This window comes from Cypionkella aquatica (genome assembly GCF_030161095.1).
In the GTDB taxonomy this organism is placed as follows: domain Bacteria; phylum Pseudomonadota; class Alphaproteobacteria; order Rhodobacterales; family Rhodobacteraceae; genus Cypionkella; species Cypionkella aquatica.
The window spans coordinates 1-55,482 of the sequence record NZ_BSPP01000008.1; the positions used below are offsets into that span (position 1 = coordinate 1).

Genomic DNA, 55,482 nt, shown 5'->3' on the forward strand with positions numbered 1-55,482 from the left:
GCCGCATTTGAAAGTCTTTCCAAACTCTCGGCGACAAGCCCCGCTGTGATCGCCTCAGGTTGCAAAAGCAGATCGTGCTGCCTTGCCCGGGTGCGCAGAGAAACACGCAGCACCTCAAGCACCACAGCCTCCAGATGCGGTGCTGGCAAGCGCCAACCCGTCGGGTCAGCCCGCTTGGTGATCAGGCGGCGGGAGATGTAATAGCGAAAGCGACGGTTGTGGCGGTTGGTATGACTGGGGGTCAGACGATCACCGGTTTCGTCGTAGAACTTTGCCATCAGCGGAGCGGACGGTTCCACAGAGTTTTGTGGGGCGGTGGACGTCGAATCCACGTCAGTCGCAGCAGCCGGCGCGACCGGGCGCTGCCGCTTGCGGGCCGCGGTCTCCTGCAGCTTCGTCTGCACAGCTGACCACAGCGCCGCGTCGATAATCGGCTCATGCTGGCCGGGATGAACCAAGCTCTTGTGGCGGATCAAACCGCGATAGACCGGGTTGGTCAGCAGATAGTGCAATTGGCCGTTCGAGAACGGTGTGATGGTTGAGCCAACGGCCACCCCTGCTGCATGATCGCATTTGCGTGGGCTCAGGCCCTGCGCGGCTGCTGCAATCCGCGTGGCGCCGAGGCTGCCAGCCGTGAGGTAGAGATCAAACAGCCTGCGCACAGTCTCGGCCTCTGTTAGATTGATCTCGAGCACCCTGGCCTTGAGAGGATCTTTCGGCGGATCGTACCCCAGTGGCAAGTTGCCGCCTATCCACAGCCCTTTGCGCTTTGACGCGGCGATCTTGTCGCGGATGCGCTCTGCGGTAACCTCGCGTTCGAATTGGGCAAAGGACAGCAGTACATTGAGGGTTAACCTGCCCATGGAGGTCGAGGTATTGAACGCCTGCGTCACCGACACAAACGAGCAGCCACGGCGATCCAGTTGATCGACCAGCCGTGCGAAGTCAGCCAGCGAGCGGGTGAGCCGGTCAATCTTATAGACCACGATCATGCCGATGCGCCCGGCCTCGACCTCGGCCAGCAGGCGTTGCAAGGCGGGGCGTTCCATGGTGCCACCGGATAGACCGCCGTCATCAAAGCGCACGGGCAGGCCCCTTGGTGATCAGGCGGCGCGAGATGTAATAACGAAAGCGTCGGTTGTGGCGGTTGGTGTGACTTGGGGTCAGCCGGTCGCCAGTTTCGTCGAACAACTTTGCCATCAGCAGGGCCGAGGGTTCGACAGAGTTTTGTGACGTGATCGATGCGGAATCAGCCTCGGTCGCGAACGCGCCAGTGCGCTGACGCTTGCGAGCTGCCGTCTTTTGCAGCTTCGTCTGCACGGCGGACCACAGCGCCTCGTCGATGATCGGATCATGCTGGCCAGGATGAACCAAACTATTGTGGCGGATCAAACCGCGATAGACCGGGTTGGTCAGCAGATAATGCAACTGGCTGTTTGAGAACGGGGCGATGGTTGCCCTAAATGCCGCCCCTATTACATGATCAGATTTGCGTGGGCTGAACCCCTGCTCGGCCGCTGCGATCCGTGTCGCACCAAGACTGCCTGCGGCAAGATAGAGGGCAAACAGGCGGCGCACGGTTTCGGCCTCAGTTGTATTGATCTTCAAGGCACGCAAACCTTGAGAGGGTCTTTGGGAGGATCATACTCCAATGGCAAGTTGCCGCCCATCCACAAGCCTTTGCGCTTTGATGCCGCGATCTTGTCGCGGATGCGCTCTGCAGCGGCATCGCGTTCGAACTGGGCAAAGGACAACAGCACGTTCAGGGTTAACCTGCCCATCGAGGTAGAGGTATTGAAGGCCTGCGTCAGCGAGACCAAGGAGCAGCCCCGGCGATCCAGTTGTTCGACAAAGCGCGCGAAGTCAGCAAGCGAGCGGGTGAGCCGGTCAATCTTCTAGACAACGATCATGCCGATGCGCCCGGCTTCTACCTCGGCCAGTAAGCTTGCAAGGCGGGGCGCTCCTTGCTGCCACCGGACAGACCGCCGTCGTCAAAGCGCTCGGGCAGAAGTTTCCAACTCTCATTGCGTTGGCCGCTGACATAGGCCGCGGAAGCCTCATACTGCGCATCCAGCGAGTTGAAGCCCTGCTCGAGGCCCTCCTTCGTGGATTTGCGGGTGTAGATCGCGCAGCGCACGGCAAGGCTTTGGCTGGGTGATGCTGGGGCGTTCATGCCTGCGCTCTCAACTGGCGTCGCGCACCAGCCGGTTTGCTGATTGTCGCCTTGCTCAACCTCGCCTGCGTGCAGCAAGTCTGCGCGTCCACCAAATCGACCGAGCCGATGATGCGCGCGCCCTCGGGGCCACCAAGCACAATGTCATACGGGGGTGGCAAGATATCGTCGACGGACTCACCTTTGGCCTTGGTATCAGCAATGCGCGCGGCGTGGCTTTGTTTGATCTTCGCCCAGCGCTCAAACCGCAGGCTCGCCTCGGCGGCCTTGTGCTTGGGGGCGCGATAGAGCGCTTGTAATGCAACCTTCTGCGCAACAACACTCCCCTTCAAACCGGCTTCGTGCTGTTTGCGCACAATGGCCACAACCACTGTGGTGATGCCCGGTCGGCCATCGCTACGGACCTGCACCTTTGCCTAGCCTGCGCGACACGCCATATCGTCAAAATCATTCATCCCACGCTCCGATTGTGGGCGCCCGCGGCGCCACAGACCTTTTTGGGTGCAGAATAAGTCCATCCACTCAACATAAAAATCTGAGGCTTTACGGCGCACATTGAGCGGAGAACAAGCCGATTTTTAACGACCGTTTAACCCCCGTTTAACGGCCGTTTGCAATTTACCCTAAAATGCTCGCCAAAGTGACTGGATTACCCGTCCTGAGCGACACGGTCGCCGCCTCGGCCATGGCCAGCGCTGCAACCCCGTCCGCGAGGGTGACGGGGAGGTCGCTACCAGACTCGACGGCTTGCACAAAAGCCGCCCATTCTGCGGCATAGGCGGGCATGTAGCGTTCAAGGAAAAAGTAGGTTGGCTTCGCCCCGGTCACCCCTGCGGCAGTTGATTTGACCACCGTATTTTCCAGCATATTCTGAGCCTGCAGCAGGCCGGTCGAACCCAAAAGTTCCAGCCGCTGATCATAACCATACACCGCGCGGCGTGAGTTTTTGATCACAGCGATGCGGCCATCAGCATAGGTCACGGTAACGACGGCGGTATCCACATCGCCTGCAGCGCCGATTTCTGGATCGACGATGGAAGACCCAACGGCCGTGACTGCGAAAGGAGCGGTGCCCATGATGAAATTCGCCATGTCAAAATCATGGATCATCATGTCGCGGAACAAGCCACCCGAGACTTTGATATAGGCAACTGGCGGCGGTGCCGGGTCGAAAGACGTGATCGAGAGCAGTTCCGGTTTGCCAATCTCTCCCGCATCGACGGCGGTTTTCAGCGCTGCAAAGTTCGGATCAAAACGGCGATTGAAGCCGATCATCACCGGGCGGCCGTAAGCGGCGACGACTTTTTGGCAGGCTTGGGCGCGCGCCAGCGACAAATCGACCGGCTTTTCGCACAGCACGGCTTTGCCTGCGGCGGTGGCACGTTCGATCAGGTCGGAATGGGTGTCGGTAGAGGTGGCAATCAACACGGCATTGATGCTGCTATCCGCCAAGATCACGTCGATGCTGCGGGCCGTTGCTCCATACTGTACGGCAAGTTTATCTGCCGCGGCAGTGTTTATGTCGGCCACAGCAACAAGGCGACTGCCGGGGTTGGTCGAAATGGCGGTGGCGTGGACGCCAGCGATGCGGCCAGCGCCAAGAAGAGCTACGTTCAACATGGTATGTCCTGTAGGTTAAAGGCCAAGATCGGCTTTGAAGGCGGTGAATTCGGTGTCAGACATCGCAACGTTATGCTGCGTTTGCGGATATGAGCCGGCGTTCACGTCAGCGATAAATTCACGGAAGGCAGCGATGCGTTCAGCTTGAAGCCGGGCAAATTCAGCCGAAAAGTTACGGTAGGTCTTGGCGTGGCGCGGTCTGTGGCCGTCTGTGTGACCCAGCACATCTTCGGCAAACAGATACTGTGCATCGGCACCGGGGCCAGCACCCATGCCCAGCATGATCATCGGGGTGTTGGCGCTGATTGCTGCGCCCAGACTGTCTGGCACAACTTCAAGTTCGGCACCAAAGCAGCCGATGGCCTCAAGCCGCTTGACGTGATCCCAGACCGCCCGAGCTTCGGTTGCAGTCTTACCAACCGCGCGCCAGCCGGTCCAGGTGACGTAGGACGGGATCAGGCCCACATGCGCCACGACTGGCATGTGATTGTCGCACAAGGCTTTTTGAATATCGAGGCTTGCGGCACAATAGAAGCAATCGCCGCCAAGTTTGGTGAAGTGAAACGCTGCGCGCAGATAGTCTTCGGCGGTGACAAGGTTGCCATAGGGGCCAAAGGGCAGCCCGACTTGCACGAAACAGCTGCCTGCGGCCTCGCGCATCTCGGTCGTGAAAAAACGCGATTCAATCGACAGCATGTGGATGCCTGCGGCATCAGCGGCGGCAGCTTCATCAAGGGTAGTGACGTAGAGCATGCTGATCTTTTCGGCACGGGCTTTCATGGCGCGCATGTCGTGAACGGTTGGGCGGTTGGATTTGTGCACCATGATTACACCGTAAATGCAGAGCGGAAGGCTTCGAGGGCGGCTTCGTCGCTCCCCATTGCAAAGGCCTCCATCGCAACCGGGCCGTCATAGCCCAGCTTGGTAAGTGCTGCTGCGATGCCAGCATAGTTGATCTCTCCGGTGCCGGGTTCACAACGACCGGGATTATCGGCGACTTGCACTTCGCCAATCCACGGCAGGCACGCTTCGCACCAGCGGATCAGATCACCTTCACCGATCTGGGTGTGGTAGAGATCAAGGTTGATGCGCAGTTGGGGGCGGTTGATCGAGGACACCAACCCCAAAACATCCGCTGTGGAGCCAAACGGGCAACCGGGGTGGTCGATAGGGTTAAGGTTCTCAAGAGTGAAAACCTGGCCCTCTGCCTCGGCCAGATCACAGATGCGGTGCAGGGTGTCACGGGCGCGCTGCACCATGCCGGGGGCAAACGCGCCGATTTTCGGGATTGGCACGCCCATATCGCCCAAGCCGGTGCCATGCAGGTTCAGGCGATGCACGCCCAGACGCTTGCCGATTTTGGCGGATTCTCGCGCAGAGGCCAGCAGCAGGTCTGCACCTTCAGCATCGGTCAGGCGACCTTCGAGATAGCCATTCATAATGGTGAAGGTTGCCCCGGTGGCCTCTAGCTTGGCCAGATCGTGTGCCGGCCAGTTCCACAGGCCGACGCCAAAGCCCATCTCTTTCAGACGCGAGGCGCGCCAGTCTATCGGGCGATCACACCACAGCATCTCGGCACAGGCGGCAAGTTGAAAGCTCATGTCAGATCTCGATATATACTTGGCCACCGTCAACTTTGACGGGCCAGATTTTCAGGTTGATGCAGGCGGGCGCGCGGGTAGCCTCGCCGGTGCGATAGTCAAATGTGGCGCTGTGTTTCGGGCATTCGACAGCCCCGTCCATCACAAGGCCGCTGCACAGATGCACATGTTCATGGCTGCAAATGCCGTCGATGGCGAAAAATTCATCCTCGGGGCTGCGTACGACCACGAAGGTCTGGCTGCCGTGGTCAAAGCGGATCATGTCGTCAAGTTCGATGTCGGTGGCGGCGCAAGCGCGGGTCCAACTGGCCATTTTGCTGGTCCTTCAGAAGGGGTGGAATGGTCGGGCCAGAGGTGATCTGGCCCGACCGGCGGTATGGCCCGGCGGAGAAGAGAGTGCCGGGCATGGGAAGGGTTCAGGCGCTTTCGGCCTCGATCTGGGCTTCCAGCCCGGCCATGGTTTCACCACCAGCCATCAGATCGGTGATTTCCTCGCGGGTCCGCTCGCCCTTGCGGAAATCCGCCGCAATGCCACCACGGATCAGCACAGCAAAATGATCGCCCACCGCCATCGCGTGCATCACCTGATGGGTGATGAAGATGACAGCAAGGCCACGGCGTTTGGCCTCGTTCACGATGCGCAGCACGTGGGCAGCTTGTTTCACGCCCAAAGCGGCTGTGGGTTCATCCAGGATCAGCACCCGCGCGCCAAAATGCACAGCGCGGGCAATCGCGAGGGCTTGCCGCTCGCCTCCCGAAAGGCCGCCCACAAGGCGGTCGCCGTCGGTGATCCGGGTGATGCCGAAGCTTTGCACGGCCTGCACGGCAATGGCATTGGCGCGTTTGCGGTCAAAGATCTTGAACAGGCCGATGCCTTTGGTGGGCTCAACCCCCACGAAAAAGCTGCGGCCAATCGACATCAGGGGGAAGGTGCCGCCAAACTGGTGGACGGTGGCGATACCTGCTTCGGATGCGTCGCGCGGGCTTTTGAAGCTGACAGGTTGGCCGTCAATTTCAATCACGCCAGAAGATGGCCGATGCACGCCGGACAGCAGCCGGATTACGGTGGATTTGCCCGCGCCATTATCGCCCAGCAGGCACAGAACTTCGCCTGCACGGATATCCAGATTGATGTCGTGTAGCACGTCGATCGGGCCGAAGCTTTTGTTGATGCCTTTCAGGGAAAGCAATGCGTTAGCCATCATTTCACCGCCTTTTTCGGCGCGTAAGACAGTGCCATCTTGCGGAAAGTGTTGTTCATCAAGACCGCCAGCAGCAGCAGGATGCCGATGATCAGGGACGACCAGTTGCGATCAAAATCGGTGTAATAGATGCCTTGGGTCACGATGGCGAAGGTCAGCGTGCCAAAGAAAATCCCGACGATAGAGCCAAATCCGCCGGTCAACAGCACGCCACCGACGACAACCGAGATGATCGAGTTGAAGATGAACGACTGGCCGCCTGCGACTTGCGCCGAGTTATACAGGATCGCTTGGCACATGCCGACAAACGCAGCTGAGGTCGAGGACAGCACGAACAGCAAGATCGTCATACGCTCGGTCGGGATGCCTGCGTTGCGGGCGGAAATCTTGTCGCCCCCCATCGCGAAGATCCAGTTTCCAAAGCGTGAGAAGTGGACGAAGAAGATGTAAGCGGCGGTGATCGCCAGCCACCAGATCACCATGACCTGCACCTGACCTCCGAAGAAAAAATCACCAAAGATCGTCTTGGCAGAGCCTTCGGTAGCGAGTGCCACGCTGGTGGATTTGGTAATCAGCACGGTCAGGCCCAGCACGATGCCTTGCACTGCGAACAGGCTGCCCAGCGTCACGATCAGCGAGGGCACGGCGGTGCGGATCACCATATAGCCGTTGATCAAGCCGACAATCACGCCAAACGACAGTGCAACCGCGATGCCAAGCCAGATCGACAGACCGTAGTGGCCGGAAATCACCGCGACGGTCATCGCGCCAAGCGGCACCATTGCGCCGACGGAAATATCAAGTTCTCCGGCGATCATCAAAAGGCCGACCGGGATGGCGATGACGCCAAGATTGGCGGCGACGTTCATCCAACTGGCGATGCCCGCGGGTTTCAGAAAAGTCAGTCCGCCAAAAACGGTGAAGAAAATCAGCACGGCAAAAAGGCCCAGGAAGGCCCCAGCCTCGGGGCGGCGCAGCAAACCTCCGAGTGAGGAAAATAGTTTCATGGGGTTCCCCCGGTTTGGATGATGTCAGGATCGGGCCAAGCTTTTCAAAGCGTTGGCTGTCGGATCATTGGCTTGATGGGCCTGCCACGAGGGCAGACCCAAACTCATGGGGTTAGCGTGCGCCCTTCTCAACACCAACCAAAGTGGCGTCGATGTTGGACGCATCCACAATGCCCGGTCCGGTCAGCACCGGGAAGGTTGGCAGCGATGTGCCAAAGTCGATGGCCGAAGCCAGCAGTGAAGTTGCCAAAAAGCCTTGCAAATAGGGCTGCTGGTCGATCGCAAAACTTTGCGTGCCAGCTTTGATCCGCGCAAGGCCGGCTTCATTCATATCGAAAGATGCCAGTGCCACCGTGGTCAACCCGGATTGCTGAATACCTGTCGCCGCCGAATCCGCATCGCCTGCGGAAATGGTGATCACGCCGTCAATCGTGGTGTCTTTCAACAAGGTCGCCTTGATTGCCTCGGCAACAGCGGTAGGGTCGCCAAAGCTGGTGGTCGGCAGCGGCAGTTGTTCTGACTTGAAACCTGCGGCAGTCATCGCATCAGCGACACCTCTGCAGCGGTCTTCCGTGTTGGTGGAACCGGGCAGCGTATTGACGCAAAGCACATGTTTTTGCCCATGTTTGGCGAAATAATCCCCCCCGGCCACGCCTGCGGGATATTCTTCATTGCCGATATAGTTAATCGCGCCGAGTTCCTTGGCCTTATCCGCGCCGCCCGCGTTCATCAGAATCACAGTGATACCCGCCGCAATCGCGTCTTTGATCGCTGGATCTTCCGCCTCGGGCACCCAGTTCGGGATCACAATTCCATCAACATCTTGGCTGATCGCGGTGCGGATCAGTTGCACCACATCGGGGGCAAAGTTGTCGTAGTTTTGCAGGCGCAGATAGTTCACCGATCCGCCATTGGCGACGATGGCGGGGGTTGCATCATCCAGCCCCTTTTTGATCTTGTTCCAGAACGCATCGTCGTTCGAGCCGCCGATGACGGCAATATCAGCGGCAAAGCTGGCAGTGGCCGTCATCATGACCAGCGCAGTTGTTGCCAGCACCGTTTTCAGGTTCAGTTTCATAATGTTCTCCTCCTTGTTGCCGCCGGATTGGCGGGCTGTTTTAGGTGGTTCTTCCCACACAGGCGCAGTCTCCTCCGCCGCCCATGTGGAATTTTGCTGTCGTAAAATCAGGCGCGCTTGGCGTTCAGCCGGGCCTTTTTCGCCTCAAACCGGGCCTGCATCTGGGCGTCACCGGATTTGCTGCCGTCGTGCCAAGAGCCGAACCATTTATCCAAAGGGATCAGGCCATCGCCGCCATAGTTCACCTCGAAATACTTATGGTGCAGGTAATGAGCATAGGCGTGGCCATCGAGTGCGGTTTTTTCGGTGATCTCCAACTTGTCAAAGCCGATATGGCCGTTCACCGCGCCGAAGCCTGCGATATGCAATTGGAACAAGGCGATGACTGGGTTGGACGGGATCACCAGGTGCCACAGGCAGACGGCGTGATACAGCAACCCCTCGACCGGATGCATCGACAGCGACGACCACGGGCTGGGGTTGACCGAATTGTGGTGTACCGAGTGAATCCATTTGTAGAAAATCGGCACATGGATCAGACGGTGGATGCAGAAGAAGTGAATTTCCTGAATGGCCGGGCACAACAGCACCAGCACCGCCAGATAGATCGGATGATCCGCCCAAGCCAGCCATGGCGCGTAGCCATTGGCAAAAGCATAGAGCATCCCCACCTGCACCAGCGTCCACAGCGGGATCGAGAATCCGAAGGTGCGCAAGAAGTTGTCGATGTTCTGGCTTTTGAACCAGAACACGTCGGAAGGCTGCTCACCGGGGAATTTCGCGTTGTATTTGAAGCGGTTGCCCTGCTTGCGTTTGACATACCAGAACAGCTCGATACTGCCATACATCACGAATATGGCGGCTGCATTCACCGCATAGAGCCATAGCGCCCAGCCCCAAGACAGGGTTTGCATTGTGGCGACATCAGGGATGACAAAGAACCAATACAGCAGCGCGGTGGACATGTGGAAGGCGTTCCATGGCCACAAGTATTCGGGAATCCATGCAAGGATTTGGCGCAGGTGTCGTGGCTTTTGCCAGAATGGGGCAACTTCCAGCGTCGCCGAAGGGGTCCAATCGCCACGCTTATTGCGGGTGCCAGATTGCGTGTCGTCCATCTTTCCTCCGACTGGCAGTGATCTGCCGTTTTGCAAAGCTTCTTTGGCCCCTGCCGCGGTGGCTTGGGTGGATCGGCTTTGCGATGCTGTGGGTGGGCGGCATCTCTTTGCTGCCCTTGCTGCGCAGAGATAGACGCCTTGACTTGAATCAAATCAAGATGCGTTAATAGGGCGGGGCACAAAACATATCATTCATGTCAGAATTTGTCCTGAATGACATGAAATGATACTGGAGACCGAGATGCAACGACCAACCATTCCCGATCTGGCAAAGGCGGCAGGCGTCTCGGTGGCCACAGTCAATCGGGTGCTTTCTGGGGCGCAGATCGTCCGCCAGCAAACCCTCCAGCGGGTGCAGGAAGCCGCTGAAGCGATTAACTTTTATGGGACAGGGACCATCCAGGCGCGTGTGGCCGCCAGTCGGCCAAAATATCGCTTGGGCTTCTTGTTGCACCAGCCCAACCGCAGTTTTTACCGCGACTTGGGAGCGGCCTTGGCTTTGGAGGCAAAAGCGGTTGCTGACGCTGACGTTGACGCGCGAATCGAGTTTCTTGAAGATCTGTCGCCGCAGAACATCTCGGCCCGCCTGCTGGATCTTGGCGAAACCTGTGATGCAATTGCGGTCGTCGCTGCGGTGCATCCCTTGGTGTCGGAGACGCTGGATATTTTGCGCGCGCGCGATGTGCCGATCTTTGCGTTGGTTTCGCAGCTTTCGGCGACAGGACAAGTGCACTACGTCGGATTGGACAACTGGAAAGTGGGACGTACGGCGGCATGGGCAATTGAAAAAATCAGCAAAGCGCCCGGTAAACTGGGCATCCTTGTTGGCAATCATCGCTACCGCTGCCAGGAAATGAACGAGAGCGGGTTTCGCAGCTATTTCCGCGAATATGCTCCCGAATTTACCCTGCTGGAGCCGTTGCTGACTTTCGAATCCAGCACCATCGCACAAGAAATGACGGAAAAGCTGTTGCGAGAGCATCCTGATCTGACGGGTCTGTATGTGGCCGGTGGCGGCATCACCGGTGCGCTGACCGCGCTGCGCAATTCGGATCGGGCAGGGAAGATTGTCGTGATCGGATATCAGTTGATGGAGGTGACAAGGGCCGCCTTGCTGGATGGCACGATGACGGTGGCCATCTCACACCCGCTGAAATTGATGGCGCAGGAGACCGTCGCAGGCATGATGCGCGCCTGCGCGTCTCGATCAGGGGGCGGGAACTGGACAAGCATCATTCCCTTCGACATCTACACGCGCGAGAATATCTGATCTGCAAAGTCCCTTCGCCGGGCGGTAGGGCGAAACCTNTTGCCATCTCTTGGAGATCTGCCGTGATGTGCCCAATAGGGGAGGACACGGAGTGCAAGCCAAGGACTTCCCGTCGACCAATCCTGATCACTATTGCCTCATGAATTCTCATTACAAGGCAAAGTGATTGGCACAACATGGGCGGTCCGGCCCTCGGATTTTCGAGATTGAGTCGCATGACGATCTCCGTCGGCTGACCAACCAGCTGCAGATTGTTACAGCAAGACTAGTGATTGGTTTGCGGCGATCAGGTGACGCTGCTTGTTTGGCGCGCCAAGCAAAAGACAGCGGCACATTGAAGGCCATTCGATTGCTTGTGCCGGCCCATCCTGAGCATCTTCGGACACCCATCAGTAGCCAGTCATTCGCTGCGAAAGGCAATCCTGGGCGGTGGTTTGCGGGAAGTGTGTGGGGGTTTCATTGGGATTAGCTTCTACATCGCATTACGGTCCGAACTTGATCGCGCTGACGTTGTTGAAAGACGTGAAAAGCGGCTTTTGCTGTCCATATGGCGCGGCGCACGGGTGCAAATGAAGGGCAGCTTAGGGCCGACCCCACCTTTCTTTAGCGGCAGGTTGACTGATGCTGCCAAACCTAGGTTTCTGGCCATTGGCCCATTGCCATCACTCGGGTACGCCTCGACATGGCGAAGCACTTCGCAGGTGCAGCACGAGACACCATCCGTTGGGGCTGGCTATTCTACTGGGCTGATCGCGCATCGGATAAGCTTCGTGACGATGCGCCGTCGCTCTGCCTCATCACACTCTATTCGCTGCATCGAACGCCAAAACGCGAAATCCGTCAGCGCAAACACCAGTTGAAGAGCCGTATACGGCAGGGGCTCATCCTTCAGGGCCTCTCGCACAAGCGCCGCAACGCCCGCGTCGACGGCAAGCAGGAAATGGTCCAGTTCCGGGATGAGATGCCGGTCAGCATCTGCCTTGGTGAGCCGGAGCGCCCCGCGCCGATAAAATCCATCCAGTTCTTCGACAAGGCGATGCAGGCGGTCCTCCAGCCTGTCGATACCCAGAAATACACTTGGCGCCTGCTCGGGTATCGGCGGCGCCATTTCCTGCCAGACATGGGCGCCACAGGCGGTGACCAAGTGGCCCAAAGTGGGAAAGTGCCGATAGACCGTGGCCGCGCCGATGCCGGCGCGTCTTGCGACATCCACGAAAGAGGTCGCGGCGACGCCCTGCTCATCGTGCAGCTGCATCGTTGCCGCGATGATGCGCTCGCGGGTTTCGTCCTGGGTCTGAGCGCGTCCGGACATCCGATAGGCGCGGCGGTTTGTGCGATCTGCCATATTGACGATATTACTATTCCGTGAAATTGTTATTCCGGTAAATTGCCCAATCCCGAGGCAATAGTCCAGCGAGGATCGCGCCATGAACATGCTTGCCCCTACTGCCTCGACCTCCCCGGACGTCGAGGAGCGCCGGTTTCTCGGCCTGCCGACCTGGATCAAGGCAGGGCGCGATCTGACCGGCGGCCAGTTCAGCCTGATCGAGCAGATCATCCCGGCCGGGTTCGAGTCGCCGTGGCATCTGCACCATTCCGAGGACGAGGCGTTCTACGTCCTTGAGGGGCAGATGTCGGTGATCACCGAAGGGGGCAGCACATTGTTGCAAGCCGGAGGTTTTGCCTTCGGTCCGCGCGGAGTTCCGCACGGCTTTCGTATTGAAGGGGAAGGCCCGGCCCGGATCTTGCTGATGACGACGGGAAGCGACTTCGCCGATTTCATCGCAGAGACCAGTTTGCCCACTGATACACCTCCGGCCGCTCCCGATATGGCGTTTCTGGTCGCAGCCGCTGAACGCAACAATATCGCCATCTTGGGTCCGCTCCCGCACTAGGACGGTCGATTTGGTCGTGCCCGAAGAAAAGCCATGCTGGTAGACCCTGCGGCAATGCGACTCTTCTGAGCGCTGCAGGTTCAAGCGTCCGCAATCTCTCGCCTTGCTACCATCTTGGCCAAGACGTTGCTGCGGTGCCAGTCGAATGTCGGCTTGGCGACGGGTTCGGGCGGTTGCACTGACTGTGCGCTTCACTTTTGGGCTTGGCACTTCGGTCGTTGTCCGCGCCCCATAAGCATACATGCCATCGCGGCAAGTTGGATCGCTGCTGCGCAAAGAAACAGCGTCGCTGATCCTGTTGCTTCTGCGACTTTGCCTGTGCGCAGCACTCCGAATGCGGCGGGAGCAAAGGCATAGCCTGCCTGACCAATGGCGACGATCAGCGGCACCACGCGCGCGGTTTCGGCCGGGGAAAACTCTTGCTGCGCGATCAGTGGCGGCAAGGAGGTGGCATTGCCGATCCCCAATCCGAACAGCGCGATGCCAAAAACCAGCCAGATCCCAGCATTGCCCGCAGCCAGAATGAACAGCAGCGAACCAATCACCTGCACGCCAAAGCTGGCACAGGCGACAAGGCGGCGGTCGGCAGCGGCGGGCATCAGCCAGCCGACCAAGGACCGCCCAAGGATCGCGGCGACGGTGGCACCGCCCATCGCAAAGCCCGTCAGTGCCTCGCCCAGCACCGGAACCAACAGCGAGAACAGATGCGCCAGCAGCCCGATCTGGGCGAACAGCCCCAGCATCATGCCTGCCGCGAGGGTCAGGAATTTGCGGTCACGCAGGAATGAGCGGCGCATCGGGTTTTGAGCCTGAACGCTCTGGGCGCGTGGGTGCTCTGCTCCATCCGGGTTTTGCACCATGCTTTCGGGCGTGTGTCGGAACACCAACACCGACAGGATCAGCACCACAACGATCATGACCCCGCCGATGGCCAAAGTTGCCGGGACAAAGCCGATGCTCGCAATCAGTGCGATCCAGAGCGGCGAGAAGATCACGCCGCCCAAGCTTGCCCCATTGTAGGCCATGCCCAATGCGGCAGGCCGGCGCAGGCTGAACCACGGCGCGATCAGCGCATTCACCGCAGCGGCCCCCATCGCCACCCAGCCTGCGCCACTCGCCAATGCCGCCGCGAACAGTTGCCAGGGTTGTGCTGCCAGCGCCCAACCGAGGATGCCGATGGCGAGCAAAGCCGCCCCCGTCACCGTAACAGCCGCCACCCCAAAGCGCCGATAAAGCCGCGGCAGATTGGCCACCACCCCTGCCCCGAACAGAAAATGCACCGTCACCGCCAGCGAGACCATCGCCACCGGCCAGCCTGTCCGCGCAACGACTGCGTAAAGAAACACCGGCGGGCCGTAGAAACCCACGCCCCAGCCAAAGACGGCCAGCAGAAATGTAGCAGCGACGACTTTCCAGCCAAAGAATGGACGGGCAGCGGAAGAAGGTAGGGTCATGGTGGAAACTCTCTGTGATGTCGCGCAGAGTATCGGCGAAGTCGAAGCCGGGATGCTTCGGTGAAACCCGAAGCTTTCACCCCCGCACTACGCTAGACTGCGCTCAACAGGAGAAGCGCCATGGCCACATCAAACCGCATTGCCGAGATTGCCGCCGCCGTGGGCGAGCCTGCGCGGGCGGCCATGCTGGCGGCCTTGATGGACGGGCGCGCCCTGACGGCCACCGAACTGGCAGGGGTTGCCACGATCACGGCGCAGACCGCCAGTGGCCACCTTGCCCGACTGGGCTCGGTCGGGTTGATTACGGTCGAAAAGCAGGGACGCCACCGCTATCATAGCCTTGCCAGCGCCGAGGTCGCGCGGATGATTGAAAGCGTCATGCAGATCGCGGGTGGTGTGTCACTGAGCCGGTCTCCGCCCCGCGTCGGCCCGAGGGACACAGACCTGCGGCATGCCCGCACCTGCTATGACCATCTTGCGGGCGCGCTTGGTGTCAGCATCACCGACGCCCTGCGCGCCAGCGGCGCGGTTGAGATCCAAGGCGATGCCGCTTTGCTATCTGCATCCGGTCTGGAGCGCATGCAGGCGCTCGGCATCCTGCACCACGGGGGTGAGCCGCGCAGCATCCGCCCGGTGTGCCGCCCCTGTCTGGACTGGAGCGAACGCCGCATGCATCTGGCGGGCGCTTTGGGGGCTGCAATCTGCAGCCATGCATTGGCTCAGGCTTGGGTCCGCCGCCGCCCAGGCACGCGCGCGCTGGAGATCACGCCAGCCGGCAGGATCGGCTTCCGTCGGGCGTTTGGCGTTGAGGAGGTTGCCGCAACTGTTGCGTTCCGGCCATGAAGCGCGACCGAGTCTTGGTCTTGCAACGCGGTGCAAAAAGGAACTCAGGCCAGAAAATCGGCCAATATCTCATTAAAGATCAGCGGCTTTTCCAGATGCACATTATGGGCGGCATTTGGCACGACCGCAAGATCGGCACCGGGGATGCCGCGCCACAAAGCTTCGGGCTGCGACCATGCGTAGGATTTGTCGTGACTGCCCCACAGCACCAATGTTGGACACGCGATTTGAGCCAGATTGCTGCGACCGTCCCAGTGTTCCCACGCATTCAAACTGGCAAGGGCTGCCTGCTGGCTGGTTTTCTGGCCCACCGCGGCACACAGGGCATACCCCTCTGCCTGTTCACCCTGCAAAAACCACGTGGCCGCGATGCGCCGTGCCGTGGCCGCGACGCCCTCCGCCATCAGCCGTGCGCGCGAGGTGGCAATCGTCTCAAACCGTCCGGGCAACACGCCCAGCGGCCCTGTGCCGTAGAGCACCAGCTTTTTGATCCGGTGTGGCGCCAGTTTGACCATCGCTTGCACGATCATTCCGCCCATTGAATGGCCCAGCAGAGCGAAGGTAGCTACGTGAAGATCGTCCAGCAGATCAAGCACCGCCTGCGCGTGGCCCTCGATGCTGTCAGGTGCGGTCAGATGCGCGCTTTCGCCAAATCCGGGCAGATCCGGGCAGATCACGTCATGGGTTGCGCTGAAGTGCGTGACTTGATCTGCCCAAACCGCGCTGGCCCCAAGATAACCATGCACCAAGACCAGCGCAGGCCCCGATCCGCAGCGGGTGAACGACAGGTTTGGCATCGCATTCTCTTTCAACCCGCGGCCCTCACATCAGGAAAACATGCGCAAAGACAACCGCTTGCGCCAACAGCCACACAGTATCCATCGCGATCAGCAGCAAACCTTTCAGCCCTGGCGCAAACAGCTTTTGCAACGAGGTTTTCACCCCCAACGCGGAAATCGAGACCACCAGCAAGAACCGCGAGGTGTCGTTGACGAAGTTCAACAAAGCCTCGGGCAGCGGCACAAAGTTGCGCAAGATCATGAGGGCGATAAACACCACGACAAACCATGGCAGGCCCGTGGCCCCGCCGGCTTCCTTGCGGAAAATCACCGCAACCGCCAGCAACACAACCGGCAGCAAAGCAACCCGGAGCAATTTGGTAAACGTCGCAATGTCGCCTGCGGTTTCGCTGACCGAATAACCTGCCCCCACCACCTGTGCCACATCGTGGATCGTCGCCCCGATCATGTAGCCGATTTCCACATCGGCGAGGCCCAGATAGCGGAACAGCACCGGGTAGACGATCATCGCCAAGGTCGACATCGCGGTGACGCCTACCACGGTCAACAACACGTCCTCTTCTTGCAGAAAGCGTTTCGGCAACACTGCCGCAATTGCCATTGCCGCCGAGGCTCCACAGATCGCGACAGAGCCGCCTGTAAGCAGGCCAAACGCCGTGCTGCGACCAAACAAGCGCGCCAGAACAACCCCGCCGATCAAGGTGGACACCAACAGCCCTACCACACCGAAAATCGATGTGATGCCAAGTTGTGAGACATCGGCAAACGTCAGTCGCAACCCCAGCAAGGCCACGCCGCAGCGCAACAAAGTGCGGGCGCAGAACGAAATCCCCTCGGCGGTTCCCGGTGCATCGTTGGAAAAATTGAACGCCATGCCGATCAGCAAGGCAAACAGCATCGCCGGGGCCGCATAGTGGTCGGCCAGAAAGCTGGAAGCCAAGGCAATCGTGGTGGCCAGAATGGTGCCGCCGCGATGTGTGTCGACCCAGTCCAAAGTGCGGCGCGACCAAGGTCCAAGCGGGGGTTGCAGACCAATTTCTGGCCGCTTGAGTGGATCAGACTTGGCCATTGGCGTGGCTTAGATCGAAGGTTTCATCAGGAAAGAACTTGGCCAGCCGGATGTCAGCCGAACGTGCGTGGCCCTCCATCCCCTCAAGCCGCGAAATCCGGGCGGTGGCCTCGGCCAGCGGGCGCGCACCATCGCGCGTGGCCCGCTGCCATGTCACGGTTTTCATGAACTTATGCACCGACAGACCGCCCGTATAGCGCGCCGCACCCGAGGTTGGCAGCACATGATTTGGCCCCGAGGTCTTGTCGCCAAAGGCAACCGTGGTTTCCTCGCCCAGAAACAACGACCCGTAGGATTGCAAGCGGTGCAGCCACCAATCAAGGTTTTCAGCCTGAATGTGCAGATGCTCTGGCGCGAATTGATCGCAAACCTGCGCCATTTCTTCGGCAGAGTTGCACAAGATCACTTCGGCATAATCGCGCCATGCCGCTTGGGCGCTGGTGCGGTTTACCTCGGGCAAGGTGTCAATCAGCTTGGGCACAAGCGCCATCACCTGCTGGGCCAAAGAGCGATCCGACGTGACCAGCCAGACCGGAGAGTTGTAACCATGCTCGGCCTGCCCCACCAGATCCGCCGCGACCATTTCGGGGTCTGCCGCAGCGTCTGCCACCACCATGCTGTCGGTCGGGCCTGCGAACATATCAATGCCAACCTGACCGAACAGAATCCGCTTGGCCTCGGCCACATATTGATTGCCCGGCCCCACCAGAATATCGGCCTTGGGCAGGCCAAACAGCCCGTTCGCCATCGCCGCCACACCCTGCACGCCGCCCATCGACAAGATCACATCTGCCCCGCACAAATCCATCGCATAAAGGATGGCGGGCGGTATCCCCACGCCGGGGCGCGGCGGCGAGCAGGCGGCAATATGGGGCACGCCCGCGACTTTGGCGGTGGTGATCGTCATGATGGCGCTGGCGACGTGGCTATAGCGGCCCCCCGGCACGTAACAGCCCGCGGCAGAAACCGGGATCTGCTTTTGCCCGGCCATCAACCCCGGAATGATTTCAATGGCAAAATCTGTCACGGTGCCGCGCTGCGCTTCGGCGAAGCGGCGGACGTTGTTGTGGGCAAACTGGATATCCGCCTTCAGTTGTGTCGGAACCAGGGCCGCCGCCGCCGCCCGATCTGCCGCCGACACCACAATATCGCCCGACCACTTGTCCAGATCGCGTGCGTAGGCCCGTGCCGTCTCTTCCCCGCCAGCAGCAATCTCGGCCAGCATATTGGCCACGACTTCGCGCACACTTTCCTGATCCGTCTCGGCAGTCCGAGCGGCTTTCTTCAGATAAATCATAGTTTCAGCTTTCCGGTTACATACGGCCCTTCCAGGGCACCAAGCGGCGTTCGACAAAACGCATGAACAAATCAAAGGCAAAGGCGATCACGGCGATCACGAAAATCCCCATGATCACCACGGGCGTTTGCAGAAACTGGCTGGCCGACAGCACCATGTAGCCAAGCCCCTTGGTCGAGGCGACCATCTCGGCAGCAACCAGCGTGGTCCAGCCAAAGCCGATACCAATGCGCATCGCGGTCAGGATTTCCGGCATGGCCGAGGGCATGATCACATGCCGCATCACTTGCCAGCGCGTGGCCCCAAACGAGTAAGCTGCATGAATCTGCTCTATCGCAGCCGATTTCACGCCTGATCGCGCGCCCAAAACCACCGGGGCAAACACTGACAGGAAGATCAGCAGGATTTTCGAGGTCTCGCCAATGCCAAACCAGATGATCATCAGCGGCAGATAGGCCAGCGGCGGGATCGGTCGGTAAAACTCGATCGGCGGATCAAAGATGCCGCGCATCACCGGGCTCATCCCCATCGCAAGGCCCAAAGGCAAGCCGATCACGCAGGCCAGAAGAAAGGCCCCGAACACCCGCACCGTCGAAATCCAGACATGCTCTAGAAACGGCGTGCCGGTGAAGCCGTCGTTCCAGACTGTGACGAACTTGGCGACGATGGTTGCAGGCGACGGCACGAAGAGCGGCTTGACCCACCCCATGAAGGTGACAAGCCACCAGACAAAGAAGAAGAATGCAATCGAGCAGGCCGAAATCCAAAGCGTGTTGCCATGGCCCGGCACGCCATAAATCTCGCCGGGTTTTGTCGGACGCGCGCGGGCAAGGCGGGCGAAGATGCCTGCGGGCTTTTGCGGGGGTTGCTCGGTCATGCTGCGGCCTCCTCGTCGGCAAAAATGATCTTCAGCACGTCTTCACGCAGCTTGATGAACTCGGGCGAGGCTTTGACCTGTCGCGCGGGCGTGCCGCCAAGGAACTGGCGCGAGAACGGCAGATCAAACAGATGGGTGATCCGGCCCGGGCGCGGCGACATCACCACCAGCTTGGTGCCCATGAACAACGCCTCTTCGACGCTATGCGTGATGAAAAACACTGATTTTTGGGTGTCATTCCAGATGTTAAGGATCAGCTCTTGCGCCTTTTCGCGGGTCAGCGCGTCCAAGGCCCCCAAGGGCTCGTCCATCAACAACACGCGCGGGTCGCAGGTGAGCGCGCGTGCGATGCCAACGCGCTGCTGCATGCCTCCCGAAAGCTTGTAGACCGGCGATTGCTGAAAGCCGTCAAGGCCCAGCATGCCGAGAAACTTGTTGGCGATCTCGTAACGCTCGGTCTTGGCAATGCCTTGAATTTCCAAACCAAATGCCACGTTATCAAGCACGTTCAGCCAAGGCAGCAACGCGTGCTTTTGAAACACCACGGCGCGATCGGCACCGGGGCTAGAGACTTGGCGGCCATCCAGCACCAGCCGCCCGGATGTCGGCGACAGAAAGCCTGCGATCAGGTTCAGCAAGGTTGACTTGCCGCAGCCTGACGCGCCCAGCGCCACCACAAATTCTTCGTCTTCAATCTTCAGATTTATCCGGCTTAACGCCTCGACCGGCGGGCGACGGTCTGCGGCTGGATAGACGACAGATACGTCCTCGATGTGCAATCCCACTTGGCGTGCTCCTGGTGCAGTAAGGGGGGCAGCCCGAACAATCGGGTCGGGCTGCCGCGAGACTTACTTCGTGGCTTCCACCGCGATTTCCGTGTTCACAAAGGGCGTGTAATCATCCACCACCGTGTCAATCCGGCCCGCTGCTTTCAGGAAATCCGCCGTCGATTTCATCACATTGGCGGCGTTGCCCAGCCATTTGTCGCCGACCTGATCCGCCAAAGGCACGAAGGTGTAGCCTTTCAGGATTTCGGGGATCTGATCCGCGCCTGCGCCGGTCAGATTGGCAATTGCCTTGACGCTGTCGTTATCCGCCGTCCACGCGGCAGGGTCGGCGAGGTAAGCTTGGTTGGCGGCATCCATCGTTTTGGCAAACGCCACCATTTCGGCCTGATGTTCTGCGGCAAATTCCTTGTTCACCACCCAAGCGTTGAAGGTGGGGTAACCCCATTCCGCCGTCTGGTTCGCGCCGACAATCCGCGTGCCGGTTTGCAGGATTTGGGTTTGCACCGGCGGCCAGATGAAGGCCGCATCAATCGTGCCTTGGTCCCATGCAGCCGCAATCTGATCTGGCGGCATCGACATGATGGTGACATCCGCCTCGGTCAGCCCGGCATGGGCAATCGCCCCCATCAGCGAATAATGCGCCGTAGATCCCACCGGCACCGCAACGCGCTTGCCCTTCAGATCTTCGACCGAGGCAATCCCCGACCCGTTATGCGCGATCAGGCTTTCAGACTCGCCGATGGCGTAAGACAGCATGAACATCTGCAAATCAACGCCTTGGCTTGCCGCAATCGCCAGCGGAGACGAGCCCAACTCGGCCACTTTCACATCGCCCGAAGCCATTGCCGCGATCACATCGGTGCCGGAATCGAACACCCGCCATTCAATCGTCCAGCCGGTTGCCTTTTCAAACGCATCGGTGGCGCGCACGGCGTTCATTGGGGTGGGGTCGCTGAATGTCGCAATCACCATGGTTTCAGCCATGGCCGAAACCGCCGACAGCGCCAGCGCCGCCGTTCCCATCATCATCGTTTTAAGCAATTTGGTCATCTTGATACCTCTGTTGTCGGTTGCACGGGATTTACCTCGCATTTTATTGGATCAGGCCACTGCAGGCGGCTTAGATCTGTCGTTCTTCAGGTTGCATCGAAAACGCAATGATTTCAGCAACCAAGCTGTCAAGCGTGTCAAAGGCGGTCACTTCTGGCGAAACTGCCTCGGGAATAAGCGAAAACTCGGTGCAGGCGATCATCTGCACCGCAGCACCGCGTTGGTGTAAGTCGGTGGAGGCCGCAAGCAGCGTCTGGCGGGCCTGCGGCTGCGGGCCGTGGGCCTTGATCTGACGGATCGCGGCGAGCATCGCGGTCTCATCCTGCGCATAAAGCGCGCTCAATCCGTGGTCTGCCAGCATCGCATCAAACAGCCCGACCTTGGGCACGGCGGGGGAGGCTAGGATGCCGACCACACCGCCGCGCGGCGCAAGGCGTGCCGCATGAGCCACCGATAGCGCGATCATGTCCAGCAATGGCACCGACACCGCCGCACGAATTGCGCCCGCGTAATGGTGCGCGGTGTTGCACGGCATCGCCAAGGCCTGCGCCCCACCCGCAACCAGCCGCTGCGCCATATCGGCCAGAACCGGGCCGGGATCCGCACCCGTGCCTTCGATCAGATGCGCTATCCGCGATGGCACTTGTGGGTTTTGATCGACGATCAGCGGGATATGATCGCTGTCATCGCGCGCCTGCACCCCGGCCAGCACCTTTTGCAGGATCAGGATGGTCGCTTCCGGCCCCATGCCACCCAAGATACCAACGCGCCGCATCATGCCCGCCCCTTTTCGCCAAGGGCGTCTACCGCATCCAGAATATGATCAGCCAACAGCGCGCAATCCTCAAGACTGAAGGTCAGCGGCAAGCGCATGTCAAACAATCCGGCCAGAATAGCATCGGTGGCAGGCAAATCCTGCTGCGCCACATAGCGCCAACTGTGATGGTCCGAGGTGAACCCTACAGGCTGGCTTGCGCCAAACCATTTCACCTCAACCCCAACAGCGGCCAGTCGCGCCACGAACGTCGCCGCATCCGCCTGCATAATCCCCGGCAAACAGAACTGGATCGACGAGCCGACATAGCTTTCCGCCGCGGGCCTGCGCGGCAAGTGGATGGCAGGCGCGCGGGCTAGGCGGTCTGCCACCAGATCATGCCGCATATTCCACGCCAAAATGCTGTCGGGCAAAGCGCGCAATTGCGGGCGCAGCAAAGCCGCGCGCAAATTGTCCATCCGGGCAGAGGTGTTGGGGGTTTCCAGCCGGATCAGGTCATAGACCTCGGGCGCTGGCCCAGCCCCATGCCGATCATAGAGCATATAAGACCCCGACAATATCGTCGCCCGCGCCATGAACGCGGCGTCATCCGAGGTCAGCAAGCCCCCCTCGCCCGAATTGATATGCTTGTAGGTCTGCGTGCTGAAACAGCCCGCCAGACCAAATCCACCCGAGCGCTTGCCATTCCAGCTTGCCCCCATCGTATGGGCGCAATCCTCGATCACCGTCAGGTTCAGATCGGCGGCCATCTGCACCAGACGGTGCATGTCGCACAAATGCCCGCGCATATGCGACAGCAGCAGATAGCGCGCGCCCGAACTGCGGGCTTTGGCCGCCAGATCATCCAGATCAATCACCAGATCGGGCGTAATCTCGACCAAAACCGGACGCGCGCCTAACGCCGCAATCGCGCCCGGCACCGGGGCCAGCGTAAAGCCGTTGGTCAGCACCAAATCGCCCGGCAGTACGCCCGACGCACGCAGTGCAATTTGCATCGCTTGCCCGCCCGAAGCCACCGCCAGACAATAGGCCGCCCCCTGCCAACGCGCATAATCACGCTCCAGCGCCATCACTTCGCTGGGCTCGTCGCCGACCACGTTATAGCGGTGCAATCGACCAGAGCGCATCACCGCAACGGCCGCCTCTATCCCCGCCTCGGGGATCGGCGGCTGCTGGGTAAAGCTGCGGGAAAACTGCGCGCGCGCCATGGATCAGGCCACCACCAAGGCTTTGTTGCCATCGGCAAACACCGCGTCATAGCCGAACAGCGCAGCCGAGCCGCCGGTATGAAGGAACACCACCCGCTCTCCCTTCTTGAACTTGCCTTTGCGGCAGTAATCAATCAGACCCGCCGCGCCCTTGCCGGAATAGACTGGGTCGAGCAGGATGCCTTCCAGTTGCGCGAACATGCGAATAGCTTCCAGCGTATCGTCGCGCGGGATGCCATAACCTGCGCCGACATAGCTGCTGTCGGCAACCACATCGCCGCGCGCGACGACGCAGGGACAGCCCAGCTTTTCCGCCGTTTTCAGCGCCAGCGCGAACACGTTTTCTTCCTGCTTTTCCTTCGGCGCGCGCACACCGATGCCGGTCAGCGGGATACCCGCATTGATCGCCTTCAGCCCGGTGATCAACCCGGCTTGCGTGCCAGCCGAGCCGGTCGCCGTCACCAGATGATCAATCACCAGACTGCGGTCATTGGCTTGGCCCACCAACTCAAACGCGCAGTTGACATAGCCCAGCGCCCCGGTCGCGTTAGAGCCACCGCCGGGGATTAGGTAGACCTTGCGCCCCTCGCCCCGCAGACGCTCGGCCACCATCTCCATCTCGGCCTGCATATCGCGGCCGCCTGCGCGTTTTGAGGTGGTAGCCCCATGCAAGTGGTCCAGCAGCACATTGCCGTTGCCGTTGTAATTGGCGTCATTCGACCCGGTGCGATCTTCCAGCAGGATATGGCAGCCCATCCCCAGCTTGGCCGCAAAAGCCGCCGTCTGGCGCGCGTGGTTGGATTGCGTGGCGCCCTGCGTCATCACCGTATCCGCGCCCATAGCCTGCGCTTCGGCCATCAAAAACTCCAGCTTGCGGGTCTTGTTGCCGCCCGTCGACAGGCCCGTGCAGTCATCGCGCTTGATCCAGATTTCCGGCCCGCCCAGTTCCTTCGACAAGCGATCCAGTTTTTCCAAAGGCGTCGGAAGATGCGCCAGATGAACGCGGGGAAAACGGGCGAGGTGCATGGCAGTTCCTTGTCTACTTGGATGGTCTAACTTGTATGATTTGATCCTCACACAGATTAATCGGCGTGGCTAATGCGAAATATTTGAAGTATGATGCAAGTCTTGCAAGTTATGGGGCATCATGCGGCTGGAATGGCTGGAAGACATTTTGGCAATCGCCGAAACCGGGTCGTTCAGCGGCGCGGCAGAGCGGCGGCGGTTGACGCAATCGGCATTTTCGCGCCGGATCAGACAGATCGAAGATTATGTCGGCGTGGAACTGTTCGACCGCGACCACAAGCCGATCCGGCTGCAAGCCACCACTTTGGCCCAAAGCGAACAGATCCTGACCTTGGTCTCTGGCTTGCGACAGTTGCTGGTCGATCTGCGGCGAGGCGAGCGGATGACCAGCAACAAGGTGGTCATTGCCTGCCAACATTCGCTGACCGCCATGCGGATCCCGTCAATTCTGCAACAACTGCCCATCCAGCACGACACTATGCAGGTGCGGCTGCGCTCGGCCAATCTGGATGAATGTACCGGTCTGTTGTTGTCGCGCCAAGCAGATGTGGCCATCGTCTATCAACTGCCCGAAGAGTCCGGCGATTTTAATGCCGACTTTCTAGAGATCATCACCATTGGCACCGATCGCCTGATCCCCGTGTTCAACAGACCATTCGCGCAAATCGCGGTGGATGGCCCTGATATCCCCTATATCGCCTATCCACCGGATGTGTTTTTCGGCAGGGTGATGGCGCGGCGCATTTTGCCGTTTCTTGATGCGGACATTCATTTCACGCCGAAAGTCGAAACTGCTTTGACCCTTGCTGCGGTGGAAATGGCGGTCGCGGGCGTTGGCGTCGCTTGGGTGCCGAATTCTCTGGCCCAAAGCCGAATTGCCACGGGGCAGTTGGTGCAGCTGTCGGCAGACCTTCCGGCCTGCAATTTGCAGATCACCGCAATGCGGTTGGAGGGAAATCCAAACGCGGCGGGCACGGCACTCTGGACACAATTGCTTATGCTGTGAACGCCCCCCCTAAATGACGAGATGAACCGGGCTTGGTCTGTCGCAATCTGGTCTAGGCTGGTTCCACGGCCATTAGGGCAGTTTCCAGCGCTACCCGGTCGATTGCTTCGGCTCGCGTGGGTGGGATGTTCACGATGGCAAACATGAGACAGCGTTGGGATGCTGCCCCCACCAAGTTGCGCCGACCAATATGCGCTGCACCTTGCGCAAGCTGGTCTAATAGTGCTGGTGTCCGCATGAAACGTGGGTCAACCGGAAAAGTGGGCGGGAAATGGCGAGAATAGCGGTCGTGACGGGTGCAGCGGGCGGTCTTGGGCGGGCAATCAGCGCCAAATTGCGCGCTGACGGGCTGCATGTGGTGGGGCTGGATATTGATGCGGTGGGCTTGCAAAGCATGGCGGGCCCCGGTTTCACCGGCCATGTCACCGATCTGACCGATACAGCCGCCATTCAAGCCACCTTCGCGCAGATTGCCCAAGAGCATGGCGGCATTGATGCGCTGGTGAACAATGCAGGCACCTGTTTCATGTCGGACTTCCCCGATATTCCGCCGCAAGAGCTTGATCGGCAAATGTCGCTCAATTTCTCGGGCGCGTTCCATTGCTGTCAGGCTGCGATCAAGTTGATGCTTGGCCGGGACGGCGTGCGCAAAATCGTCAACATCAGCTCGAATGGAGCATATAATTTTGACGTTTTTGACCCGCCGCATTATCGCGCCTCTAAAGCGGCTCTGGACACGCTGACCAAGGATCTTGCACGCCGCTATGCCCGCGACAAGATCGCTGTGAATTCGCTTGCACCCGCGATGACAGAAACACCGCTGTTCAAGGTGTTGACCGAGGATGTGCTGGCCCGCGCCATTTCTGCAATGCCGCACGGCCATGCGATGCAACCGGCCGAGGTTGCGGCTTGGGTCGGGTTTCTGATCTCATCTGCCGGGGATATTTGCAGCGGAAATGTGATCATTCTCAATCAGGGCCGCGACGTCAGGTAAACCAGTCCGGGGCTTTGCGCAAATCCGGCCATTGCTGCGGGCTGTGGCCATAGATCACCAGCGCATCCCGCTGCTGGGCCAAGGACATGATCCGCGCGCCGTGCGAAATGGCCAGAGGCACATTCCAAGACCCCGCAAAGCCCTCGTCAATCTCGGCTGCCCGGCTGATCGCATCCGAGGTCAGCAGCACCCAACCCGTGTCGGGCAACTTGACCATAAACGCCAGTTGCCCCGGCGCGTGTCCCGGACACAACAACACCTCAAACCCCGGCGCCAAACTGAAATCCTGCGTCACCAGATGATAGTCGCGCAACGGCCATTCCATCGCCTGCTTGCCCGACCAATACAGCGGACGCGGCAAATCACGCTCGGCCTTTGCAATCAGGATCGGCACGCCCGGAAAACCGTCCATGTGGCCAACATGGTCGATATGCGTGTGGCTTTGGATCATCAACGTGACATCAGCTGTTGAAAGCCCCAGCTTGGCAAGCTGCGCGTGGGGGGTATTTTCCGGCGTTATGCGCAAAACCCGGCCAAAGCTGCCAAGCCCGTCTTCAAGTGTCGCGGCTTCGGCGTCGTCGACATATTTCTCGGGAAATCCGGTGTCGATCAGCACGACCTCTCCAGCATCGGTCTGCACGGCAAAGCCGCAGATCCCGATCGTGCGCGGGCCGGAATGGACCTCGAACAGGCCATAATCCAGCACAGCCAACCGAATGGGTTTCCCCTTCAGCAAAATCTCATCCATCATCGCGTCACCCCCGCCGAAAAGAGATGGAGTGTCCGGTTGAAAGTCAAGATCCACGCGCTGTTTGAGTATCTGCTTGAAACCACAGAAGCAGCGCCTGAGGCGATTGTTGGGTTCTCGCTGTCTGCTTCGCCCAAACTGGGTGACTATCTGGCCGATCTCGACCCAAACCAATCGCTTGATTGGAACGGCCGCGACTTTCGCGGTCTGCCAGAGTTGCGCGAGCAGGTTCTGGCCCAAGCCGGTCTGACCGGCATCTGCACTCCTGCCGATGTGCTGATCACCGCAGGCGCTGCCGAGGCGAATTACCTGTCGATCCTGCAGCGCCTGCAGCCCGGCGAGCGGATCGTGATCGAAACCCCCGGCTGGCCCCAAGCCGAAGTGCTGGCCAAAGCCAAAGGTGCCGAAATCGTCAAGGTGGCGCGGTCAGAAGCCGAGGGTTGGCGTCTGCCGCTTGATCGGCTTGCGGCGGCGGTGACACCCGGCACGCGCATGGTGTTTTTAACCAACCCGAACAACCCAACCGGCAATCTCATGTCGGCTGCCGAATAGGCCGAGGTGGTGGCGATTGCTGATCGCGTCGGCGCGTGGCTTTTGGTGGACGAGGTTTATGCGGGCTTGGAATGGGACGGCCCGCGCGCGCCTTCTGTCGCAGGACTATATGCACGCGGCATCACCACCGGATCGGTCAGCAAAGCCTTGGGCCTGCAGGGTCTGCGCACCGGGTGGATTATCTGCCCCGACGCAGAGCATATGCGGGACACGCTGATCTTGCGCGAAAACTCCAGTGAAATCATGAATATCATGGGTGAGGTGATTGCTGAAATCGCCCTGCGGCCCGGCCATTATGCGACAGCGCTCGCCCGCGCGCGCGCCGAAGGTGCGGCCAATCTGGCGCAGATGAAGGACTGGCTGGCCACACAGGATCTGCTGTCTTGGGTGCCGCCGAATGCCGGCCTGATCGGCCTTGCCCGCCTGCCCGAGGGTCTTGACAGCGAGGCCTTCGTCCGACAATTGCTTGCCCCGCCTTATCGCACCTTCCTGTTGCCGGGCAGCGCCTATGATCTGCCAAGCCACATTCGGTTGGGCGTTGGCGGTGGCGCGGCTGTGCGGCTTCAAGACGGGCTCAATCAAGTCGCCCAAGGGCTGAGTGATTGGCGCAAGACGCGCTAAGCTTCTGCATATACCTGACGGGACACACTGAATTGTCTGAAGATTTCGGGTAAAACCTTGGGGCCATCCGCCATCCAGCCGCGACCTGCACAAAACATGGATGAAAGCAGAGATAAAACTGGAGGGATAAAGGTGAGAGGCTGACAACGACCCAAGCGGGTCTCGTTACGGCTGCTTCCTTCCGGACCTGACCGGGTTGGCGAGGCGCTTACCCGCGCCAACCTCTCACGATGTGATATAGGCGGGCGGAATTGGATTCGCAAGGCTTAGCAACCGCAGCTTTATCGTCACGGATTGCGGATGGCGCGCGGCCAACAGCGTTCAGGCAATAACACGCGGGCCGCTAGGTTGCGCCAAAAACCTAGGGGCAGATCAGGCCGAACCGCCCGCCAGCCCTTTCAAAAATGCGATGGCGGATTTCAGCAAACCATCCACAGCAACCCGCCCCGCATCAACCGCCGCAACAAAAGCGTTCAGCGTGCCTGCCGCTGCCGGAAACTGCTGAGCCAGCTTTGGCGCCATCACATAGGCCGCAAGCAGCGCCACCGCGATCACCAAAGTCAGCGCAAACCCCGAGCGAAAGCTGGATTTCTTGCCAGCGTCATCGTCCAACGGCTCGGCGATCGCCGACGACGAACCCGCGCGGCGTTCGGAACTGGCGCGCAGGGTCGAGTTGATTTCCTCAATCTCGGGCAGCATTTCGCGGCGGGTCTGCGGCTTGATCGCAGGCTCTGGTGCGCCATTCAGCCGGGCCAGACGGCGGGCAACCCCTGCTGTCGCGGGCTGCTCCAGCCCCATCTCGCTTTGGGTTTCCACCGCCGGGGCTTCGATCTTGCGGGCCTCAACCTCGCGCTCGGCTTCTTCACGCAAAACCGCAAGCACGCTTTCGTCGATGCTGCGCGGGGCATAAGCGGGCGCAGGCGGGGCGGTGTCTGCTTTCGCTGCGGCCTCGGTCAGATCGGCGGTGGCAGCGGGCTGCTCAGACGCAGGCGGTGCAGCCTGCATTTGCGCCGCAACCGGTGCCACCCCCACGGATGTTGCTAACGGTGCCCCGCCGACACTTGGGGGCGCATCAAACAGCGCCTGTTCAGCGGCAATTTCAGCTTCAACTTCGGGGGCCATCTGAAACCACGCATGGCCGCAGTTCGAGCATTGCACATCACGGCCGCTGTCGGGGATCGCCCCGGCGTCAACCTCATATTCCGCATCGCAATTCGGGCAGATAAGGCGCATGTTCACAGTCCGGGGTCATTTCAAAGATGTAGGCTGCCAATCTGTAGCAACGAAGCCCAGCTTCGGGAAGCCTTTGTCGCAATTGTTGCCCAGAAGCGATTGAATCCGTTGCAGGCTTGGGCAATGGTGCAACGCAATATCGGGCTTAACAAGGATAAACCGCCGTGATCGCCTTCGACAATGTGGCCTATAGCTACGGCGGAGGCGAATTGCTGTCCGAGATCACGCTGCGGCTTGCGCCGGGATCGTTTCATTTTCTGACCGGGCCGTCCGGGGCGGGCAAATCGACGTTTCTAAAGCTGTGCTATGGCGATCTGATGCCCAGCGCCGGGCGGATCACCCTGTTCGACCGCGACCTGCGCAGTCTGAGCCGCGATGACATCGCGCTGACCCGGCGGAGGATTGGCATGGTGCAACAGGATTGCCAGTTTCTCGACCATCTGCCGCTGGCTGCCAATGTGGCCCTGCCGCTGATGGTGGCGGGCAAACCTACGGTGCCGCAGGATCTCAGCGACCTGTTGGGCTGGGTCGGGCTGGGGCAGTTGGCAGATGCCAAACCGCCGTCGCTGTCGGGGGGCGAGCGGCAACGCGCAGCGCTTGCCCGCGCCATCATCATCGGCCCCGATGTGGTGCTGGCAGATGAGCCGACCGGCAATCTGGATTGGGAAATGTCCCTGCGGCTGCTGACCCTGCTGGTCGAGCTGAACCGCATGGGCAAGACCGTGCTGATTGCGACGCATGATCTGAACCTGATCCGGCAGGCGAAATCCTTGGTCGCGTCACGGGTGCTGCGGATCTCAAAGCGTCGGGTGCAGCTGGCGGGGGCCGATCTATGAGCTTGCTGTCGCTGATCAAGCCAGATCGCCAAGCCGACCGGCAAGCAGACCGCGTGGTGCCGCCTTCGGGCCATACCGCATGGCTGACCTCGTTCACGGCGGGGGCTATGGCTTTTCTGGCGGTGTTCGCTCTGGCGTTGTCGCTGGCGGCGGGACGGCTGGCGGATCGCTGGTCGGATGCGCTGGAACGCACGGCGACGGTGCGGCTCTCCGCGCCCGAAGATCAGATGGATCTGCAGACCAAAGCCGTGCTTGCGGTGCTGACAACCACGCCCGGCATCGCCAGCGCGCGTGCGATGACCGACGCCGAACAGCGCGCGTTGCTGGAACCATGGTTCGGCCCCGATCTGCCGGTGGATGCGCTGCCGCTGCCCCGGCTGATCGAGCTGACCGAAACCGGCGCAGGCTATGATGGCGAAGGCCTGCGCCAGCGCCTGATGGCCGAAGCCCCCGGTGCAGTGCTGGATGATCACACCCGTTGGCGCAGGCCGCTCGCGGTGGCGGCCAGCCGGTTGCGCTTGCTTGGCCTGCTGTCCATCGGCCTGATTGGCACTGCGACGGCGGCGATGATCACCCTTGCCGCCAGCGCAGCCCTTGCCGCCAATGCGCAAGTGGTGCGCGTGCTGCGCCAGGTTGGCGCACGCGATGCCTATATCGCCCGCGCCTTCGTGCGCCGCTTTACCCTGCGCGCGATCTCGGGGGCGGCAGGTGGCACGCTGCTGGGGATGATCGGCGTGGCTTTGCTGCCCTCGACCGACAGTGCCGGCGGGTTTCTGACCGGGCTTGGCTTTCAGGGCATAAGCTGGCTTTATCCGCTGGCACTGCCGCCCTTGGTTGCCATCGTCGCCTTTGCCGCCACCCGCGCCGCCGCCTTCCGCAAATTACGAGAGCTGACCTGATGCGCACATCCCCCCTGTGGCGACCGATCCAATGGCTGCTGTCGCTGATCTTCATTCTGCAAATGTATCTCGCCATGCTGGTGATCGGCATCGCCTATCTGCCCTATGCCGTGCTGAACCGCGATGGTGCCGCCGCCGCCTGCCATGCCTTTTGCAAATGGGTGCGGCTGTCGCTGTGGCTGCTTTGTGGCCTGCGCACCGAAATTCGCGGCACGGTGCCGCAGGGTGAGGTGCTGATCGCCCCGAAACATCAAAGCTTTCTCGACATCATCCTGATCTATGGCGCCCTGCCCCGCGCGAAATTCATCATGAAGGCAGAGCTGCGCTTTGCCCCGATCTTGGGCTGGTACGCGCTGCGCATCGGCTGCGTTCCGGTCAATCGCGGCAAACGCGGCGCTGCGATCACCAAGATGATGTCGGATGTAAGGTCCGGCCTTGCCCGCCCCGGCCAGCTGATCATCTACCCACAAGGCACCCGCACCGCCCCCGGCGAGGTGTTGCCCTACAAGATTGGCACCGCCGCACTCTACAGCCAACTCGGCCAGCCCTGCGTGCCGGTCGGCACCAATGTCGGGCTGTTCTGGCCCAAACACGGCCTGATGCGCCATCCCGGCACCGGAGTGGTGGATTTCCTGCCCGCGATCCCGCCCGGCCTGTCGAACGCCGAGTTCATGGCGCAGCTGGAAGCACGGGTCGAGACCAGCTCGAACGCGCTGATGGCCGAGGCGGGCTATCCATGAGCACCTCCGCCGCCACCATCGACCATATCCTCGACACCATCCCGCTGACCCTGACAGTCAAAAAGATGTTCGGCGAATATGCCCTCTATCTTGACGGCATCGTGGTCGCTTTCATCTGCGACGACACCTTGTTCATCAAACCAACCCCCGGCGCCAATGCCCTGCTGCCAGAGGCGCCGCGCGGCCCCGCCTATCCCGGCAGCAAAGATTATATCGTCGGATCAGAAAGCCTCGACGATCCCGATCTGTGCGCCCGCGCGCTGCGCGCCGTCGCCGCAGATGCCCCGCCGCCAAAACCCAAGAAACCGAAAAAGCAGAAAACACCCTAAGCCAAAGCCCCGCCTTTGGGCATTTGTCACACCCCGGTCATCCTCTCTGTCTAAATATCCCCGCCGGAGGCCCTTTGGCCAAGCACGCAAGGCAAGCCCATGAAGACCCCGATCAATACCCCGACATGGATCACCACTCTGGACGATCTGCACAGCCATTACGGCACGCCGGCAAAGCCCGCGCTGGCCAAAGTGGCAGACCATCTCACCCCCGCTTATGCCGCCTTCATCGCGGCCTCGCGGTTCTGCATCCTGTCCACGGTTGGCCCCGAAGGCACCGACGGCAGCCCGCGCGGCGACGAGAAGCCTGTGGTCGTGCCACTTGACGCCCAGACCCTCTTGATGCCCGACTGGAAGGGCAATGAGCGGATCGACAGCCTGCGCAATATCATCCGCGATGGCCGGGTGTCGCTGATCTTTCTGGTGCCCGGCTCGACCACGGCTGTGCGGGTCAATGGCACCGCACGGATCACGGCCGACCCTGATCTGTGCGCCCGGTTTGATCGCATCCAACCCAGTGGCGCAGTCGCCCAGCCGCGCGCGGTCATCGTGATCCGCGTGGCAGAGGTTTACTCGCAATGCGCCCGCGCGCTGCAACGCTCGGCGCTGTGGACCGCGCCGCATGTTGAAAACCTGCCGACGGCGGGGCAGATGCTGCAGGATGCCACCGCAGGCGCGATCAATGGCGCAGACTACGACAGCGAACGTGCCACCCGCGCACATCTGGGCTGGTGGAGCTAACCACGCCAGCCCAACCACCTGCCTGCCCCTGCGCGCCCGCTCAGGACGCCAGCTGCGTCAGCAACCGCGCCTCTTGCGGCTTGATCACCGGGCGGGCGGTCTGCGCAAAGACCAGTTGCAAACTGGCCAGATCGGGGAACAGCCGCAGCAATTCAGTGCGGGCCTCGCGCTCGACCCCGGCCAAGGACAACCGGGTGGGAAAGAAGCTTTCGCACAAAGCCCCGTCCGAGCAGACGATCTGATGCCCGTCCAGCAGGAAATGCACATAGCAGACCGGCGCTGCCGCCCCGGCCTGCCGGATAGATCCGCCATTGATCAAACTATGCGCGGCAACCAGCACCTCTGACTGGCCAAACAGCAATTCAGCCTGCCAACCCGTCAGCAGCATGCGATGTTGCGGCGACACGGCAAGGCGGCGCTGTGGAATGACATGCCCCAAACTGGTTTGCCCCAAGCTGCCCGGATCAAACACCACCGGGCGCAGCCGGGCATCGGCCTCTTGCTCGGCCACCGAGACGGCGCGGCTGGCAATCCAGCGCACCGGCTGCAAGCCACCGTCCAGCGTCCAGACCAGATCACCCGGTTGCAGGCTTTCGACCGCCCGCGCGCCCCTGTCGGTTTCAATCAATGTGCCCGCCGCAAAGCAGACCAGCATTGAGATGTTGTCAACAATCGCGCCAAGGCTGTCATCCAGCCCAAGTTCGGTAAAGCGCAGCGTATAATCCCCCGCGCCGGGAAAGCTGACGCTTAACGATTGCGCCGTGAAGCTGGCTGCGGTGGGCAGGTAATCTTGCGTCGCAATCACCGTGCCGCTGGCGTCCAGCACTTCAACACGAAAGCCCTCGACCCCCGCATTTCCCAGCGAATCCGTGCGCAAAGCGGTGTCAAAGGTCAGGGTTGCGGTCTGGGCATGGGCGATCTGAAACACTTGTTCCATCACCGTGGTCTGGCCGGTCTGGCCATCCATCTCGGCCACCCGATTGACCGATCCATTGCCCAGATAGGCAGACTCGGCATAGGTGGTCTCAAGGTCAGTGCCGGTCCATCCGGCGCTGCCCGCGTCGAATGAACCGTTCTGAATAACGTCGGTTTGTGCCATGGCAACCCACTAATCTACAATTTCACTCTGCAGATTTCATAAGCCAAGGCGGTGCAAACCCCGTGTTCAAACTGTGGCGGAATGACGGCTTACGCGACGAGGCTTGCGGTTATGCCCTGATTTGCAAGGCCCGACGCAACCTGTGGGTGATCGCCGCACAACACAAACCCGCCATGGTTCAGGATATAGTTAAGGCCGGGTAAACACCCGGCCTCAAGTTATTGATTCGTTTGGATCGGGAAGTTTGTCCACGCGTGGACAGCGGTTTCAGGCCGCCAGACCCTTGCTGCCCATATCGAGGAATTTCTGCCGCCGATCCCTGATCAAAGCCTCGGGCTTTTTGCCGGACAGCTCTTTCAGCATGGTCTCAATCGCCTTGCCAACCGCCTCGACGGTTTCCTTGCGGCCACGCTGCGCGCCGCCCATAGGCTCTTTCACGATGCGGTCGATCACGCCCAGCTTTTGCAGATCCTGCGCCGTCAGCCGCAACGCCTCGGCGGCCTCGCGCATCTTTTCGGCATCCTTCCACAGGATCGACGCGCAGCCTTCCGGGCTGATCACCGAGTAAACCGAATGTTCCAGCATCGCGATGCGGTTTGCCGTGGCAAAGGCCACCGCCCCGCCCGAGCCACCCTCGCCGATGATCACCGAAATCAGAGGCACGCCAATTTCCAGACATTTCGCGGTGGACCGCGCAATCGCCTCTGCCTGCCCGCGTTCTTCTGCGCCCTTGCCCGGATAAGCGCCGGGGGTGTCGATCAGCGTGATCACCGGCAACTGAAAGCGATGCGCCATATCCATCAACCGCACGGCCTTGCGATAGCCTTCAGGCCGCGCCATGCCGAAATTACGCTCGATCCGGCTTTTGGTGTCGTTGCCTTTTTCGTGGCCAATCACCATCACCGGCGTGTCGTTAAAGCGCGCAAGCCCGCCCATCACCGCATGATCATCCGAAAAGCCGCGGTCACCGGCCAGCGGGGTGTATTCCTGAAACAGCTGTTCGATGTAGTCCTTGGCATGCGGGCGCTCGGGGTGCCGCGCCACCTGACATTTCCGCCACGGCGTCAGATCCTTGTACAGATCCTTCAGCAGCTGCTCGGCCTTGCGGTCAAGTTGCTCGGCCTCTTTGGTGACATCCATCCCCGTATTGGTCCGCGCCATCGCGCGCAACTCTTCAGCCTTGCCTTCAATTTCGGCCAAAGGCTTCTCGAATTCGAGGTAGTTCATCGAGCACTCCATCTTGCGCAAGGCTTTCTATATGGCCGCCTACCACAGAAATTGCAACCGACGAGGCATCGCCGCCCCGCGCCAGTCCGTTCGGGCGGATTTGCTGTCGGTTGGGATGGGATCAGCGGCTGGGAAAAACCGTGGGGCGCAGGCCACTAGACCGACCACAGCCCAAACCCCAAGGCCCCAGAAACAGCACAGCCCCGTGCGTTAACACGGGGCGTGCATCCTCCCGAGGATGCGGCATCGGGCCTCCTCTCCCTTTGCCGCGCGGGTAGTTTTTCGTCAATCTTGGGACATGTTGTCGCATGTCGTGGCGTCACATTGGCGATACAAAACACACGAGTCAACAACATCTTTTTCGTGGTCAAATCTTAAGCGGCGGCGATCATTTCCGCCTGTTTGACGATCACTTCCGCCTGTTTGATCGAGGCGATGTCCACCAGACGACCTTTATAGACCGTCGCCCCCTCACCACGCGCCTTAGCATCCGCCATCGCCGCCAGAATCTCGCGCGCTTCGGTCACTGCGGCGTCGGATGGGGTGAACACTTCGTTTGCCAAAGCGATCTGCTTGGGATGAATCGCCCATTTGCCAACCATGCCCAATGTGGCCGAGCGCCGGGCCTGCGCGCGAAAGCCTTCATCATCGCTGAAATCGCCAAACGGGCCGTCGACCGGCAGCAACCCATGTGTGCGGCAGGCGGCGACGATGGCGGCCTGCGCCCAGTGCCACGGATCGGACCAATGCCGCTGGCCGTCCCGCAACATATAGTAGTTTTCCTGCGTGCCGCCGATACCCGTGGTTTGCATCCCCATCGAGGCCGCAAAATCCGCCGCCCCCAAAGACATCGCCTGCAGGCGCGGAGAGGATGCCGCGATATCTTCGACATGCGCGATACCGGCTGCGGATTCGATGATCACCTCAAACGCGATGGGTTTGGTGCGGCCCTTTGCGCGCTCGATCGCCGTCACCAGCGCATCCACCGCATAGACATCCGCCGCACAGCCCACCTTGGGGATCATGATCATATCCAGCCGGTCGCCCGCTTGCTCCAGCAGATCGACCACATCCCGATACCAATAGGGCGTATCAAGGCCATTGATTCGCACAGAAAGGGTTTTGCGGCCCCAATCCAGATCATTGATTGCGGTGATCATCTGCGCGCGGGCGCTGGCTTTGTCAGAGGGTGCCACCGAATCTTCGAGATCAATATTGATCACATCCGCCGCCGAAGCCGCCATTTTGGCAAACAACGCCGGGCGCGAGCCGGGGCCGAACAGCTGGCAGCGGTTGGGACGTGCGGGCGGGCTGGGTTGCAGACGGAAGGACATTTTGCCTCGCAATGATATTTCACAGACTTTCATGCGTTTGGTATATTCTTGCGCCGTAATCAGCAAGTTGAATTTGCAACTGCAGCATTATCGCCGCTGAAAATCGCAAATCTTTCGAACTTTCTTCGCCTAGGACTTCTTTCCGCATCAACTCTTGGAATTTTCCACTGCCATACTGCATATTAGTATAAATTTATTTCACTCCACCGACCATTCAGCGCAATTCCTTGCAAAACCGCGCTGCACAGCAGCGCAACCCCGCCCCGACCTTGACGCCCCGCTGCTTCTGTCTCAAACCCAAGCGCAAAGATGCAGCTTTGCCTGCGGGCTAAGGAGAGATCAGTATGACCAGAACCGTTTACCTCAATGGCGCCTATCTGCCGGAAGCCGAAGCCAAAGTTTCGATCTTTGACCGCGGCTTTCTGATGGCGGATGGCGTCTATGAAGTCACCTCGGTGCTGGATGGCAAGCTGATCGACTTTGGCGGCCATTGTGTGCGCCTTGCCCGCAGCCTGTCAGAGCTTGAGATGCAAAACCCGCACAGCGATGCCGAATGGCTGGCGATCCACCGCGAACTGGTGGCTGTGAACGCCATTGAAGACGGTATGGTCTATCTGCAAGTCACCCGTGGCAATCCGGGGGATCGTGATTTCGCCTATCCGTCCGATGACGTAACCCCGACGGTTGTGCTGTTCACCCAAGCCAAGCCGGGTTTGGCGGATAACCCAGCCGCAAAGGTCGGCATAAAGGTGATCTCGATCCCGGATATTCGCTGGGGGCGGCGCGACATCAAGACGGTGCAGCTTTTGTATCCGTCGATGGGGAAAATGGCTGCGAAAAAGGCCGGGGTGGATGACAGCTGGTTTGTCGAGGATGGCGTGGTGACTGAAGGCACCTCGAACAACGCCTATATCGTCAAGGGCAACAAGATCATCACCCGCCAGCTTTCCAGCGACATCCTGCACGGCATCACCCGCGCCGCAGTGCTGCGCTTTGCGGTTGAGGCACAGATGGAGGTCGAAGAGCGCGCGTTTTCCATCGACGAAGCGCAGGCCGCGGATGAGGCGTTCATCACCTCGGCCAGCGCGTTTGTCATGCCAGTGGTCGAGATTGACGGTGCCGCCGTGGGTGCAGGTAAACCGGGCCATGTCGTAGCCCGGCTGCGCGAGATTTATCTGGACGAAATGCGCAAAGCGGCTGTGTAAAGCTGCGGCCCGGTTTTTCATCGTGGAAAACCGGGCCACGCCAATCCGTCAGTTCTGAATCAGCGTCACTTGCGCAATCGCAAAATTCGTGGCGTTGGTCAGATAGGCAAGCTCGATAGTCTGCGCTGGATCGGTGTTGTTTTCCAAGCCAAGCGTCACATTGCCGGTTGCGGTGTCGGTTTGTGAAAATAGCGTCCATTGCGTCAGATCGGCAATCGCGCTGTCAACATGCAGCTCGAGGCTATCTGCATTGCCGTCATAATCGCCCACGGTGACGGCTTCAGCTTCGTCGCGTTCATGCACGGTGACCATCAGATCATCGCCGGCACCGCCAAGCAAAGTGTCGCCATCATCGCCGACCAAAACATCGTCGCCCGCCCCGCCCGAGACTTGATCCGCCGCATCGTCTGCGGTTTCCCAGCCATCTAACTGGTTGTCGGTCGCCGAAATCTCATCATCGCCATCGCCACCGTCCAGAGTGTTCTCTCCCGCATAATCCCAGATGGAATCATTGCCTGCGCCACCAAAAACCTGATCGTCGCCCAACTGGCCGTAAGCAAATGCATCTTGAGAAATCTCGGGGCTGACCCAGTTGGTGTCATTCCCATCGCCAAGGTCGATGCTGTCATCGCCCTCTTCACCCAGCACGACATCATCGCCGCGTCCACCAAGCAAGGTGTCATCGCCGAAGTAGCCCAGCACGGTATCATCATCCGCGCCACCATTCACATAATCATCGCCAAGGTGACCATCGACGATATCATTGCCAAAGCCGCCCCGGATTGTGTCGTCTCCGGCAAAGCCGACCAGTGAATCATCTCCACCATTGCCCGAGATCACATCCGCCCCGGTGGTGCCAAGAAGGGTGTCATTGCTCTCGCCGCCCGACAACGTATCGCCCGGCTGTTCGGGTTCTGGGTCATCGTTGTGATCATCAGAGCCGGAAAAGGCAAAGCCTAACAAAGGTATGGCAAGCAACAACAAAAATTCCATTCGGGCACCCATAAATTACTCTCGCACTCAGCTAGCTGGGTACAGCGCTGCGTGTCAAATTTTGGCGTAATTTTGCCGCAAATTCACTACAATTTCAAAGTGATGCAGGAATTGTTTCCAAAGCCGCGCTATTCCGTCAGCCCCGCCAACACTTCGGCCAGAATCGGGGCAAGCCGCAGTGCCCAAGCCTGCTGCTCGGCCTCTGTCCCGATCAGATCATTGCGCAGTTCGATCAAAGTGTTGTGCCGCCCCGGCTGCAACGCGTGCATGTCAATCGCGTCGCCGGGAAGATGGCCCGCATAGGGCTCGTTATCGCCAATGCAAAGATCGGCCTCGGCGTGAAGCCGTGCGATCAGCGGTTTGGAAAAACGCTCGTCCAGATGGCTATAAAGCACACCGACATGCCAAGGGCGCGGCGGGCGGCCCTTCAGGCACGGTGTGAAGGAATGGATTGCCAGAATCACCGTGTCCGGTTGCCGTGCGGCAAGCCGCGCATAGGCCGAGTGATAAGGTCGGTAAAGGGTGGCAAGACGGCGCTCGGTTTCCTCGGGTCCGACATGGCGGTTTGCGGGAATGATCGTGCCGTCATAAAGCTTCATCACCAGTGTCGGATCATCCTCGCCACGGTTGGGATCAATCACCAACCGGCTGAAATCCGAACAAATCACCGGGCTGTCGAGCGCTACGCCCAAAGCCCGCGCCAAGCCGGCAGCGCCGACATCATAGGCGATGTGGCGCGCCATATCGGCAGCGCTGATGCCCAAACTGCCGCCCAATTCATCAGGAACCCGGTTGGTTGCATGATCACACGTCACCAACCAGCGCCCCGGCCTGTTTTCGCCCGAAATCGTAAATGCCATGCTCATTCCGTCACAATCCATCAACTTCCGACATTTATGCTACCGCTACCGAAACCGCCAGTTGCCCCGCACGTCAGATTGATCCATAAGACGCGCGGCCCACCACGAAAAATGAACGCGACGAAAAGGAACAAGGCATGAGACGCCTTCGGAACGTAAAGATCGTGGCCACTTTGGGCCCGGCCTCCAGCGACTATAAAATGATCCGCGCGCTGTTTGAGGCTGGGGCCGATGTGTTCCGCCTGAACATGAGCCACGGCACCCATGCCGAGCAGGCCGCGCGCCATGCCATCATCCGTCAGGTAGAGGCCGACACCGGCCGCCCGATCGCGATTCTGGCCGATCTTCAGGGGCCAAAGCTGCGCGTTGGCGTCTTCGCCAATCCGGCGGGCGAAGAGCTGGTCGAGGGTGCCGATTTCCGCATGGATCTCAGCAGCACGCCCGGCGATGCCACCCGCGTGCAGCTGCCGCATCCCGAGATTTTCGCAGCCTTGGAGCCGGGCGCTTCGCTGCTGGTCAATGACGGCAAGATCCGCGTGCGGGTCAAGGATTGTGGCCGCGACTATGCCAATTGCGTGGTCGAAGTTGGCGGCATGATTTCCAACCGCAAGGGCGTCAACGTGCCCGACGTGGTGCTGCCCTTGGCGGCTTTGTCGGCCAAAGACCGCGAAGATCTGGAATTCGCCTGCGAGTTGGGCGTGGATTGGTTGGCGCTGTCCTTCGTGCAGCGCCCCGAAGACGTGATCGAAGCGCGCCAACTGGCACGCGGTCGCGCCTCGATCCTGTCGAAAATCGAAAAACCTGCCGCAGTGAAAGCCTATGACGCGATTCTGCGGGTATCCGATGGGATCATGGTCGCCCGTGGCGATCTGGGTGTGGAACTGCCGGTGACTTCGGTGCCGCCGATCCAGAAGCGCCTTGTGCGCGGCGCGCGCGCTGCCGCCAAACCGGTGATCGTCGCCACCCAGATGCTCGAATCCATGATCGAAGCGCCGGTGCCAACCCGCGCCGAAGTCTCGGACGTGGCAACCGCGATCTATGAAGGCGCAGATGCGATCATGCTGTCGGCCGAATCGGCTGCGGGCAAATATCCGATCGAAGCTGTCACCACGATGAACAACGTGGCGCTGTCGGTGGAAAAAGACCCGACCTATCGTCAGGTGATCGAGGCGAGCCGCGTGGTTCACCGCGAAACCATCGCCGATGGCATCGTCGCCGCCGCGCGTGAAATCGCCGAAGCCACCAATATCAAGGCCATCGTCTGCTTCTCACTGACCGGCAACACGGCGGCACTTGTGGCGCGTGAACGGCCCCGCGTGCCGATTATCGCGCTGACCCCGCTGATGTCTTCGGCCCGCCGGATGGCGCTGACCTGGGGCGCGCATTGCGCGATCACCGAACCGCAGGAACGCTTCAAAGGCGCGGTTCTAGCCGCCGTTCATGCCGCCCGCGTCGATGGCTTTGCCGGTGTCGAAGATATGATCGTCGTCACCGCCGGTGTGCCGTTCAACGTCAAAGGCACCACCAACATCCTGCGTGTCGCCCCTTGCGATGAACGGTTGATTTCCAGCGTCGACCCGGAATAACCTGTTATACAGGCCAAATTGGTTGACTGGCCAGCTTTGGCCAGAAGCCGTTTGGCCTGTATTTTTACAAGGTAGTTCTGCATGAGCAACGACCAGATTCTTGTCATCGGCATTATCATCTGTGCTTTGGCAATTCCCTCGCTGCTAGCGGCTTATTCAGAAAGCCGCCCCCCCCGCGCGGGTGCGATCATGGTGCTGATCGGGGGCGTTTTGCTGGTGTTCGCGCTGACCCAAAAGCCCACTGGCTACCGTTTTGACGAAATTCCGCATATTTTTGTGCAGGTTATCGCTGACGTGATCCGCTAGACACTCCGTATCGGTGCTGCCGTAATTGGCACGGTTCTGTTGCATTGCCTCTTGCACCTTGGCCCGCGCCCCCCTATAGCACCCTCTCGAATACCCCGCAGTGCTGGCCAACGTGGCATGCCAAGCACCGCCTGAAACCATGGAGATGGAAATGCCCAAGATGAAGACCAAGTCGGCGGCGAAGAAGCGTTTCAGCTTCACGGCCTCCGGTCGGGTGAAAGCCGGCGTCGCCGGCAAACGCCACGGCATGATCAAACGCACGACGAAATTCATTCGTGACGCGTCCGGCACCATGTTGCTGAACCCGTCCGACGCGAAGATCGTCAAGAAATACATGCCCTACGACCGGTAAGGAGAGCAACCGATGTCCCGCGTTAAATCCGGCGTTGTTACGCACGCCCGTCACCGCAAGGTGATCAAGAAGGCGGCTGGCTATTACGCCGCCCGCTCCACGAACTTCCGCACCGCAACGCAAGCTGTTGACAAGGCTCAACAGTATGCAACGCGCGACCGTAAGACCCGCAAGCGCAACTTCCGCGCTTTGTGGATCCAGCGGATCAACGCCGCTGTGCGTCTGTTCGACATCGAGTTCACATACTCGCGCTTCATCAACGGTCTGGCGAAAGCTGGCATCGAGGTGGACCGCAAAGTTCTGGCCGATCTCGCCGTGCACGAGCCCGAGGCGTTCAACGCCATCGCGGCACAAGCCAAGGCAGCTTTGGCGTAAGCCTAAGCTTGATCTACAGGAAAAGCCCTGCCCCTTGTGGCGGGGCTTTTTCTTTTGCGCAGTGCCTTGGATGCCTGTTGAACCCTCCCGGGGGGGAGTATTTCAAAAAGAGCAACGCAAAGCGGCGGCTTGCAAATTCAGGCTTTGGCCGCTAGCACAAAGCCGCAGGAATACCGGAGAATACGATGGACGGGCTTGACGCATTGAAGGCCAAATACCTGACCGCCGTGGCCAATGTGGCCGACGAGGCGGGGCTGGAAGATTTGCGCGTGGCCGCTCTTGGCAAAAAAGGCGAGATTTCGGCTCTGATGTCGGGTCTTGGCAAGATGGAGCCGGATCAGCGCAAGGCCGCAGGTGCGATGCTGAACGTGCTGAAAGATGAAATTGATGCGGCCCTGCGCGCTAAGAAAGCCGCCCTGGGCGATGCCGCGCTGAACGAGCGTCTGCGCTCGGAATGGCTGGATGTCACCATGCCTGCGCGTCCGCGCCGCGTGGGATCAATTCATCCGGTATCTCAGGTGATGGAAGAACTCACCGCGATTTTCGCCGATATGGGCTTTGCGGTCGCCGAAGGCCCGCAGGTCGAATCTGATTGGTATAACTTTGACGCGCTGAACATCCCGCCGGAACACCCGGCGCGGCAGGAACATGACACGTTCTTCATGAACCGCGCCGAAGGCGATGACCGCCCGCCGCATGTGCTGCGCACGCACACCAGCCCTGTGCAAATCCGCGCCATGACCGCCCAAGGTGCCCCGATCCGCGTGATTGCACCTGGCCGCGTCTACCGCATGGATATGGACCAGACCCATACGCCGATGTTCCATCAGGTCGAAGGCCTTGCGATTGATCGCAACATCAGCATGGCCAATCTGAAATGGACGTTGGAAGAATTCTGCCGTGCCTTTTTTGAAGTGCCCTCGGTCGAGCTGCGCTTCCGCGCCAGCCACTTCCCCTTCACCGAACCGTCAGCCGAGGTCGATATCCGTTGCTCGTGGGAGGGCGGTCAGCTGAAGATCGGCCAAGGCGACAAATGGATGGAGATTCTGGGCAGTGGCATGGTGCATCCCAAGGTGCTGGCGGCGGCAGGCGTAAACGCCGCCGAATGGCAGGGCTTTGCCTTTGGCATGGGCATCGACCGCATTGCGATGCTGAAATACGGCATCCCCGATCTGCGTGCGTTTTTTGAAAGCGATCTGCGCTGGTTGCGCCACTACGGTTTTGCGGCGTTGGATATGCCAGATCTTGCAGGCGGCCTTAGCGCTTAAGATTACTGGACCCGAGCGGTCAACGCCCGGGTCAGCGCACCAAATTCATGCGCGATCATCAGGTAAAGCAGCGCAGTCAGCCCCAGCATGAGGCAAATCTTGCCTACATTCAGCCGCTTGCGGTCTTTTGGGATTTCAAACATCGGGTCCATCATGCTTGACCTATACCTGAATTCTGCCCCCAGAATATGGCAACGAACCGCCTGATCTGGCGACAACCCGTTTCCGCCCGCGAAATCCACACACGGTAAAAGTGTATCACGGCCAAAACCACCCGATTGCCTTGTGCAACCACGCAAGGCGCGTTGAAATCGCCTCACTCCGCTTCCCCTTTGCGCCCCAATGCTTTAATCCGACACTCGACAATTCCCGAAGGGCCGCGCCATGAAATTCACCCTGTCTTGGTTGAAAGATCACCTCGAAACCGCGTCATCGCTTGATGACATCCTCTACGCCCTCACCGATCTGGGGCTTGAGGTGGAGGAAGTGGTGAACCCACTGGCCAAACTCGCGCCCTTTACGCTGGCCAAGGTGATCCACGCCGAAAAACACCCCGATGCTGACAAATTGCGTGTCTGCCGGGTGATGACGGATGAGGGTGAAAAGCAGATCGTGTGCGGTGCCCCCAATGCCCGGACCGGTATCACCGTGGTGCTGTGCAAGCCCGGCGATTACGTGCCGGGCATCGACGTGACCCTTGGCATCGGCAAAATCCGTGGCGTTGAAAGCCACGGCATGATGGCCTCCGAGCGTGAGCTGGAGCTGTCGGATGAGCATAACGGCATCATCGAACTCCCCTCGGGCGAGGTCGGCCAGAAGTTCACCGATTGGCTGGCGATCAACCGCCCCGGCCTTGCCGATCCGATGATCCATGTCAAAGTCACCCCGAACCGCCCCGATGCTTTGGGCGTGCGCGGCATTGCGCGCGATCTGGCGGCGCGCGGGCTTGGGCAGCTGAAACCGCTGCCGATCCCGGCGATCAAGGGCGGTTTCGCCAGCCCGGTGCAGGTTGAAATCTCGGACGATCTGAAAACCAAAGGCTGCCCACATTTCGCTGGCCGCACCATTCGCGGCGTGACCAACGGGCCTTCACCTGATTGGCTGCAAGCCCGCCTGAAAGCCATTGGCCTGCGCCCGATCTCGGCCTTGGTCGATATCACCAACTACTTCACCTTCGGTTTGAACCGCCCGCTGCATGTGTTTGACGCCGCCAAAGTTCACGGCAAATTGCGCGTCCACGCGGCACAGGGCGGCGAGCAATTCGCCGCACTCGATGGCAAAACCTATACACTGCGTGCAGGCCAGATGGCGATTTCTGATGACCAGGGCATTGAATCGCTTGCCGGCGTGATGGGCGGCGAAGCCTCGGGCTGCAGCCCCGAGACCACCGAAGTTTTCGTCGAATCCGCGTGGTGGGATCCGATCACCATCGCCGCGACGGGCCGCGCGCTGAAGATCAACACCGACGCCCGCTATCGGTTTGAGCGCGGCGTTGATCCCGCCTTCACCATGCCCGGCCTTGATCTGGCAACGCAAATGATCCTCGATCTGTGCGGCGGTGAGGCGTCTGATATTGCCCAAGACGGTGCCGCCCTCGACACCACCCGCGCCTACAAGCTGGACAGCGCCCGTGTGATCAGCCTTGTCGGCATGGACATTCCCGAAGCGGAACAGCGCAACACTTTGGAATCGCTGGGCTTCACCCTGAACGGCGATATGGCGACCCCGCCAAGCTGGCGGCCAGACGTTCTTGGCGAGGCTGATCTGATCGAAGAAGTCGCCCGCATCGCCTCGCTGTCGAAACTGCAAGGCAAACCCCTGCCCCGCACCACCTCGGGCGTGCCCCGTCCGATCCTGACTCCGCTGCAAGTGCGCGAACGCACTGCGCGCCGCACCATCGCGGCGCTTGGCTACAACGAATGTGTCACCTACAGTTTCATCGACCAAACCGCCGCGACCCTGTTCGGTGGCGGCACGGATGCGGTCCGCGTCGACAATCCGATCTCGTCCGAGATGTCGCATCTGCGCCCCGATCTGTTGCCCGGCCTGTTGCGCGCAGCAAGCCGCAATCAGGCCCGTGGCTTTGGAGATATGGCTTTGTTCGAGGTCGGCCCGGCCTTCCAAGGCGGCGAGCCCGGCGAACAGCACCTGCAAGCCGCCGGTCTGCTGATCGGCCAAACCACGCCACGCGACCCCTACGGCAGCCGCCGCCCGGTCGATGTGTTCGACGCCAAAGCCGATGTCGAGGCAGCCTTGGCCGCGATCGGCGCGCCAGCGCGCACCCAGATCAACCGCAAAGCCGCAAGCTGGTGGCATCCCGGTCGCTCTGGCGTGATCGGCCTTGGCCCGAACATGATGGCGACCTTTGGTGAGGTTCACCCGAAAGTGCTGGCCGAGCTTGGCGTCAAAGGCCCCGCCGTTGCCTTCACCATTCTGGTTGCCAATGTGCCGTCGCCAAAAGTGAAAACCCCGACCAAGCCGGCGCTGGCCTTGTCGGATCTGCAAGCGGTGGAGCGTGATTTCGCTTTCGTCGTCGATAAGGGCGTCGAGGCATTGACCGCCGTGAATGCCGCCATTGGCGCTGACAAAGTGCTGATCGAAACCGTGCGGCTGTTCGACCAATTCTCGGGTGACAAGGCCGAGGCGCAAATGGGCGCGGGCAAGAAAAGCATCGCTTTGACCGTGCGTTTGCAGCCCAGCGACAAGACCCTGACCGAGGCCGATATCGAAGCCGTCTCGGCCAAGATCATCGAGAAAGTCAGCAAAGCCACTGGCGGCACCCTGCGCGGGTAAGCTTGCGTTAAGACACTGGCGCGCGGGGCGTTAACCGCCCCGCGCCCCGTAAAAAGTATGGCCGCTTTCCATACGGTTTCTGGGTCATTTCCATACTGGGATTTTGCTGAAGTTTCAGCGCATTAACCACTAAATCAGCGTTTTGTGCGCCACGTGCCCAGCCAAGCCCCGATCCGGCCAAAAAATCCCCGCGCCCGCGCCTTCGCAGCCCCGGCTTGCGCCTCAACCCCGTCCCAGGTTTCGCCGACATCGGCAACCGCAGGCTCAACCATCCGCTCCCAAAATTGCAGCCACATCCGGCGCAACATGAACACGCCAAACGCCAAAGCCAGCAGCACGATGATGTTCACATAGGGGATGATCTGCACATCCGGCCCCGCCACAGCCTTGACCGCCACCGCGTTCGGATAGATCGACAGCCAAGCCAAGCGCCAGCCGTAATGCGTCACCGACACCCACTTCGGCGCGGTTTCGGCTGATTTCAGATTGCCCGCCTCGGCTTGCAAGTTGGAACTGTCGTATTTGAAATAGGGCGGCCAGATCCAGCCGGTGTCTTCATTGCGGTAAACGATCACCGAACCGTTTTCAAAAGCCGCCTCAATAAAGCGGATATCACGCGTCACCGTGCTTTCCCCGGTGCCGACATCCGGCGAGGAATAGGCCCACGAATTTTCCGATCCAACCGTGGTCAGTCGATTGTAAGTGTTTGTAATTCTGACAATATCATGCTGCGGCAGAGTGTAGTGCAGAAAGCCTGCGACCACGAGCAACAACAGAATTCGGAAGCTCCACTTCACATAGGTCCACATCTGGTCGCTCCTTACTGATAGTTAATAAGATAGACAGTGGCCGAAACAACCACCGCCGGAATAATGTAAATCAGCCACAACAGCCGACGCCGCAGACCCTTTTCATAGGCCGTCATACCGTCTTTGATATAGGTTTCCCGGTCGCCCTCGATACCCCCGGCATCGAATTTCTTTTCCAGCTTCTCACGGCGAACCGAGCGCGAATAGATCGAGATCAGGACATAAATCACTGATAAGACGATAAATCCCAAGACCGCCGCGCGCAAAATGCCGATCATGACCGCCCCCTGTTGACCGATCCCCAAGGCCCAACAGCCGCTGCCAGATCGCGTGCGGCTTTGTGTTCCGGGCGATGGCGATTGTCCATCGACGGCTCTGGGCCAAACAAGGCTTCCCGCGCGCCCTGCGCATCGACTTTGTATTCGCGCTCCAGAAAATCGGCGACATATTGGCGTTTGCGATCCGACCAAGTGGCATATTGCGCGTAGAACAATTCCTTATGCACAATGAACATCTGCCGCACATCCATCGGTGCCAGTTCCGACAGCAGCATGTTCACCAGATCACGCTGCGGCCCCGCCGAGGCCCGCAGAGTGTAGAAATACGCGCGATGCTCCGAGGTGATTCGCGGCCAATCGCCCGCACCTTCGACCCAACGCAGCAAAGCGCCAAGCCCTTGAAATTCTTCGGGTAACGTATCGCCCAGACGATAGGCAATCTTGCGCAAATCGGTGCGCCGGGCGTCGCCAATCTCTAGATCTAGTGCCTCGGCCGCATCGACCAAGACAAAATCCATCTTCTGCCGCAAAACCCCCGCCGCATCCATCCCCCGCGCCTGCACGATGGGTTCGACAAGGCCATTTCGCTCTAACCATTCTGCAATCTCGTTACGCTGCGAGAGATCCATAGCAGAAGAAACTGGCATCTTTCCAAGGCCTTGACGAGGTTTCGCAGTGATCACGCCGGGGAATTTGACATCTCGGAACACATAGAGCCCACCAAAATGGCTGGTCCAAAAACTCGGTTGCTGAAACGTCATCGCAGGAAGATTGATCGGTACCCGCGTCACATCACCGGTTTTTTTCGCCAGCGTGATCATATCCGCCATCAACAGATCATCGCGCCAACCATCCGGCTCTTGGCGGAAGCGGTCGATCAGCTTGGCGAGCTTGTTGGCATCAGCAACATGGCCCCCAATCGTATCAGCCTCGACTGTAATCTGTCGAATTTCCAACAGCTTAGCGGGGCTTGAGATTTCGTAGATCGAATTCTGCAATTCTCCGGCCACAGCATCACGGGCCGTCAGTGCGAACAATTGGCTCTCATTGGCCTCGATGAACTGCTGTAAAATCCCGCGAGCTGTGGAGAATTTCATGTTCAACAAAGGCGCGGTTTTTTGGCTTGTGGTCAGCAGGATGAATTGCCGATTGCAGCCGTTTGGATTGAGGTAAAGATCATCGCCCAATTCATCACCGATCTCGGGCGAATACCCAGAGATATCAATATGAAAATCCTTCATCGCGGTTTGCTTGCCAGTCAAATGCTTCAGTGCGCGATTATACCGCTCCACCAATTGCGGCGAAGATACCTCTATCAGGTTGCCGAACATCAGGCCTTTTTCGATCAGGCGCTGCATTTACGCCTTACCCTCCAGATAACGCCGCTTGGCTTCTTCTTGTCGTTTGAAATCGCGCACCATACCTTCGATGGCCACCTCGTCAGATTTATCTGCATAGCGGAATTCACTATCCGCGTATCGATTGATTTCCTGAATAACCATCTCAACCGTGATCGGTGTCGTCAGCCCCTTAATCATCGTCAGTTTCTCGTCATAGGGTTTGAACAGAAAAAGTTCGGGATTCTCCATCCATTCATCTGGCAATTCAAAGTCCATCGCCCGCACCTTGACCGCATCGGTGATATTCTTGATCGCACGGCCAGTGAAACGCGCGTCTGCCTGTTGAATTGCCTTCAGATAACTGCCGAGCTTTGCCAGAGTATCCAGCGTCCCAATCTGACCCTGAACCTGATCCCAGACCTTCAGCAAGCCATCTTCATGCGGCTTTGAATAACCCTCGAAACTGGCAGCGACCGCGCGCTTGATTTCTTGGGCCGCAAACAAATCGTGGGATCCCACTGGAATCGCATGGTTTTTACCCAGAAGCAGCGAAAGAATGTCGATGTAGTCCTCGCGGCTTTGCGGGCCATCTACCAAAAAGCGTGCCCCGGCGCGTTGGCGCAACGCGTCATCGACATTCTCTGGATAGTTTGAAAACATGCCAAAGGTGCAATTGCCGCGCACCACCGTATTGGCACCCGCAAAGGCACCCATAAAAACAGCTGTCACCTCTTGTTGTCCTGCCGAGGACTGTCGATCACCGCGTTTTCCCGCAACTTGGTCAATATCGTCGATGGTGCCAAAGCCAATGACACCGGGATCAAGGACATTATCAATAAAGGCTTTGGCATTCTGCCCAGATTTGCCCTGATAGGAATCAATCTGGTCGATAGAGAAGTTCTGATAACGGAAAGGATAGCCCGCGATTTTGCAGTAATCGTTCAGCAGCCCTGCCATCATCTGGATCAGAGTGGTTTTACCAGTCCCCGGCTTGCCATCGCCCATAAAGGTAAAGATAAAGCCGCCCAATTCTGCGAAAGGGTTTAACTTACGCTCAAAATCATAGGCCATCAGCATTTTTGCAAGACGCAGGCTTTGATATTTGGCAATATGGTTGCCGACGACTTCTGATGGTTTCTTGAATTGGATTGTCAACGCGCCGCCTTTAGACGCGCGTGCGGGTTTAAAACCAGCAATCGACAGCATGTCAGCCTCAACCCGCCAAGCTCCACCTGTAAAGGATTGCAAGCGTGGCGCCGTTTCAGCGCGCAGGGCGACGCGCTGCATCAGCGCTTCGCAAAAGGCAGCAATCACCGCGATCAGGCGCGGCTCGTCGGTGGCGAGAAGTGCTATGTCCTGATCGAGTTCCCACAAGGCACCTTGCAGGGCCAAGGGCGCGTTGTCGGTCAGGATTTCTTCGACCGCCCCAACCTCGACCGTTGTCGAACCCATTGAAGGCGCTAATAAAAACGCCGTGGTATTGGCGAAAGTGTAAAGGGTGGTCAAAGCCTCCGCCGCCAACAGCTCGGTGAATTCGGCGCGCTTGCCTTCGGGGAGACGGCCCTCCAGATTGGCCTTTTTCAGCTCGGCAAGACCGGATTGTGCGGCAAAAGTTTCAGACATGGCCAACGCAATCGCCAAGCCACGGCGCAATCCGTGCAGGGCCGAGGCTTGCACCGGCGACACCAGACCATCGCCTAGGCCCTCGACCCGCTCCAACAAACGCACGCCACCGGGCCGCGCGGTACTGCGCGCCACCATCCCGGGGGTGGTCGAGCGGAACATCGGGCGGGTGCCAATGCCGGGCGAGCGTTCGGGCTTGGCGTCCACCACTGCGGCCTTTGCCAAGCGTGGCGCGTGATCGAAGCCCGTCAACAGCGCAAGCGCTGCATCATACTGCGTGCGGATGGTGTCTTCCCGCAGTTCCATCGTGTCACGCGCGCCGGTCATGTTACCCCCAATCCATTTCAAATCAAACACTTACGCATAATCTAACGAGCTGGCATGATGCGATCACCCGCACCCACGACGAACTTGCGCACATCGCGAAATCCGGCTGGATTCAGATCGGCGAGAACCTGATAGGGGCGCTCTGGCAGGATCACCATGCGCTCAATTCGCGTCGAGCCGCTGTCGCTGGCGATTGGATCAAGTTTGTAGACCTGTCGTTCTGCGCTGGAGAACCAACCTTCTTTGACCTCTTCCTCGCGGTCAGAGATCAGATCCTCGACCGTCCAGACCAAAGCCCAATCGTCGCCATCGGATGCATTGGCATCCGCCAAAACTTGCGCGATTGGGCCGGATTGCAGCGTGAAATCATGGCTGTGCATTGGGCCAAGCGTGATGCGGCGCAAGCGTTTCGGATGCAAGCCCGCGAAATCTTTATCAAATCCTTGGGCGATGGTCAGCAGCTTTAATCCCAGCGCCGATTGCGCCATGAGATGCGCCTGCGCCATCGGCCAGCGGCGGTCATCATTCGGCAGCGATTTTTTGCCGCTGTCCTCGACATCCATCATATAGACCACCGGCAGATTGGCTTGGGTGTCATAGACCGCCCAATGCAGCAGGAAATGCTTGCGGTCGCTGCCGTCGCGGCGAACATCCTCGATCCATTGGCAATCAGGGTCATTGCGCGGCCAGAAGATGCTGCCTGCGGCGAGGGATTCGTAGTAAAGTCGCTGGCTTAGCGCGAATTGCAGCTGGATCGGCACCGTCAGATCACGCACAATCTGGCGCACCATGCGGTCTTTGAGTTCCACTTCGGAGGCCATACCGCCGAGGTGTTTTTGCACCTGCGCCGCGTCCAGCGCCATCATCATCAGCTCTTGCGCGACGGGAAAACCAGAATCGTGGCGATCAAAAGTCAGGCGGGGAGAGCCTTCCGCCCGCCCCGTCATCAAGTATTTGTAGCTCAGTGCCTTGAACGTGCCCGTCAATGCAGCAAGGTAGCGGCCCAGCACGCGGGCTTCGGTGCGGGTCAGGCGACCTGCGGCCTCAACCTCGCCCGCGACGCGGACGAGATGACGGGTGATCCGCTCAAACTTGGCGAAGTAGCGCCGCGCGGTGAGCGTATCGTAAAGTTCCTGATGATCGCCCGTCAGCTGATCTTTGACCGTTTCGGCCACGGATTACTCCCCATACGCGTTCTTGTCGTGCTTCTCGACGATCTTGGCGAACCGCCGCGCAAAGCGCTCATCCGCCTTGGCTTTTTGCTCCAGCACTTCGCGGGCGAAGACCATATGGCCTTCATGGGCTTCCAGCATATCGGCCATTTTCTGGTTGGTTGCCGCGCCAATCGCGGCCATTGCCACCTGCGCCTCTTGGTCGGTTTTCACGCCGATCTCATTAATGCGGTGCGCCACATCCTGCTGCTGTGCGGTCTTCAAGCTGGCGGTCAAAGCATCATAAAGCACCACGCGCTGCTTGGTGTCCGTTTGCAGTTTATTGATCAAAACCAGCTGTGTGGCGGCCTGATTGGTCAAGCTATCGACCCAAGTTTTACCTTTTTCTATATAGCGCTCAAGCGTCTGCGATTTCGCCAGCTGCACTTGCTCGTCCTGCACCAGGGCGTTGTAGCGCCCGTTCAGGGTGGCGAGTTCGGTTTCCAGTTTGGTGCGCGCGCCTGCGTCTTGTTCGACTGAAATCTTGTTTTCCAGCTCGATGATCTTGGGATCCATGCCGCCCACTTCGGCGCGCACGGCTTCCAAAGCCATTACCGTCGCCTCGCGTTCGGTCAAGGTCGCACCCAAGTTCGATTCGACCGTGGCTTTCTGCGCGTTCAGCATATCCAACTGGCCCTGCAGCAGACGCACGATGATGTCGGATTTAGAGATCAGATCCTGCAACTTGCTGTCAATCGAGGCAGTGCGCATGCGCTCTTGCCGCATCGATTCCGATTTGGCGTTTGAAAATATGCCGATAAAGCTTTCCATCCCGGTTTTCGAGCGCATCTCGTCGAAATCCTTCGAGAAGCCGGCCGTGACGTCATCCAAGCCCATAATCAGCTCGGCGATATTGGCGTTCATCAGGTCGGTGTGCTTATGCACATCTTCCAACGAGGCGTTTTCGATATCAACCGAAGTGCCTGCGTCCAACTTGGCGCGCGCTTCTTCGATCCGACCAGTGATCGCCGAAATCTTCGCCTGTGCCGCAGCAACCTGGGCTTGGCTTTGCTGGATCTGCGTGTCGAAATCGGCCATCGAACCCTCCGTTATGAATACAGTGCCATCATATAGGCATGTTAAATCTAGATACATCACTTTGACCGGGAATATTCGCAGTGTCCCGCGCGCCACGGCGCGACGCTTTGCCCCTATAACCGATCACGCCATCCTTGCCGCAGTCAGCGCCGGTCGCCAAGAGATTATTGGTCTGTTGCATGATATGATCCAAGTGCTGCCACTTGATCCGCCGAGGCAGCAACTTGGTGAACGGATCAGCACACAGGATAAAGGACTGCGCCAAGATGATGGCGCTGGTGTTGCAGGATTTGCTGGCGATTTGACCCTGCGCCCACGAGTGCGGCTAGACCGGGATATTGTCGATCAGTCGCACTTCGTCCAACCAAGCCGCAGCCAACATCCTGCGGGGGCGTCTTGTGTCATCCGAGGGCATCAAGGTTTCGGCATCTCGCAACTCAATATATTCCACCCGATCAAAGCCAGCATGCCGCAGCTTTTCGGCGGCTTCGCGGATCGCCATACGATCAGATTGGCCAGCGCGAATATCTTCTGCGGCTGTCGAGATCGCGGCATAGAGCACGCCGGCAATCGCGCGGCCTTCGGGCGTCAGGCGGCTGTTGCGCGACGACATCGCAAGGCCGTCAGCCTCGCGTATCGTCTCACAGCCGACGATGGTGATGGGCAGGTTCAGATCGCGCACCAGCCGCAAGACGACCTGCAACTGTTGCCAGTCTTTTTGGCCAAAATAGCCCCTGTCGGCCATGGTCATCCCGAACAGTTTGGTGACAACGGTGGCGACACCGTCAAAATGCCCCGGACGCATCCGGCCTTCCAAGGGTTCAGACACGCCGCCGACCGACACCGTCGAAGTGAAGCCATCGGGATAAACCTCGTCCGGCTGGGGTGCGAAGATGACATCGACCCCGACCGTTTGCAGCAGGGCCGCATCGGCGGTTTCTGTACGGGGGTATTGCTTGAGATCATCAGGGTTGTTGAACTGCTTGGGATTGACAAAAATTGTCACGATCACCCGCTGACAGTCCGCTTTCGCCGCACGCGCCAAAGACAAATGCCCATCATGCAAAGCCCCCATCGTTGGAACAACGCCAACGACCTCGCCCGCCGCCTTCCAGCCACGCACCAGAGCACGCAGATCGGCAATCTTGCGGATGATTTGCGTCAAGACTGTTTGCCCTTCAACACATCTGCGAAGGAATGTTCATCACCGGGGAACTGCCGCGCGCGCACTTCAGCGGCATAATCGGCGATCGCCTCGGACGCGAGGCTGCCCAGATCGGCGTAGCGCTTGACGAATTTCGGGCGGAACTCGGTGAAAAAGCCAAGCATATCATCGACCACCAGCACCTGACCGTCGCAGGCCACACCCGCGCCAATACCAATCGTCGGGATCGAAAGCCTTTGCGTGATCCGGGCCGCCAGCCCCATCGGCACCTTTTCCAACACAACCGAGAACGCACCAGCCGCCTCGACCGCCAGCGCGTCTTCCATCACCTGATCGCCCTCGCCGTCACGGCCCACCACTTTGTAGCCACCCAAAGTGTTCACCGATTGCGGCGTAAGCCCGATATGCGCCTGCACTGGGATGCCACGCTTGGTCAGAAATGCGATGGTTTCCGCCATATGCGCGCCGCCCTCAAGCTTGACGCAAGGCGCGCCCGTCTCGGCCATCAGCCGGGCCGCGTTGCGGTAAGCCTGCTGTGGGCTTTCCTCATAGCTCCCAAACGGCATGTCGATCACCGCCATCGCCTTTTGCAAGCCACGCACCACCGCGCGGCCATGCAGAATCATCATCTCCATCGTCACGCCAATGGTGCTTGGCATGCCGTGCAGCACCATGCCCACCGAATCGCCGACCAGTGCCATGTCACAATGCGCATCGACCAGCCGCGCAACCGGTGTGGTGTAGGCGGTCAACACCACCAATGGCGCTTGACCTTTGCGCGCACGAATATCGGGCGGCAGCACTGCGCGCACGGGGGAGGTTGCACTCATCTGACAGGCTCCACGATGGATTTTGTGCCAATCATATGGGCACAAGCCCGTGGGGACAGCAAGATTATTACGCTGCATTGCAGCAGCAAACCGGCTTGACGCAGACACGATCTGCGGGCGCTATGCAGGCGGAACCAACCCAGAGGCCCCAATGTCGAATTTAGAACGCGTCAGCCGAGACGGCATCGCACCCGAAATCACCCGACCCGACCCGGGGCGCGTGATCGACGGTGATCCCGTTCACACCACCTGGAACATCGAAGACAGCGATGGGCTTTACTGCGGCCTGTGGCAATCCACCCCCGGCACATGGCGGATCAGCTATGCCGAGTGGGAGTATATCTACATCCATGCGGGCCATTCGGTGCTGACCGATGAAAGTGGCACTCAGACGCATTTGAAAGCGGGTGATAGCTATATCATCCGACCGGGCTTTGTCGGCACTTGGACGGTGATTGAGACCACGTTGAAGGACTATGTGATCAAGGGCTAAGCGCTTGCACATCTTGCAAAGCAAAAGGCCCCGCAGTTCCGCAGGGCCTTTTTGGTCTGACAGGTGCAGACGATTTGTTAGCCGTTGCTGGCCGCGTCAAGCTTGGCCTCTACCGAGGTC

General features: G+C 59.7%; 59 protein-coding genes, 1 other RNA gene and 1 pseudogene (1 of these 61 only partly in view). 19 read left to right on the top strand and 42 right to left on the bottom strand.

Translation table 11 applies throughout. From position 1 onward, the window contains the following. The 13 genes from QQJ98_RS12060 to QQJ98_RS12120 all read right to left on the bottom strand — a co-directional run. A partial coding sequence (locus QQJ98_RS12060) for a recombinase family protein (protein WP_284325599.1) occupies positions 1-1,085 on the bottom strand: 1,085 nt, incomplete at its 3' end. Beyond that, entirely contained in the window at positions 1,075-1,608 is a 534-nt protein-coding gene (locus QQJ98_RS12065; protein WP_284325600.1) for a recombinase family protein, read from the bottom strand. The genes QQJ98_RS12060 and QQJ98_RS12065, both read right to left, overlap by 11 nt. Beyond that, complete coding sequence (locus QQJ98_RS12070) at positions 1,605-1,892, bottom strand: recombinase family protein (protein ID WP_348523139.1); 288 nt, start codon at positions 1,890-1,892, stop codon at positions 1,605-1,607. The genes QQJ98_RS12065 and QQJ98_RS12070 overlap by 4 nt, the downstream gene beginning before the upstream one ends. Positions 1,893-1,927: 35 nt before the next feature. Beyond that, a complete protein-coding gene (locus QQJ98_RS12075) occupies positions 1,928-2,173 on the bottom strand; it encodes a recombinase family protein (RefSeq protein WP_284325602.1) in 246 nt (81 codons plus the stop codon). Beyond that, entirely contained in the window at positions 2,170-2,583 is a 414-nt protein-coding gene (locus QQJ98_RS12080) for a hypothetical protein (protein ID WP_284325603.1), read from the bottom strand. The genes QQJ98_RS12075 and QQJ98_RS12080 overlap by 4 nt, the downstream gene beginning before the upstream one ends. Before the next feature lie 208 nt (positions 2,584-2,791). Next, on the bottom strand, positions 2,792-3,793 hold the full coding sequence (iolG, locus tag QQJ98_RS12085) for an inositol 2-dehydrogenase (protein WP_284325604.1): 1,002 nt from the start codon (positions 3,791-3,793) through the stop codon (positions 2,792-2,794). 15 nt (positions 3,794-3,808) lie between these two features. Then, complete coding sequence (locus QQJ98_RS12090; RefSeq protein WP_284325605.1) at positions 3,809-4,618, bottom strand: 3-methyl-2-oxobutanoate hydroxymethyltransferase; 810 nt, start codon at positions 4,616-4,618, stop codon at positions 3,809-3,811. Between the two features lie 2 nt (positions 4,619-4,620). Further along, positions 4,621-5,394, bottom strand: coding sequence for a TIM barrel protein (locus QQJ98_RS12095; RefSeq protein ID WP_284325606.1), 774 nt, complete (start codon positions 5,392-5,394; stop codon positions 4,621-4,623). Between the two features lies 1 nt (position 5,395). Then, on the bottom strand, positions 5,396-5,707 hold the full coding sequence (locus QQJ98_RS12100) for a MocE family 2Fe-2S type ferredoxin (RefSeq protein WP_284325607.1): 312 nt from the start codon (positions 5,705-5,707) through the stop codon (positions 5,396-5,398). A 103-nt stretch (positions 5,708-5,810) separates the two neighbouring features. Then, complete coding sequence (locus QQJ98_RS12105; protein WP_284325608.1) at positions 5,811-6,596, bottom strand: ATP-binding cassette domain-containing protein; 786 nt, start codon at positions 6,594-6,596, stop codon at positions 5,811-5,813. Further along, the gene (locus tag QQJ98_RS12110; protein WP_284325609.1) at positions 6,596-7,603 is read right to left on the bottom strand and encodes an ABC transporter permease; all 1,008 of its coding nucleotides are present in this window, start codon (positions 7,601-7,603) and stop codon (positions 6,596-6,598) included. The genes QQJ98_RS12105 and QQJ98_RS12110 overlap by 1 nt, the downstream gene beginning before the upstream one ends. A gap of 112 nt (positions 7,604-7,715) precedes the next feature. Further along, positions 7,716-8,681 carry a sugar ABC transporter substrate-binding protein gene (locus tag QQJ98_RS12115; RefSeq protein WP_284325610.1) on the bottom strand — a complete coding sequence of 322 codons (966 nt, stop codon included), beginning with the start codon at positions 8,679-8,681 and terminating at the stop codon, positions 7,716-7,718. Positions 8,682-8,788: 107 nt separating this feature from the next. After that, positions 8,789-9,799: a sterol desaturase family protein gene (locus tag QQJ98_RS12120; RefSeq protein WP_284325611.1), complete on the bottom strand. Its 1,011-nt coding sequence runs from the start codon at positions 9,797-9,799 to the stop codon at positions 8,789-8,791. A gap of 241 nt (positions 9,800-10,040) precedes the next feature. Between QQJ98_RS12120 and QQJ98_RS12125 the strand changes: the two genes are divergently transcribed. Further along, positions 10,041-11,069: a LacI family DNA-binding transcriptional regulator gene (locus QQJ98_RS12125; RefSeq protein WP_284325612.1), complete on the top strand. Its 1,029-nt coding sequence runs from the start codon at positions 10,041-10,043 to the stop codon at positions 11,067-11,069. A gap of 733 nt (positions 11,070-11,802) precedes the next feature. Here QQJ98_RS12125 and QQJ98_RS12130 read toward each other — a convergent pair. Then, a complete protein-coding gene (locus tag QQJ98_RS12130) occupies positions 11,803-12,504 on the bottom strand; it encodes a TetR/AcrR family transcriptional regulator (protein WP_284325613.1) in 702 nt (233 codons plus the stop codon). On the opposite strand from QQJ98_RS12130, the gene QQJ98_RS12135 reads away from it, so the two are divergent. Further along, positions 12,497-12,964, top strand: coding sequence for a cupin domain-containing protein (locus QQJ98_RS12135; RefSeq protein ID WP_284325614.1), 468 nt, complete (start codon positions 12,497-12,499; stop codon positions 12,962-12,964). The two genes, QQJ98_RS12130 and QQJ98_RS12135, sit on opposite strands and share 8 nt — an antisense overlap. Positions 12,965-13,155: 191 nt before the next feature. Here the strand turns inward: QQJ98_RS12135 and QQJ98_RS12140 are convergent, their stop codons facing one another. Next, positions 13,156-14,418, bottom strand: coding sequence for an MFS transporter (locus tag QQJ98_RS12140; protein WP_284325615.1), 1,263 nt, complete (start codon positions 14,416-14,418; stop codon positions 13,156-13,158). A gap of 120 nt (positions 14,419-14,538) precedes the next feature. Between QQJ98_RS12140 and QQJ98_RS12145 the strand changes: the two genes are divergently transcribed. Beyond that, positions 14,539-15,261, top strand: coding sequence for an ArsR/SmtB family transcription factor (locus QQJ98_RS12145; RefSeq protein WP_284325616.1), 723 nt, complete (start codon positions 14,539-14,541; stop codon positions 15,259-15,261). Positions 15,262-15,305: 44 nt separating this feature from the next. On the opposite strand, the gene QQJ98_RS12150 is transcribed toward QQJ98_RS12145, so the two are convergent. The 9 genes from QQJ98_RS12150 to cuyA all read right to left on the bottom strand — a co-directional run bounded on the left by QQJ98_RS12150 (position 15,306) and on the right by cuyA (position 24,151). Beyond that, positions 15,306-16,058 carry an alpha/beta fold hydrolase gene (locus QQJ98_RS12150; protein WP_284325617.1) on the bottom strand — a complete coding sequence of 251 codons (753 nt, stop codon included), beginning with the start codon at positions 16,056-16,058 and terminating at the stop codon, positions 15,306-15,308. 25 nt (positions 16,059-16,083) lie between these two features. Continuing rightward, positions 16,084-17,130, bottom strand: a complete 1,047-nt coding sequence (locus QQJ98_RS12155) for a YeiH family protein (protein ID WP_284325618.1) — start codon at positions 17,128-17,130, stop codon at positions 16,084-16,086. Then, positions 17,117-18,427, bottom strand: a complete 1,311-nt coding sequence (gene hisD, locus QQJ98_RS12160; RefSeq protein WP_284325619.1) for a histidinol dehydrogenase — start codon at positions 18,425-18,427, stop codon at positions 17,117-17,119. The genes QQJ98_RS12155 and hisD overlap by 14 nt, the downstream gene beginning before the upstream one ends. A 16-nt stretch (positions 18,428-18,443) precedes the next feature. Next, a complete protein-coding gene (locus QQJ98_RS12165; RefSeq protein WP_284325620.1) occupies positions 18,444-19,304 on the bottom strand; it encodes an ABC transporter permease subunit in 861 nt (286 codons plus the stop codon). Further along, a complete protein-coding gene (locus QQJ98_RS12170) occupies positions 19,301-20,089 on the bottom strand; it encodes a taurine ABC transporter ATP-binding protein (RefSeq protein ID WP_348523137.1) in 789 nt (262 codons plus the stop codon). The genes QQJ98_RS12165 and QQJ98_RS12170 overlap by 4 nt, the downstream gene beginning before the upstream one ends. A gap of 63 nt (positions 20,090-20,152) precedes the next feature. Beyond that, positions 20,153-21,142 (bottom strand): taurine ABC transporter substrate-binding protein, encoded by a 990-nt coding sequence (gene tauA / locus QQJ98_RS12175; protein ID WP_284325621.1) that lies wholly within the window; start codon positions 21,140-21,142, stop codon positions 20,153-20,155. A gap of 70 nt (positions 21,143-21,212) precedes the next feature. After that, positions 21,213-21,920 (bottom strand): cysteate racemase, encoded by a 708-nt coding sequence (gene cuyB, locus QQJ98_RS12180; protein WP_284325622.1) that lies wholly within the window; start codon positions 21,918-21,920, stop codon positions 21,213-21,215. Beyond that, complete coding sequence (locus QQJ98_RS12185) at positions 21,917-23,125, bottom strand: DegT/DnrJ/EryC1/StrS family aminotransferase (protein WP_284325623.1); 1,209 nt, start codon at positions 23,123-23,125, stop codon at positions 21,917-21,919. The genes cuyB and QQJ98_RS12185 overlap by 4 nt, the downstream gene beginning before the upstream one ends. 3 nt (positions 23,126-23,128) lie before the next feature. Beyond that, positions 23,129-24,151 (bottom strand): D-cysteate sulfo-lyase, encoded by a 1,023-nt coding sequence (cuyA, locus tag QQJ98_RS12190; protein WP_284325624.1) that lies wholly within the window; start codon positions 24,149-24,151, stop codon positions 23,129-23,131. Between the two features lie 121 nt (positions 24,152-24,272). Between cuyA and QQJ98_RS12195 the strand changes: the two genes are divergently transcribed. Both QQJ98_RS12195 and QQJ98_RS12200 read left to right on the top strand, forming a co-directional pair. Next, a complete protein-coding gene (locus tag QQJ98_RS12195; protein ID WP_284325625.1) occupies positions 24,273-25,157 on the top strand; it encodes a LysR family transcriptional regulator in 885 nt (294 codons plus the stop codon). A 271-nt stretch (positions 25,158-25,428) separates the two neighbouring features. Then, on the top strand, positions 25,429-26,151 hold the full coding sequence (locus QQJ98_RS12200) for an SDR family NAD(P)-dependent oxidoreductase (RefSeq protein ID WP_284325626.1): 723 nt from the start codon (positions 25,429-25,431) through the stop codon (positions 26,149-26,151). Here the strand turns inward: QQJ98_RS12200 and QQJ98_RS12205 are convergent. Then, positions 26,144-26,902, bottom strand: a complete 759-nt coding sequence (locus QQJ98_RS12205; protein ID WP_284325627.1) for an N-acyl homoserine lactonase family protein — start codon at positions 26,900-26,902, stop codon at positions 26,144-26,146. The two genes, QQJ98_RS12200 and QQJ98_RS12205, sit on opposite strands and share 8 nt — an antisense overlap. 36 nt (positions 26,903-26,938) lie before the next feature. Here QQJ98_RS12205 and QQJ98_RS12210 point away from each other — a divergent pair. Next, positions 26,939-28,072: pseudogene (locus tag QQJ98_RS12210) on the top strand (aminotransferase class I/II-fold pyridoxal phosphate-dependent enzyme). 130 nt (positions 28,073-28,202) lie between these two features. Here QQJ98_RS12210 and ffs read toward each other — a convergent pair. Both ffs and QQJ98_RS12220 read right to left on the bottom strand, forming a co-directional pair. Further along, positions 28,203-28,300: signal recognition particle sRNA small type (gene ffs / locus QQJ98_RS12215), an RNA gene on the bottom strand. A gap of 144 nt (positions 28,301-28,444) precedes the next feature. After that, a complete protein-coding gene (locus QQJ98_RS12220) occupies positions 28,445-29,305 on the bottom strand; it encodes a zinc-ribbon domain-containing protein (protein ID WP_284325628.1) in 861 nt (286 codons plus the stop codon). 164 nt (positions 29,306-29,469) lie between these two features. Between QQJ98_RS12220 and QQJ98_RS12225 the strand changes: the two genes are divergently transcribed. From QQJ98_RS12225 to QQJ98_RS12245, 5 genes are all read left to right on the top strand, one after another. Then, positions 29,470-30,141: a cell division ATP-binding protein FtsE gene (locus tag QQJ98_RS12225; RefSeq protein WP_284325629.1), complete on the top strand. Its 672-nt coding sequence runs from the start codon at positions 29,470-29,472 to the stop codon at positions 30,139-30,141. Next, the gene (locus QQJ98_RS12230) at positions 30,138-31,040 is read left to right on the top strand and encodes a cell division protein FtsX (RefSeq protein WP_284325630.1); all 903 of its coding nucleotides are present in this window, start codon (positions 30,138-30,140) and stop codon (positions 31,038-31,040) included. Before QQJ98_RS12225 ends, QQJ98_RS12230 begins: the two co-directional genes overlap by 4 nt. Continuing rightward, positions 31,040-31,780, top strand: coding sequence for a lysophospholipid acyltransferase family protein (locus QQJ98_RS12235; protein WP_284325631.1), 741 nt, complete (start codon positions 31,040-31,042; stop codon positions 31,778-31,780). Before QQJ98_RS12230 ends, QQJ98_RS12235 begins: the two co-directional genes overlap by 1 nt. Further along, a complete protein-coding gene (locus QQJ98_RS12240; protein ID WP_284325632.1) occupies positions 31,777-32,109 on the top strand; it encodes a TfoX/Sxy family protein in 333 nt (110 codons plus the stop codon). The genes QQJ98_RS12235 and QQJ98_RS12240 overlap by 4 nt, the downstream gene beginning before the upstream one ends. A 99-nt stretch (positions 32,110-32,208) precedes the next feature. Then, entirely contained in the window at positions 32,209-32,850 is a 642-nt protein-coding gene (locus tag QQJ98_RS12245) for an MSMEG_1061 family FMN-dependent PPOX-type flavoprotein (protein WP_284325633.1), read from the top strand. 40 nt (positions 32,851-32,890) lie between these two features. On the opposite strand, the gene QQJ98_RS12250 is transcribed toward QQJ98_RS12245, so the two are convergent. The 3 genes from QQJ98_RS12250 to QQJ98_RS12260 form a co-directional block, all read right to left on the bottom strand. After that, on the bottom strand, positions 32,891-33,949 hold the full coding sequence (locus QQJ98_RS12250) for a Hint domain-containing protein (protein ID WP_284325634.1): 1,059 nt from the start codon (positions 33,947-33,949) through the stop codon (positions 32,891-32,893). A gap of 267 nt (positions 33,950-34,216) precedes the next feature. Further along, positions 34,217-35,176: an acetyl-CoA carboxylase carboxyltransferase subunit alpha gene (locus QQJ98_RS12255; protein ID WP_284325635.1), complete on the bottom strand. Its 960-nt coding sequence runs from the start codon at positions 35,174-35,176 to the stop codon at positions 34,217-34,219. Positions 35,177-35,550: 374 nt separating this feature from the next. After that, positions 35,551-36,510, bottom strand: a complete 960-nt coding sequence (locus tag QQJ98_RS12260; RefSeq protein ID WP_284325636.1) for an L-malyl-CoA/beta-methylmalyl-CoA lyase — start codon at positions 36,508-36,510, stop codon at positions 35,551-35,553. Between the two features lie 344 nt (positions 36,511-36,854). Here QQJ98_RS12260 and QQJ98_RS12265 point away from each other — a divergent pair, with 344 nt between their 5' ends. Further along, positions 36,855-37,715, top strand: a complete 861-nt coding sequence (locus QQJ98_RS12265; protein ID WP_284325637.1) for a D-amino-acid transaminase — start codon at positions 36,855-36,857, stop codon at positions 37,713-37,715. Positions 37,716-37,763: 48 nt separating this feature from the next. Here QQJ98_RS12265 and QQJ98_RS12270 read toward each other — a convergent pair whose 3' ends face one another. Together QQJ98_RS12270 and QQJ98_RS12275 are read right to left on the bottom strand one after the other, a co-directional pair. Further along, entirely contained in the window at positions 37,764-38,708 is a 945-nt protein-coding gene (locus QQJ98_RS12270) for a calcium-binding protein (RefSeq protein ID WP_284325638.1), read from the bottom strand. 128 nt (positions 38,709-38,836) lie between these two features. Then, on the bottom strand, positions 38,837-39,574 hold the full coding sequence (locus QQJ98_RS12275; RefSeq protein WP_284325639.1) for an N-formylglutamate amidohydrolase: 738 nt from the start codon (positions 39,572-39,574) through the stop codon (positions 38,837-38,839). Between the two features lie 131 nt (positions 39,575-39,705). Between QQJ98_RS12275 and pyk the strand changes: the two genes are divergently transcribed. From pyk to pheS, 5 genes are all read left to right on the top strand, one after another. Next, complete coding sequence (gene pyk, locus QQJ98_RS12280) at positions 39,706-41,154, top strand: pyruvate kinase (protein ID WP_284325640.1); 1,449 nt, start codon at positions 39,706-39,708, stop codon at positions 41,152-41,154. An 81-nt stretch (positions 41,155-41,235) separates the two neighbouring features. Then, positions 41,236-41,460, top strand: coding sequence for a hypothetical protein (locus QQJ98_RS12285; protein WP_284325641.1), 225 nt, complete (start codon positions 41,236-41,238; stop codon positions 41,458-41,460). Positions 41,461-41,611: 151 nt separating this feature from the next. Then, positions 41,612-41,812 (top strand): 50S ribosomal protein L35, encoded by a 201-nt coding sequence (gene rpmI / locus QQJ98_RS12290; RefSeq protein WP_284325642.1) that lies wholly within the window; start codon positions 41,612-41,614, stop codon positions 41,810-41,812. 12 nt (positions 41,813-41,824) lie between these two features. Continuing rightward, a complete protein-coding gene (gene rplT / locus QQJ98_RS12295) occupies positions 41,825-42,187 on the top strand; it encodes a 50S ribosomal protein L20 (protein WP_284325643.1) in 363 nt (120 codons plus the stop codon). A gap of 185 nt (positions 42,188-42,372) precedes the next feature. Then, entirely contained in the window at positions 42,373-43,455 is a 1,083-nt protein-coding gene (pheS, locus tag QQJ98_RS12300) for a phenylalanine--tRNA ligase subunit alpha (RefSeq protein ID WP_284325644.1), read from the top strand. Positions 43,456-43,457: 2 nt separating this feature from the next. On the opposite strand, the gene QQJ98_RS12305 is transcribed toward pheS, so the two are convergent. Further along, a complete protein-coding gene (locus tag QQJ98_RS12305) occupies positions 43,458-43,598 on the bottom strand; it encodes a hypothetical protein (RefSeq protein ID WP_284325645.1) in 141 nt (46 codons plus the stop codon). 241 nt (positions 43,599-43,839) lie between these two features. Between QQJ98_RS12305 and pheT the strand changes: the two genes are divergently transcribed. Beyond that, positions 43,840-46,248 carry a phenylalanine--tRNA ligase subunit beta gene (pheT, locus tag QQJ98_RS12310; RefSeq protein ID WP_284325646.1) on the top strand — a complete coding sequence of 803 codons (2,409 nt, stop codon included), beginning with the start codon at positions 43,840-43,842 and terminating at the stop codon, positions 46,246-46,248. A gap of 134 nt (positions 46,249-46,382) precedes the next feature. Here pheT and QQJ98_RS12315 read toward each other — a convergent pair whose 3' ends face one another. From QQJ98_RS12315 to panB, 8 genes are all read right to left on the bottom strand, one after another. Next, the gene (locus tag QQJ98_RS12315) at positions 46,383-47,057 is read right to left on the bottom strand and encodes a DUF1523 family protein (protein ID WP_284325647.1); all 675 of its coding nucleotides are present in this window, start codon (positions 47,055-47,057) and stop codon (positions 46,383-46,385) included. 11 nt (positions 47,058-47,068) lie between these two features. Then, on the bottom strand, positions 47,069-47,335 hold the full coding sequence (locus tag QQJ98_RS12320; protein ID WP_284325648.1) for a hypothetical protein: 267 nt from the start codon (positions 47,333-47,335) through the stop codon (positions 47,069-47,071). Beyond that, complete coding sequence (locus QQJ98_RS12325; protein WP_284325649.1) at positions 47,332-48,693, bottom strand: DUF6638 family protein; 1,362 nt, start codon at positions 48,691-48,693, stop codon at positions 47,332-47,334. Before QQJ98_RS12325 ends, QQJ98_RS12320 begins: the two co-directional genes overlap by 4 nt. After that, complete coding sequence (locus QQJ98_RS12330) at positions 48,694-50,625, bottom strand: AAA family ATPase (RefSeq protein ID WP_284325650.1); 1,932 nt, start codon at positions 50,623-50,625, stop codon at positions 48,694-48,696. A 41-nt stretch (positions 50,626-50,666) separates the two neighbouring features. After that, positions 50,667-51,800, bottom strand: coding sequence for a hypothetical protein (locus QQJ98_RS12335; RefSeq protein WP_284325651.1), 1,134 nt, complete (start codon positions 51,798-51,800; stop codon positions 50,667-50,669). A gap of 3 nt (positions 51,801-51,803) precedes the next feature. Next, the gene (locus QQJ98_RS12340) at positions 51,804-52,874 is read right to left on the bottom strand and encodes a hypothetical protein (RefSeq protein ID WP_284325652.1); all 1,071 of its coding nucleotides are present in this window, start codon (positions 52,872-52,874) and stop codon (positions 51,804-51,806) included. Between the two features lie 325 nt (positions 52,875-53,199). Continuing rightward, a complete protein-coding gene (gene panC, locus QQJ98_RS12345) occupies positions 53,200-54,039 on the bottom strand; it encodes a pantoate--beta-alanine ligase (RefSeq protein ID WP_284325653.1) in 840 nt (279 codons plus the stop codon). Then, the gene (gene panB / locus QQJ98_RS12350) at positions 54,036-54,869 is read right to left on the bottom strand and encodes a 3-methyl-2-oxobutanoate hydroxymethyltransferase (RefSeq protein ID WP_284325654.1); all 834 of its coding nucleotides are present in this window, start codon (positions 54,867-54,869) and stop codon (positions 54,036-54,038) included. Before panB ends, panC begins: the two co-directional genes overlap by 4 nt. 151 nt (positions 54,870-55,020) lie before the next feature. Between panB and QQJ98_RS12355 the strand changes: the two genes are divergently transcribed. After that, positions 55,021-55,362 carry a cupin domain-containing protein gene (locus QQJ98_RS12355; protein WP_284325655.1) on the top strand — a complete coding sequence of 114 codons (342 nt, stop codon included), beginning with the start codon at positions 55,021-55,023 and terminating at the stop codon, positions 55,360-55,362. 77 nt (positions 55,363-55,439) lie between these two features. Here QQJ98_RS12355 and QQJ98_RS12360 read toward each other — a convergent pair whose 3' ends face one another. Continuing rightward, on the bottom strand, positions 55,440-55,482 hold the 3' end of the coding sequence (locus QQJ98_RS12360; RefSeq protein WP_431307815.1) for a L,D-transpeptidase. 908 nt of this gene lie beyond the right edge of the window; the window shows 43 of its 951 coding nt (coding positions 909-951); its start codon lies beyond the right edge, outside the window; its stop codon occupies positions 55,440-55,442.

Bases quoted from the DNA above. Each gene is read 5' to 3' on its own strand.
- QQJ98_RS12095 (WP_284325606.1), bottom strand. From the start codon at position 5,394: ATGAGCTTTCAACTTGCCGCCTGTGCCGAGATGCTGTGGTGTGATCGC.
- QQJ98_RS12255 (WP_284325635.1), bottom strand. From the start codon at position 35,176: ATGAACTACCTCGAATTCGAGAAGCCTTTGGCCGAAATTGAAGGCAAG.
- QQJ98_RS12265 (WP_284325637.1), top strand. From the start codon at position 36,855: ATGACCAGAACCGTTTACCTCAATGGCGCCTATCTGCCGGAAGCCGAA.
- QQJ98_RS12155 (WP_284325618.1), bottom strand. From the start codon at position 17,130: ATGGCCAAGTCTGATCCACTCAAGCGGCCAGAAATTGGTCTGCAACCC.
- QQJ98_RS12245 (WP_284325633.1), top strand. From the start codon at position 32,209: ATGAAGACCCCGATCAATACCCCGACATGGATCACCACTCTGGACGAT.
- QQJ98_RS12325 (WP_284325649.1), bottom strand. From the start codon at position 48,693: ATGCAGCGCCTGATCGAAAAAGGCCTGATGTTCGGCAACCTGATAGAG.
- cuyB (WP_284325622.1), bottom strand. From the start codon at position 21,920: ATGATGCGGCGCGTTGGTATCTTGGGTGGCATGGGGCCGGAAGCGACC.
- QQJ98_RS12195 (WP_284325625.1), top strand. From the start codon at position 24,273: ATGCGGCTGGAATGGCTGGAAGACATTTTGGCAATCGCCGAAACCGGG.
- QQJ98_RS12165 (WP_284325620.1), bottom strand. From the start codon at position 19,304: ATGACCGAGCAACCCCCGCAAAAGCCCGCAGGCATCTTCGCCCGCCTT.
- QQJ98_RS12140 (WP_284325615.1), bottom strand. From the start codon at position 14,418: ATGACCCTACCTTCTTCCGCTGCCCGTCCATTCTTTGGCTGGAAAGTC.
- QQJ98_RS12135 (WP_284325614.1), top strand. From the start codon at position 12,497: ATGAACATGCTTGCCCCTACTGCCTCGACCTCCCCGGACGTCGAGGAG.
- QQJ98_RS12330 (WP_284325650.1), bottom strand. From the start codon at position 50,625: ATGACCGGCGCGCGTGACACGATGGAACTGCGGGAAGACACCATCCGC.
- rplT (WP_284325643.1), top strand. From the start codon at position 41,825: ATGTCCCGCGTTAAATCCGGCGTTGTTACGCACGCCCGTCACCGCAAG.
- QQJ98_RS12115 (WP_284325610.1), bottom strand. From the start codon at position 8,681: ATGAAACTGAACCTGAAAACGGTGCTGGCAACAACTGCGCTGGTCATG.
- QQJ98_RS12130 (WP_284325613.1), bottom strand. From the start codon at position 12,504: ATGTTCATGGCGCGATCCTCGCTGGACTATTGCCTCGGGATTGGGCAA.
- QQJ98_RS12075 (WP_284325602.1), bottom strand. From the start codon at position 2,173: ATGAACGCCCCAGCATCACCCAGCCAAAGCCTTGCCGTGCGCTGCGCG.
- QQJ98_RS12305 (WP_284325645.1), bottom strand. From the start codon at position 43,598: ATGTTTGAAATCCCAAAAGACCGCAAGCGGCTGAATGTAGGCAAGATT.
- QQJ98_RS12235 (WP_284325631.1), top strand. From the start codon at position 31,040: ATGCGCACATCCCCCCTGTGGCGACCGATCCAATGGCTGCTGTCGCTG.
- QQJ98_RS12105 (WP_284325608.1), bottom strand. From the start codon at position 6,596: ATGGCTAACGCATTGCTTTCCCTGAAAGGCATCAACAAAAGCTTCGGC.
- QQJ98_RS12230 (WP_284325630.1), top strand. From the start codon at position 30,138: ATGAGCTTGCTGTCGCTGATCAAGCCAGATCGCCAAGCCGACCGGCAA.
- QQJ98_RS12110 (WP_284325609.1), bottom strand. From the start codon at position 7,603: ATGAAACTATTTTCCTCACTCGGAGGTTTGCTGCGCCGCCCCGAGGCT.
- QQJ98_RS12275 (WP_284325639.1), bottom strand. From the start codon at position 39,574: ATGAGCATGGCATTTACGATTTCGGGCGAAAACAGGCCGGGGCGCTGG.
- QQJ98_RS12090 (WP_284325605.1), bottom strand. From the start codon at position 4,618: ATGGTGCACAAATCCAACCGCCCAACCGTTCACGACATGCGCGCCATG.
- QQJ98_RS12185 (WP_284325623.1), bottom strand. From the start codon at position 23,125: ATGGCGCGCGCGCAGTTTTCCCGCAGCTTTACCCAGCAGCCGCCGATC.
- QQJ98_RS12220 (WP_284325628.1), bottom strand. From the start codon at position 29,305: ATGCGCCTTATCTGCCCGAATTGCGATGCGGAATATGAGGTTGACGCC.
- QQJ98_RS12150 (WP_284325617.1), bottom strand. From the start codon at position 16,058: ATGCCAAACCTGTCGTTCACCCGCTGCGGATCGGGGCCTGCGCTGGTC.
- QQJ98_RS12355 (WP_284325655.1), top strand. From the start codon at position 55,021: ATGTCGAATTTAGAACGCGTCAGCCGAGACGGCATCGCACCCGAAATC.
- QQJ98_RS12125 (WP_284325612.1), top strand. From the start codon at position 10,041: ATGCAACGACCAACCATTCCCGATCTGGCAAAGGCGGCAGGCGTCTCG.
- rpmI (WP_284325642.1), top strand. From the start codon at position 41,612: ATGCCCAAGATGAAGACCAAGTCGGCGGCGAAGAAGCGTTTCAGCTTC.
- QQJ98_RS12260 (WP_284325636.1), bottom strand. From the start codon at position 36,510: ATGTCCTTCCGTCTGCAACCCAGCCCGCCCGCACGTCCCAACCGCTGC.
- QQJ98_RS12320 (WP_284325648.1), bottom strand. From the start codon at position 47,335: ATGATCGGCATTTTGCGCGCGGCGGTCTTGGGATTTATCGTCTTATCA.
- QQJ98_RS12200 (WP_284325626.1), top strand. From the start codon at position 25,429: ATGGCGAGAATAGCGGTCGTGACGGGTGCAGCGGGCGGTCTTGGGCGG.
- pheS (WP_284325644.1), top strand. From the start codon at position 42,373: ATGGACGGGCTTGACGCATTGAAGGCCAAATACCTGACCGCCGTGGCC.
- iolG (WP_284325604.1), bottom strand. From the start codon at position 3,793: ATGTTGAACGTAGCTCTTCTTGGCGCTGGCCGCATCGCTGGCGTCCAC.
- QQJ98_RS12120 (WP_284325611.1), bottom strand. From the start codon at position 9,799: ATGGACGACACGCAATCTGGCACCCGCAATAAGCGTGGCGATTGGACC.
- QQJ98_RS12145 (WP_284325616.1), top strand. From the start codon at position 14,539: ATGGCCACATCAAACCGCATTGCCGAGATTGCCGCCGCCGTGGGCGAG.
- tauA (WP_284325621.1), bottom strand. From the start codon at position 21,142: ATGACCAAATTGCTTAAAACGATGATGATGGGAACGGCGGCGCTGGCG.
- QQJ98_RS12205 (WP_284325627.1), bottom strand. From the start codon at position 26,902: ATGATGGATGAGATTTTGCTGAAGGGGAAACCCATTCGGTTGGCTGTG.
- panB (WP_284325654.1), bottom strand. From the start codon at position 54,869: ATGAGTGCAACCTCCCCCGTGCGCGCAGTGCTGCCGCCCGATATTCGT.
- QQJ98_RS12250 (WP_284325634.1), bottom strand. From the start codon at position 33,949: ATGGCACAAACCGACGTTATTCAGAACGGTTCATTCGACGCGGGCAGC.
- QQJ98_RS12100 (WP_284325607.1), bottom strand. From the start codon at position 5,707: ATGGCCAGTTGGACCCGCGCTTGCGCCGCCACCGACATCGAACTTGAC.
- QQJ98_RS12240 (WP_284325632.1), top strand. From the start codon at position 31,777: ATGAGCACCTCCGCCGCCACCATCGACCATATCCTCGACACCATCCCG.
- QQJ98_RS12340 (WP_284325652.1), bottom strand. From the start codon at position 52,874: ATGGCCGATTTCGACACGCAGATCCAGCAAAGCCAAGCCCAGGTTGCT.
- QQJ98_RS12315 (WP_284325647.1), bottom strand. From the start codon at position 47,057: ATGTGGACCTATGTGAAGTGGAGCTTCCGAATTCTGTTGTTGCTCGTG.
- cuyA (WP_284325624.1), bottom strand. From the start codon at position 24,151: ATGCACCTCGCCCGTTTTCCCCGCGTTCATCTGGCGCATCTTCCGACG.
- QQJ98_RS12285 (WP_284325641.1), top strand. From the start codon at position 41,236: ATGAGCAACGACCAGATTCTTGTCATCGGCATTATCATCTGTGCTTTG.
- hisD (WP_284325619.1), bottom strand. From the start codon at position 18,427: ATGATTTATCTGAAGAAAGCCGCTCGGACTGCCGAGACGGATCAGGAA.
- QQJ98_RS12270 (WP_284325638.1), bottom strand. From the start codon at position 38,708: ATGGAATTTTTGTTGTTGCTTGCCATACCTTTGTTAGGCTTTGCCTTT.
- pyk (WP_284325640.1), top strand. From the start codon at position 39,706: ATGAGACGCCTTCGGAACGTAAAGATCGTGGCCACTTTGGGCCCGGCC.
- pheT (WP_284325646.1), top strand. From the start codon at position 43,840: ATGAAATTCACCCTGTCTTGGTTGAAAGATCACCTCGAAACCGCGTCA.